This window comes from Paenibacillus sp. 2TAF8, assembly GCF_052114825.1.
Lineage (GTDB): Bacteria > Bacillota > Bacilli > Paenibacillales > Paenibacillaceae > Paenibacillus.
Genome location: NZ_JBFRFN010000007.1, coordinates 57,672 through 115,342, shown reverse-complemented (window position 1 = coordinate 115,342; position 57,671 = coordinate 57,672). Strand labels below are relative to the sequence as shown.

The following is a 57,671-nucleotide window of genomic DNA, read 5'->3' as shown; positions in this document are numbered from 1 at the left end:
GCTTGTCCATCCGAACTAGTTCACGTCCCACCATCAGGCGCGACAGTTCTTCGACAGTGGTATCCTTTGCTTCTAATATACCCGTAACTTGTCCATCTCGAAGTACGGTGATTCGATCCGCAACATCCATGACCTCTTGCAGCTTGTGTGTGATGATGACAAAGGTTTTGCCCAGCTTCGCGAGTGATTTCATGTTGGCTAGCAGTTCTTTCACTTCTAGCGGAGTGAGCACCGCCGAAGGTTCATCCAATATAATGATGTCTGCTCCCTGATGCAGCACCTTGAGGATTTCTACACGTTGCTGCAAACCCAAGGGGCATTCGCCGACTTTTTTCCAAGGGTCTACTGGCATACCATATTGTCTACCCAGCTCATTGACCTGAGCTGCCGCTTTTTTTCGATCGAATACACCTGCTGCCGCTGGTTCACGTCCAATGACAATATTCTCCGCTACCGTAAAGGATGGAAACAGCATGAAATGCTGATGTACCATACCAATTCCGCTGGCCATGGCCTGAGATGGTGTAGCAAAGCTAACCTCGCGCCCACGGACTTTGATCGTGCCTGATGTGGGCTGCTCCATCCCGTACAGCATACGCATCAACGTCGTTTTCCCTGCTCCATTCTCTCCGACAAGAGCGTGAATCTCTCCCTCGCGAAGATTAAAATGGATATCCTTGTTCGCTGTGAAGCTGCCGTATTTCTTCGTAATGTGCTCCATCTCCAACAACATATCTTGCGTTCGCTCCTCTCGGTTAATATAAGTTCAACGTGAAATGGTTACACTGGGCACTCCGATGACAGAACAACCTTTCGATCACTGTTATCCCCGGATTTTTTTGAACTCCCTTTTATAAAGGAGAAAATCCGGGGATAAGCGTATGCTTACGATGTAGCTTTCTTGCAGAAAGCTTTTAGGCAACCGCTCCGCTTCTCCAGGTTTCTTCTGTCCTCTCCGTTATTGTGTAAACGTTAAGTTCAACATATATGGTCACTGTAACAGTAGCAAAACCGGCTGCCTGGTTGGGCAGCCGGCTAACTTGATGGAATAGACATCCATCAATTCATTGCTCATTCTTCATATGAAATATTTCTGATCATATTTAAGAAGTGATTCATATTCTTACTATTGTTGCAATGGGTCTTTAACTACAATTTTACCGGATACAATGTCATCTTTGATCGCTTTAACTTTGTCGATAACCTCTTGACCAACAAATGCATTCAATGGAGACTCGCTGTCACGCGTAACGTATGTCAGACCTACACCGTCTTCTTTCAAACCGTAGTTAACTGCGCCTGCTTTGAATGTACCTTCTGCAAAATCTTTCACGGTCTCATAAGCAACGGTATCCGTTGATTTCAACTGGGACAGTACGATATGCTCCGGATCTTCTACTGTACGGTCAGTATCTTGCCCGGAAGTATAGAAGCCTTTTTCTTTCGCTGCTTCGAACACACCAAGGTCACCTACCGCGGATGCACCTGCGATGAAGTCAGCACCTTTGCCGAATTGTACCAAGGCCAATTCTTTCGCTTTAGCCGGGTCATTGAAACCACCAACATAGTTCACAAGGAATTCTGCTTTTGGATTAACGGACTCCAGACCCGCTTTGAAACCTTCTGTATATTTCTTAATCAAAGGAATGTCCATTGCAGCGACCATGCCCACTTTGTCTGTTTTAGTAGACAATCCGGCAGCCGCACCAAGCAAGTACGCTCCTTCATATTCACGGAAACCAACGCTGCGAACGTTAGGCAGATCAATCGCTGTGTCTACAATCGCAAACGACTTGTTTGGATTCTCGGCAGCAACCTTTTTCAATGCATCTTCTGCTTGGAACGTTGCTGTAATAATCAGATCATAATTTTCAGCTACAGCTGCACGAAGGTTTTGCTCGAATGCTGCAGGGTCTGTAGACTCGATCGTTTTCGTATCAACCTTGAACTCTTTACCTGCTTTTTTGAAGCCTTCATCCATTTGTACAAAGAAAGGGTTAACCCCTATTTTTTCAGGAAGTACCAGTGCCATCCGCAGGGATTTTTCAGAATCGCCGCCTTGAGCGGATTGTTCGTCTTTAGAAGCTGAATTCCCACAAGCAGCCAGCAAAATAGCGAGCATAACAATTGATAAGACGAACGATAAACCTCTTTTCATTTTGAAAATTCCCCTTTTCAATAATCTTTTTTATTATCCTAGCGGATAATGTCGATCCTTGTCAATAAAACTTTCAGCGTATACACTCATATGGAAGATCATCGCAGGAACAGAGATTTCCAGCCTCTGGAAGCCTTGTTACGACTGGCTTTTTTTCGTTGACATTTGGCGCGACTCCGTGCTAAAGTCAATCCAATTATTATATTTCTGATAGGATTTGTCAGAATTATACCGTATTCCACTATCATTTTCACCCCATTTTAAGGAGGCCTTTCATTTGAAAAAGATCACCCAGATTACGCTGGCGGCCCTGCTCGCCGCTCCGGTCACGCTCGGCAGCCTTAGCCTGCCCGTTTCTGCTTCGGCGGCATCTGCAACTCCGGTTGCGTCTAAAACGCTGAATGTGAACACACCTACAGTTAAAGCACCCACTGTCTACACGGAGAGCGCAGCAGACTTCGCTCAATTCCTGCAAGCCAAGTACGGTATCCAGTTGCCTCAGCAAGCAACCAAGGGTGATTTTATCAAAGCCATAGCTGCCATCTCAGAAGCAAGTTCTGTAGCTTCTGCAAGTACAGATGCCGTAAAGGCACCAGCCTTCAGTGATCTAAAGTCGGGTGACGATGCCTATGATGCAGCTGTTGCTCTGTTCAACAACGGTGTGTTAGCAACAACGGAGGTACGTGCGAAAGATCAACTGAGCATTTATACAGCAGTATTCCTCGCCGTCAAAGCAGCTGGTTTCAAAGAACTGGCATACACTTATCCTGCTGACAAAACAGCCAAAGCACTAGCCAAAGCCGGTATCAAGCCTAATCGTTTGCAAGGACAAGCAGGACAAGAACTGGCAGCAGCTATTGATACCGGACTGGTTCCAGAGAGTCTGTATCCTGCTCTAGTTAAGGGCGGAGCAGCAAGCAAAGATGCAGCGAATATTTTGCTCGGACGTGTGTTGATCAGCCAAGGTAAATATAAAAATGAAATCGGACGCTCCAATGATGCAGATATCTACTCCAAGCTCTATGCTGCATATCGCACAGCTGACCTGATTGAAGCTCCTGAACTCAGAAAAATTGTGGATCAGGCTCTGCGGGAAGATCTGGTTACAGGGTACAACCTGAAAGACAGCCGATTTGACTCCAACTTTATCGATGAACTGACGTTAACTTATGGTCATGATAGTATCAATCATGCGGTGCAATTGATCGGTCTGCTTCGCAGTGAAGGCATCGATGCCGATGTTCAATTCCAACCGAAAACATCTGCCTTCATCTATCTGAAAGAGTGGGGCGAGCCGAAAGAAACACCAGACTACAAAGTTACGCAGATTGAAAATGGCAACTACATCGCTTATGCGAAGGAATATGACATTCAGTTTGAATTTAACAACACGGCGGACAAAGCACGTTTCAATGACATCGTTCTGAAATTTGCCAAAAAGAACAGCAACAGCAAATCTCCGCTGATTATCAATTCTTGGTGGCAGCCGCTGTATTACTCACCAACCGCGCTGGCTAACTTCCCGGTGATTACGAACAACAAAATTACGCTTGGTCATTATTATGCCCAATCATTCTCGTTGAGAGAGAATACCAAGGCTATTCAGGAAGGATTCCGCAAACTGGCTCCCGAAGCAGACATCACTTCATACAACTTCTGGGTCGACCAGCCTTTCTTTAATTACTTGAATGGTGGTTCTGAGTAAATTATGGTTTACACAACCATTGAATGAATCACTCGCTTTTTAGCAAAACATAAAGCCGTCTTTACCAAACAGGATTCAGGTTTCGACCTTTATTTTTTGGTAAGACGGCTTTTATGTATACATATATACAAATTTCTTCTGAAAAATCATTTTAACTATGCAGGAATTTCCAATATCAGGTCGAATTTCTTATGTACACAAACACGCAAGTATCGTTGCGCACATCCGCAAGAACAGGGGTTAATCATGGTATACGATGGTATTCTGATCGGCTTGATTGTTGGTCTGTTCAGGGGTGGAGTCCGGTATGGGCTCAACCAGTTTGCAACACTCCAGCTACGCGGCGGCTGGATCTTTCCGCTGCTGTTACTTTTCCAGTTTGGCATTTTCTATATGCAGGAGCGATTGAGCTGGGTGGCATCCATTAATGGGTATCTCTTTACTGCCGTTTATATCACCGGCCTCATCTTTTTATGGCTCAACAGACATCATCGGGGTTTCACGCTGATCTGGATCGGGGTGTTTCTCAACTTCATCGTGATGGCTGTTAATGGTGGCCGCATGCCTGTTTCTGTGGAAGCTTCTACTGTGCTCGGGACCTATTATGTCGATTTACTTCGAGAAGGTGGAGCCGTATCCAAACATTATATGATGGACGCGTCAACTCACCTTTCTTTTCTCGGTGACATCATCCCGTTATCGAGTCCTTATCCACGAACACAGATCATCAGCATCGGTGATGTCGTAATGAATGTTGGCATATTCCTGTTTATCCAGTTCATGATGGTGAAGCGGGGCAAAGAAGAGGTATCAGCTGCAGAAACATACCAGACCCAGTGAGCATCGGACCAGACTCCAAGGAAGGGAGGTCTTTTCCATGAAGAAATTCGAGGGCATCAAATATTCCCGCATTGTCATCAACGCCATCATCGTAGCGTCTGTCGTTGTAGCACTTACTTCGGGATACAAGCTTGGCGGTTAGGCTTTGCCGCCACACCAGACAAACAGGCTGCGAGCGGCCTGTTTTTTCTTGCTGGATTTTTGGAAGCGATCTTGTTATGTTAAAAAAAATATATAGTATATACCTATACAAGAATAACCAATATAAATGCATCGAGCAGGAGTCTAATATCTTCAAAAGAGGTCGTAACACTGCACCGTTCGTTTATATTTAACATCACGAGATGACTAAACCCAAGCAGGAGATTTTCTATGAACTTTATACGTAACCTTATCCAAAAAGCAGATCGAAGCATGATGTATGTTATTTTGCTTAGCTGCACGGGGATTGGCGTTTTTATCTATATGAACAAGTGGTCTTATGTCCACTTGACTACAACCGACTGGGTCATGGTTTATACCATGCTGGGAGCCGCGCTTATCCTCGACTATTTTACATTCCAGATTCCCCCGAAGGGCAACCAGCAATCGATGGATTCCTCCGTGTATCTGGCCTGCATATTTATGTTTGGCGGGGCATTCAGCCTCTCGGTGTTGCTGCCAATTTCCATCATTTTATTAATCAAAGACCGCAAGCTGGCCTGGTGGAAACATGTCGTCAATTTCAGTATCTACAGTCTCATGATCACCGGGGCTGCTACTGTATTCGAATGGACGGGTGGTCAGGTGGGAGCTATCGATAGTTACAATTTGCTCCCTTACGTTGCAGCTCTGGCTGCTTATTTTATTATTAATACGATCACGCTAGGTTTGTTCTTTCATTTCTCAACTAAGGATGCATTACAGCAGATGAAACGGGCATTCGTAACCGAATCCCTTCTGGTGTATCTGTGCACATTAATTCTGGCGCTGGTGCTCACCATTCTGGTTGTACATAACGGCGTGCTTGGTCTATTTTTATATCTGAGTCTCAGCATTCTGTTGTCCCATGCGTTCAAGCAGCTGTTCATCATGTACCAGTCCATTGAAGAAAAGGCGAATTCGGATCAGCGCACAGGCCTGTTCAATCACAGTTATTTCGAGACCATGCTGGAGACGGAGCTGAACAAGGCACGTATGCAAGGAACTCCGCTCTGTCTGGGCTTGCTTGATATTGATGATTTCAAAAAGTATAACGATCAGTTTGGCCACCTTCAGGGTGACAGCCTGCTGGCGCTGCTTGGGGATTTTCTCATTCGCAAGACCGAAGGCACGCCGGTTACCGCTTTTCGATATGGTGGAGAAGAATTCACGTTGCTAATGCCAGGTATGGATCTCGATGAGTCCTACAGATTTATGAACAAGCTGCGCAAACAGCTGAATGATACCCCTTTTGAAGGCGTCGAGGTATTGCCCCATGGTTGTCTCTCCTTCTCTGCCGGTATTGCTGCATACCAAGTGGATATGTATAACAAGTCTCAACTGGTGGATCAAGCTGACAAAGCGCTCTACTATGCCAAAAAGCAAGGGAAAAATAACGTACATCGCCACGGCAGCAATGACGGCATGGAGCACGAAATTGATCTGGTTCAGGATGTCCGCGACATCGAACAGCAGTTAAACCTGTTCCAGTATAAGGATATGGATACGTTCAAACATTCCAAACGGGTCTATAAATACGCGCTCGATATCAGCGAAGTACTCAAACTGGACAATGCAGAAAAGAGGCGTTTCGTGCTTGGGGCGCTGATTCACGATATTGGCAAGCTGGAGATCCCCTGGTCTATATTGAATAAAAAAGAAAAGTTAACATGTGAGGAATGGGATACGATTAAAGGCCATGTGACCTGGGGCAAAAAAATGGTGATGACGAACGACCGCTTCGCCGATCTGATTCCGTATATTGAATTGCATCATGAGCGCTACGACGGGCATGGTTATCCCTACGGTCTAAAGGGTCATGAAATTCCGAAGCTGTGCCGGATGCTGACCGTGATCGACTCTTTTGATGCCATGACCACCGAGCGACCGTATCAGGAGACCAAAAATGTGGAGGAAGCCATACAGGAGTTGCGAGCGTGTTCAGGCACACAGTTCGACCCTGAACTTGCCGAGTTGTTCATCCGTTATATTGAGAAACGGATAGCCCAGCAATTATTGCAGTAATGCAATAGTTGCTTAAACGCAAAATTAAACGCCAAAGCGCTATCCCCATAGGAGATAGCGCCATTTTCATTTTCAACGTGATGTGAATTTTGACCTGATGCATCAGACACATCCAACATCATTCAGTTCTGTGAAGACTCTTCGTTGCTCATCGTATTCAGTTCATGCGAGGTCTGATGCAGCTCTTTAATCATCTGCTGCAAAAACATGTTGTCTTGGCGACTGATCCCGTGCTGATTGTCTTGAACAAGCATCTGGTGAATGTTCTTCTTGAGCAATTCACTGCGACGTTCCAATACTTCTTGACTCATGTTGTTGCGTCACTCCTTAACATGTTTTGTAATGATTTTGCGTTCTATATAAGTATAGAGGACCTTCCCTCATAGCGAAAACAGGCAGAGCCCTCCTGAGCAGAGTACATCAAGCCTCACCTAGCATGACAGTATTTCACCCCTCCGTGTTCTTAGATATCCTTCTAAATACTCCGTGATGCTCCCCACTTTCCTGTTAACAGCTTGCACTAGGGTCTTGGACATGGTTGCGTTATAATGATCCCATTAACCTCATTCCATTAATAATTTTAAGGAAGGATTTCACACGACAAACTCCGATGACAGAAGAACCTGGAGAGTAGCGGTTATCACCGGATTTTGTTGATTCCCTTTATTAAGACCATTTTTACTTAAAAGGAGTTATGTACATATGTCCTACAAACAGATTAAATGGATGATTCTACTGATCCCTACCCTAACCGTGGGGCTGTGGGAATATATTCGCCACCAGTTTCTGATGCCTTATCTATCGATGGATGCGGGAAACTGGCTGACACCTGTGATCGTTTATCTGGTCAGTGTGACGCTGCTTAGCCGTTTGTTCCGCATGCTGGAAGGAGCAAGGGCCGCACTGGAACAGGAGCGCGCATCCAAAACAGCGCTCGAAGCTCGCGATCAACTTGCACGGGAACTGCATGACGGTATTTCACAGTCCCTGTTCCTGCTTTCTGTAAAGACAGACAAAGCCGGGCGTAGCCTCGCCGGCACGAACCATGAGCAGGATATCCGCGAGATCCAAAAAACGGTGCATGAAGTGAATACATATGTAAGACAAGCCATTGCCCAGTTGCGTTATGTGCCTTCGCCCGCTGCAGATCCCAAGGCCATAGCTCTGCAAGCCCAAGTTGAATCCATCGTAAGTGACACCGTTCCTGAAGCAAACTTGGAATGGGATCTAACCGAGATTTCCTTCTCCGCCAAAGAGCAAGTGGAGCTACTGGCCTGTATTCGGGAAGCACTGCTCAATGTACGCAAGCATGCCCAGGCGACCAAGGTAGAAGTTCGTACAGAAAACAATGCCTCCCGGTGGTCTGTTCACATCTGTGATAATGGAATCGGAATTCCGGGAGACCCCATGATGCTCAAGGATCGTTACGGATTGCGAATCACGAAGGAACGGGCGGAGCAGATGGGATGGGAATTCCTCCTGAATTCCAAACCAGGCCATACGCAAATGACAATTAGAAAGGAGCAAATCTAATATGGAGCTGGTACGTGTATTGGTTGTGGATGACCACGCGCATGCGCGTGAGGCGATTTGCACCATTTTATCCGAGGATAGCCTATTTGAAGTCATTGGGACCGCAAAGAATGGGCAGGAAGCACTGGAGCTAACGGAGCAGTGGATGCCTGACCTGATTCTGATGGATGTGCAGATGCCTGATATGGATGGACTGGAAGCCACACGGCAGATCAAACTTCGTTTTCCGTATGTCATTATTGTGATGGTTACTGTATCAGATGATGTTACCTACCTTTTTGAAGCTCTGAAGCAAGGGGCTCAAGGTTATCTGCGCAAAAATCTGTCTCCTTCCACTTGGCTTGAATATCTACGAGCCATTGTCAGTGACGATGCACCACTCAGCAAAGAGCTGGCATACCGGATTTTACAGGAGTTTCCCGCCCCTCGCAGTGAAGATGTGCAGGAAAATCCGTTAACCGCGCRTGAACTGGAAATTCTGCAATGGGTATCCGCCGGATATACCAATCGCGAAATTGCCGAGCAACTGGGCATCTCGGATCAGACGGTTAAAAATCATCTGAAAAATATTTTGCAAAAACTGCAGCTGGATAACCGGGTGCAGCTTACCCGCTATGCGCTGGAGAGCGGACTTGCTGGCCGTAAGCCCCGTAAATAAGCTGTGTTCCGAAGAAAAAAGCAAATAAATATTTTATCAAAGTAATGGCACTTCTGATATGCGATATATAACAGCATGGTATTTATTAGTGCATCATTTCAAGCATTTGTCACAAATATACGGTAATCCATGATTTTTTATAGCCCAATGTAGTCATACGCCTCCATTTTGGACAAAGTTATAATGGTATAGATTATGTGTGAACGACGAATCATGGAAACTGTAAATCTATAACCCGAGGGTGATGATTTTTTGAATGCAAGAAGCTTAACCCTGCGATGGAGCAAACGCCACTGGGTGCTGCTCTCCAGCCTGCTGCTGGTGTTTTGCCTCGCGATGCCTCAATGGGCATCTGCCCATGCATATATTGTGAAGGCATCGCCGGAAGAAAATGAGCTGCTCGTGACCGCACCACAGCGGCTGACGTTGGAGTTTAACGAATCGCTGCAGACGGCCTTTTATGATATTAAAATTACTGGACCTGATGGCAATCAGGCCGATGATGGCAGTGTGCAGATTGATGCCAAGCGTCCGCATATTCTGGAAACCGGTCTAAAACCCGGCCTTGCAGACGGGACGTATGTCGTCAACTGGAAAGCCGTATCCGCCGATGGTCACCCCATTTCGGGAGCATACGTGTTCCATATCGGTGAGCCTACTGGAGCACCTGCCGGATTGAAGGATCTGGCCTCCGGTTCGGGCGCAACCGCCGGGCCCTTGAAATGGATCGTGTCATTCACGGATTGGGTTCAGTACCTCGGTCTGTCCGTCATTCTGGGAACGCTAGCCTTCCTGCTGCTACGAATTGCACCTGTTTCGCTACTACGGGAACCGATGGACGCACCGGGCAGCTACAAGCTGCTTTGGATCAGCTATGCTGCTGCCTCATTTGCCGCATTGATAAGCCTCCCGCTGAATACGCTCTATGAGTCTGGTGTAGCGCTAAACGAATTCAGTTGGGCCTTGATAGGCAGCGCGCTTAAACTGACCTCTTTCGGACAGATTTGGATGCTGCAGATGCTGATTGCCATGTTGCTTGCAGTCACACTTCTATCCGGCTACGACCTGGATCGATCCCTGCGCGTCCGCATCTGGTCGTCTTACGGATCATTGCTACTTGTGCTGGGCTGGCTGCTTACCCATGCCATGACAGGACACCCCGCTGCTGCAGAGCAGCGTGTGCTTGCGGTCACGATGGACTTTGTACATCTGGTTGCCGCCGCATTCTGGATCGGGGCTCTCACCGCTATGGCAGTGTGCCTGCCGCCGCTCACTGATCGATTGCCTGCAAAACTGCGAGGCGAGGTCTACTGGGCTGCGTTAAGGAGATTTACCGCTTGGGGTATCGCTGCTGTAGCTGTTCTGGTTGCCACGGGTATCTATAGCACTCTGGTCATCCTGCCCGATCCGCTGCTGAACTCCTTATTCACAACAGCATATGGCCTGGTTCTAATCGGTAAAATCCTGTTGCTTATTGTAATGATTGGTTTCGCGCTGATTCATGCCAAACGAGCAAGAGCCGCTACGGGTAATCGGTTGTCTCGCAGTTTAAAAGCTGAACTCGCTACAGGTGCCATCATTCTTGGGCTAGCGGCTGTACTGACACATCTGTCTCCAGGTCAACCAGCACCCGTCGGTCCTTATAAGGGCACACAGACGACAGATGACGGCTCCGTGATAACACTTCAGGTAAGTCCAAACGTAGTGGGCGAAAATCAATTCGAAGTCAGCATAAAACGAGCGGATGGCAGTATCGTCAAGGATCTCGAACAGGTGACGTTGTCTCTGATCCATCTGGATATGGATATGGGCATCTATGAAATCACCATTCCGAAGAACGATACGGGCATATATAAGGCAGAGGACTACATCTCGATGCCGGGCAAGTGGAACATTAAAGTCCATGCGCTGACAAGCTCACTTGATGCCTTGGATGCCGAGTTCAAGATTGAGGCAGCAAAGGCGAAGTAAACAACGAAACATTTTCATAAGAGTGAAGTGTATCTAAAAACGATTTGCATAAGAATGAGAGGGGTTATCATTTTGAAGAAGACATCATGGGTATCCAAATTCACATCCGCTATGGCAACAGGTGCAGCAGCATTCCTGCTGTTCTCCGGTTTGGCCAGCGCTCACGTTACGGTAAACCCGTCCGTCGCACAAACGAGTGCATGGCAGACATATACGATTAAAATACCGTCCGAGAAAGAGCTGCCAACAACTAAAATTACACTCAAAATTCCAGATGGTGTTGCATTTAAGCAATATCAGCCGCTTGCTGGATGGAAGATCACAACCGAGAAGAACGATTCCAACGAAGTGACTTCTATTACTTGGGAGATTGATGGAGATAACCAGGGAATTCTGGCTGGACAGTTCCAACAGTTCAACTTTGTCGCACAGAACCCAAAAACCGAAGCAGAAGTAGTTTGGGATGCCTTCCAATACTACAGCGATGGCAGCATTGTCGAATGGACAGGCCAACCGGGGGCAAACACGCCTCACAGCATCACAACCATCAGCGAAGATCCGGCAGCAGCTGGCAATGCTGCAGCAGGTGGAACAAGTGATGGGCATAACAGTGCAGGTACAGCAGGTACCGCCACAGATGACAAAGCTTCTGACACTGCAACGGATGGTAAAAAAGGAAATGATGACACCACTCTGGGTGATGCTCTCTCTGATACGGTAACAGGCCAACCCAACAACACGGATTCCGATGCAGGAACGTTGAAGCTACAACAGGCAACGTTAATCGTATCCATCTTGGCTCTGATCATGTCCTTCCTGGGCATTGCACTGGCCACTCGCCGTAAAAAACGCTAATCAGCAGTTTACCTGTCCGGGGTGGCCGGAGGTAAAATATTTTAGTAATATACGAAAAGGAGTTTGCAGCAAACGGGATATCCCCGTTCAGCTGTAAACTCCTTTTTTGGGGTTAACTCATACTCAAAATCCATTGCCCTGTGTGTGAATACTATCATTTTCAACTGGTTTACTGGATTTTTATGTAATTACCAGAACGATTACTATGACTTCTGTATTCGTTTGTTTAACTGCTACCGGGCTCGTAGGATTTTGGTATCTTCTCGTTTATTTAATTAAGAAAAACGTTCAGAAAAAAAACACTATAGAGTAAATTAAAGTACGCCCCTCAACATCGATTAACTCCGGAGTTGAGGGGCGTACTTTAATTCCTGTACTTTATAAATTATTTTAACGCTGCTCATCTGTTTGAATCATAAATTCAATATACTGGATCAGACTTTTCTTCTGCATTTCTATGGATTGGATCCGCTTGGCAAGGCCTGCAAAGAACTCTTCGATCTGCTGCCTCGTATGATCGGCAGATTGTCCTTTCCAATCGTTCAGACGGCTGTACAGCGCTCTAGCCTCCTGCTCATCCGCTTGCATGCGAACGAGTAGCTGTGACAGCTCTTTTTCCGCAATCCGCAGGTCATTCAATTCCACCAGCAATTGTCCGCTCATCCGTTGTTCCCTCCCCCTCAGTGCACGTTCTCACCTTGAATTCAACGCTATCTCTCCAGCCTGACTTCTAACATTAGTTAAAATTCACCGGACTCTCATCCGCCTGCCGGAAAGCCTCCGCCTTTTCTTCAATAAAGTTCAGGAACTGGCTCGTATGCTTCATATGCCATGTGCTCAGCTCCTGGATGGATGCATCCAAGTGAGTCACGATAGGCTCCAGTCTGCGGCTACGGCTTGAATGTAAATATTGAGCCATACGTGTCCGCACCTGATTCAGCTCGGCATTGCATTGCTGGGCATTTTGTTTCCAGCGGGAAGCTACACTTTTCAGCTCTTCCGGAGTAACCTGAATCAGACCAGATCCCAGCGCTGCGGCCGCGCCTCTGCCTACACCGCCTCTCAGCCCCATCGGGCCTACAGCTTTGCTCAGCGGTCCCAGATTCTCCATGAGCCTTGGCGAATAACGAACCCGCTCACCCGTAATTGGATCATACAATTCGTTGGAGATATAACCATTCTTGAAGTCATACTGATCAAGACTGTGATAGTTTTCTCCGCCAAATGTATTTTTTATTTTATCAATCAGACTTACACCATTATTCGCATCTGCGTAATTGGAATCGATATAATACGTAGAGCCTACGTGACGATCATATCCACCTAACGTTCCGCTAGCGACCAGATCTCCCGGATTGGCATAATTGATAACTTGGCCATCGAGTTCCCCCGCCTCAACTCGCCGACGCATTTCAGGAGTCAAGTTGCCCATAACTGAAGGTGCACTGAATGTAACCGCAGGAAGACCTGTATAAGCGGAAGCATACTGTGCATCGCCACCCCCGAGAGAGTGTCCTGTCAGAGAGAAATTCAGATCCCCATATTTTTCTTTCATATGGTTCGCATAATCTTCCGACTGATACATCTGGTTAGCCCAGCCCGTAGGCGAATAGGTCTTTTCAATATCCTTTACTCGATCGCCCGTCCAGTTTTGTACATCCCTTACCCGGTCGCCAGCCCAGTTCTCCACTTTGGAAATACCTGTGGAATCTTTGATATTCTGAACACCTCTGTCCAGCCAATCCGGTGTCAGGTTATCTACAAATTGTGTTGCGTCTTGTTGCCCTTTGCGGATCAACTCTCCGCCCCCAATGCGTGCATCCATCACAAAATCAGGCACCGAGCGGTCCAGTGAGGCACTGCCTTCGGTTCCCCGATAGGCAATGACCGCTTCTTTGGTCTCCGGATTATAGAACGTCACGGCATCGAATCCGGAAAATTTATTGCTCTCTGTACCCTCCAGCACTTGCCAGCCGGGGAGTTCCGTCAGGCGGTCTCCTGCCTTTTGATCCTGATAGGCTAACTCCGATAAGGTTTTGTACGTTTCATCATCAATGTTCCTGCCGTTACTCAATCACTGCACCTCCCCTTTTATTTGGCGTATGGATCATGTCCTTTAGCTTTAATGACTTCCTCGAGCTCGGGACTAATCACGAGATTTTTAGTGATTTTTTTCTTGTAATCGTACGATATGCCAAAGTTCTGATCATCATGATCCTTCACATGCCCTTTCAGTCCGATCTGCGACATCGCCATCTCTGGCAGCAGTTCCTTGCTCGTAGCGACCACATCTAGTTCAAACTTTTCTTTAAAATGTTGTACCACAACCTTCTCAGCCTCTTGGTACAACGCCTGTTTCTCACTCTCCGTCATCTTCTGACACCCTCCTAGCAATATAGTGAACACCATCATCAGTGCGAATAAACTCCTCATCCATTTTGTGCGCGGAATAGCAATTCCCCCTTTTGGCTCAAAGCTATGTAAGTAAAGAGCGCCCCCCTCACCTGTTACATGCATCATAGTACAAAATCAACATAAGGCACATCCGCTCACAGGAGCGTTTTCCTGAAACTTTTCTCCTAGTTGATTCATACCTATATTTGGGTGTATATTACCCGCTTCTAAGACTGTTGTACCAATCGAGACTTAACTTTTTCCAAATAAAAAACAAAAACTTTCTTCCCAACACCTTTTGGCGTCAAAAAGAAAGCCTGCTTTGTTTACTATGCTCCCTAAAGCTCGAATTTCCTAAAAAATAGCTGCTCTTACACTAGCGGCCCTTCTTGTCGGCCAGCCAGAAAGGCCCGGCCTTCCCTTCTATTCAAGTACCATCCGTAGCGCGGTAAGCAAGACCCCGATGATAAATCCGGTCACCGCGCCGTTGATCCGAATCCATTGCAGATCCTGACCCACTTTATCTTCAATCATTGAGATGAGTGAAGCATTATCCATTTTATCTACATTTTCGCGCACGAGATTTCCGATTTTAGAGTGGTTTTTCTCCAGCAATGTGGTGACACCTTCCACAATCTTGGCATTCATGCTAGTCATTAACGCATCATCGGCACGTAGATCCGCTAGAACTTTTTCAATAGCAGGCAGCGCATATGTGTCCACATATCGTCCATCCTCCATCGCAGCGAGCGCTTTATCCCGCATTTCTGTGAGTTTGTTCAATACGGTTTCCTCGGCATTCCAGCCATCCAGCAGATTATTCTTCCACCCGTTAAGGCCGTCCTGCACAGCTTCACTCACCGCAAGACGTATGGCCTGTGTACGAAGCATATCCAGAACTTTGTAACGCAGCGCACTGCCTTCCCGTTTCATATCCTCTACCCTGTCAAAAAGATATCCTTGAATAATGCCGCCCAGACGGTCTTCATTCAAATACCCCATGAATGCATTCATCGCGAACTGCATAAGTCCATTCATCTGGATACCACTAATGGCTTTCATGCCACTTTCACCCAGGAACAGAATCGTTTCCGGTTTGACCAACCATTCCTCTGCCTGTTTCAACGCATAATCCAAAGCCTGGGCATCATACCCTCGCTCCGTTACCTGCACAGCCGCCCGTTCGAGAATCGGTCCCAAGTCGAACGCCCCGGCCTGTGACTTGATCTCTTTGGCAACAATCGGAGCAATCTGCTCCAGCGGAAGCCCGGCCAAAATACGTTTGCACAACGTATCAATCATGGTTTTGATGCCGTCACTGTGCAGTTCCCGCCCCATTGTATCCAGCACAATCTCAGCTGCTTTGAAGCCAGCAATTTTCTCCGTAATGCTGTCCTTGTTGAGCAAATTATTCTCGACAGCAGAGACTAACCCTTCCGTCATTTTATCCCGGTTCTTCGGCAGTAATGCCGTATGAGGAATCGGAATGCCAAGCGGATGGCGGAACAACGCAGTTACCGCGAACCAGTCCGCAAGTCCACCCACGAGTCCCGCTTCAAACGAACCCACCAGCAGTTTACCCACCGGTACCCCTTGGAATGGTAATGATGCTGCGAAACCCGCTCCCATAATGACGAGAGACCACGCTGCTGCCGTTTTGGTTTTTTTAGGTTTTGCCATGATAATTTTTGCTCCTTTATCGTTAATCGCGCGGCTCGACTTGTCATACGAAATAACCACGCTTTATGGGTTGATTATGTAAATGCATACGAGTCGATCATTTGAATTAATTCTTCTAACGACTAACTTCCCTGGACCGTTATTAAGGATCACTACTTCCAAATATGTTTTGTACATTTTCTCGTATACTCCATCTTATCACCCACAAGAGTCAAAACCAAACCTTCACTTTTATCCCAAAATAAAATCGAAGAACCCCTCTAAGATACAGAAGGGTCATGCAATATACTGAACATATTATATTGTAGAGGTTCTTTGTTCAAACCATGCCAATGTCTCTAATATAGCATCGTCATGTGATGTCACATTTTTCTTAAATCTTCTTTCGTATTTTTCTGTATCTACAACGAAAGGAGCTTCGTATAGATACAACATTTCTTTAAGTTCCCTCATATCAGAATTGAAGAGGGACATCACGTTCACAAAAAATTTAGGTGCTACACGAAACTTCGGCTCCTGATTTTTCAATCTATAGATACGCGTGATTATTTCCCTGGTCGTCGTTGTCTCTGCACTCGGGATGTGCCATATCTGCCCATAAGACTCGTTGTCCTCTGCCAGCTCCACAAGCCCCTTTGCAAAGTCCTTAATGTAAATATAGGTATGAGGCAAATCTATATTTCCTAATACCTCTGATGGCTTACCATCAAGAACAGCTCCAAAGACACGTTCTCCCAGAGCAGAATCCAAAACTCCCGGACCGTAAAAGTCTGGTGCTCTACCGATCACAGATTTCACTTTTCCTTTGTTATGTGCATCCATCAGTGTCTCCGCCATGTTAGCACGAGTCACACCTTTACGTCCTGTAGCTTGATTGGGTAACCCCTCAGATATTTTTGATTGTGTGTGTCCATACATGTACAAGTTATCTGCATATACAACTCTCGCATTCACAGTTTGGGCTGCATGTATCACTCCATCCATAATTGGCGGAAACTTCTCAGGCCATTCCTTATATGGAGCCTTGGCACAATGATAGATAACAGAAGCCCCCAAACAAGCCTTGCCGAACTCTAGTTCATCAGTTGCATCTCCTCTAACTACTTCTACATTAGCCGGTGCCGGTGAATCGATCTTGCCACTCCGGTTAACCATTCGCACTTTTTTGTTCCTCAATAACAACTGCTCCATGACTGCCATTCCTAGTGGTCCTGTACCTACCACAACGTGTAATTCACTCATCTCCGTTATCAACGACTCCCTTTATCATAATTATGTATAATCTACAAACTATATAAATTAAACCGGACCCACTATAATTTCTTTTATTATGGAGCCCAATTTACCCATAATTACTTTTTATTCATGTACTTTTCTATTTTCTTCTTCTCCCATTCAGCACCAAATATAGATCCACCACCCCAAATGGTAAACCCATGTGCGATCACTCCAATTCCCCATCCTAACAACGTATATATAAACCATATGTTATCCGGGTAGAAAATCAGATTGTATACAATCAATCCTGAATTCACAAGAACGTATACCACCAGATGAATATAAAAATCCTTAAGTGCTTTAACCCGTTTTAACGCCTGCTCATAATCTTCATTGTTTTTTTCCAAAGTTATACCTACCTTCTCAGATTTTTGGAAACACCGCTTACAGGCAAAACAAACTTCACTGAAGGCCTGAGCCTACTTAGTCACAAAAATAGCAATAAGCCTTAACAAACCGATGTGATATTGTAAATATAGAGATTGCTATATAGGTTATATGTACTAAATTTACTATATCATAGTGTTTTGGAATCATAAACCATCTTATTGTAAATAGTTACTATTGTTTAAATAAATAGTCCATCACCACTAAATATGTTTTAAATCAAAATTATAAAAATTTAATTATCTGATTTTGCGTAAATTATATTTTAGAAAATTCGACCAATTACTAATATCATAGTACTCTATATTTAGGAAATTCATAGAAGAATCAGAGGAGGAATGACAGATCATGAAACACGTTCAAGACACAACTACGCTCTATAATGGAGTCAAAATGCCATGGCTTGGATTTGGCGTATTCAAAGTGAAAGACGGAGATGAGGTTGTAGATGCCGTCAAAACAGCGATAAAAGCTGGGTACCGCAGCATCGATACCGCGAAAGTATATAACAACGAATCCGGTGTCGCTCAAGGCATACGTGAATCTGGCATTGCTCGTGAAGATTTGTTTATTACAACCAAAGTATGGAACAGTGATCAGGGCTACGAAAGTACACTTGCAGCCTTCGAAGAGAGCATGAAACGTCTGGAACTTGAATATCTTGATCTCTATCTGATCCACTGGCCTGTCAAAGGCAAATATAAAGACACCTGGAGAGCATTGGAAAAGCTCCACAAAGAAGGACGCATCCGTGCCATCGGCGTGAGCAACTTCCAGATTCATCATCTGGAAGACCTCATGATAGATGCGACCGTAAAACCAGCAGTCAATCAGGTGGAGCTTCACCCCCTCCTGACCCAGACGAAGCTGCGTGAATATTGCAGTAAACACGAAATTCAGATTGAAGCTTGGTCTCCACTTGGTCAAGGAAACCTGATGGAGTATCCCTTACTTCAGGACATCGCTGCCAAATACGGCAAATCTCCGGCACAAGTCATTTTGCGCTGGGATCTGCAGAACGGCATCGTGACCATCCCGAAATCGGTAACCCCTGAACGTATTCATGCCAATACCGAGCTATATGATTTCGAGTTAACCGCTGAGGAAATCGAACAGATCAACGGCCTGAACGAGAATAAACGATTCGGTTCCGATCCGGACAATTTTAATTTCTAAGATTGTTACTACGTCCAGATCAGATTCAGCAACTTCGAGCAGTGCCTAGGACATCCCACCAGCATAATTAACAAAAAAGGGCGAAGCAGGATTAATCCCCCGCTTCGTCCCTTTTGTTATGCAATCCTGATTAGATTCTTATCCTTTGGACACCAGCTTGAAATCATCAAAGTGAAAGCCTGGAGCCACGACACAAGTGACCAGCACCGGCTCATCGCCCAGTGGACGTGCCGTTTGCCATACACCCGCAGGAACAAGTACCTGCGGAGATTGCCCTGCCGCGATATCCATACCGAGAATCAGTACTTCCTCATTCTCCGGATTCTCGCCGTTACCGCCCAATTTCAGTTCAATTGGACTGCCGCTATGCCATAACCACAGTTCATCCGAAAGCACCGTGTGCCACTCGGATATCTCATGAGCATGAAGCAAGAAGTACGTTGAACTTGCCGAGAAGCGCGGGCCCGAGTAGGCATCCGGTAATACGGATTGCGGGATTTGATAAGATGCTTTCCAAACTTCCTTATACCAACCACCTTCAACGTGAGGCTGCATATCCAGCGCAGCTACTAGCGGTGATAATTCATGTGTTGTCATAACTTGTTTCCTTCCTTCCAACTCATATTCGGGGACGCTCTCAGACCGGAGCATGACCTCGCTCTCCTTACTCTAAAACAACATATCCATTTTGTCACCTTTACAACGGGTAACCTTCAAGCGGTTCACCTTTTTTATAATTTTTGTCGTGCCAAAAGAACCGGATTAACTTAATCAAAAATGAAGCTCACTCTATATGATAGCGTTTACAAAAATATCATCTTTCCGTTATGATATGAGTATTAACGCCAAGCCTGAAGTAGAGAGGAGTTGCATAATGAGTCTCATTGAAGATCGGATTGGACCCAAATATCGGATTGGTGATTATGCCTTCACCATTGAACATATGCGAAGACATGACGGAAACGCGATGCCGCAGCCTCATGCTCATCCCTTTTACGAATTATATTACCTGCTCGAAGGTGAACGGGTATACTCCATGAATGGACAGATTTTGCCTGCGCGAAAAGGCGACCTGGTTCTCATCAACCCGCATGATGTACACACCACTTCCAAAGGCAGCAAACCTGGCTTCGAACGGATTCTCATTGGTTTCTCTCCTGCTTTTGCCACGGGTATGGAGCTAGGCATCTGTGGTCTGCTTCCATTCAAATGCTCCAGTCTGCTCCGTCTTCCCGAGTCAGATCAGCCTGAGGTTGAACGCATATTATGGCAGATGCTGCAGGAGTGCAAAGAACGACGCCCTCACTATGAGATCGCCGTACGCAGTCTGCTGGCTCATCTTCTGATCCATATCCATCGGGCACAAGAGATGATCCGGGAAACCAATCCAGGTTCATTACACCCGATGCAGGACAAGATTAGTGAAATTGTAACCTATGTAAATACAAACTATACCGAACCTCTTACATTGGAAGGTGCAGCAGCCCGTTTCTATATCAGCCCTTCTTATCTGAGCCGAATGTTCAGCCGACTTACCGGATTTCGCTTCAGCGAATACTTGCGTATCGTTCGTGTTCGAGAGGCACAGCGAAGATTGCTTTCGACACAAGAGCGAGTGCAATTCATCGCAGAAAAGGTAGGCTTCGAGCATACTGCTCATTTTAACAAAACCTTTAAACAGATCACTGGGACAACGCCACTGCGTTATCGCAAAGAACATCGATGAATGTAACATGTTGTCCAAACCTATACTTCCTATACAAACCCCAATTGGGCAGCCGTGCTTCAGCTCCAGTATATGCCCTTCTCTATCTCAGGAGAAGTTCAGGCGATGATTGGACTGTATACATGGCTGCCCTACTACACTACTAACTTGGTACTTACTTCTTGTGCTATTTTAAACGGCTGGCAAGATACTGCACCGCAGAAATAACACACCGCTTTATCTACGAATGATAACTCCACTTCGGACTTCTGGACTCACTGATATCTGTCGTCCTTCCGTATCTGCATCCGTTTCCCGACATACGATCCCCGCAGATTCAAGTCCAGTGACCTTCAGCAGCTTCCCATCCGCACCCACACCTTTAATATCCTCCAGTGTAGCGCCTTTGCAGTTGTGAAGATGAATGAGCGGACCTTCGGTGATCTGTGCCTGAAGCCCTGTAATCTGTAAATGTTTCGCCTGAGCACACTGAACGCCAGTACGAGCTTCCACGCTGTAACGTTCGATACTTACGCTGTCCAGAGGCATCTCCGGCAGACCGCTAACAAACAGTGCTGTCTCGGCCCCCGCGCAGACTACATCCGAGATGCGAATATCGCGGAACACTGGCGTTTCTTCGCTGACCTCTTTTGCAAAATCCCCACCGCGGGCAGACCCCTCCATATTGGCATAGAAAAAGGAAAACGAAATAGCTTCCATAATGATATCCTTCATATAGATGCGCTCAATCTGAATATCCTCAACGATCCCCCCGCGTCCGCGTGCGCTCTTGAAACGCAGTCCGATATCCGTGCCGATAAACGTACAATCCGTTACCCGTACATGCCTAACACCGCCGGACATTTCACTTCCGATCACAAAGCCACCATGACCATGATACACCGTGCAATCCCGAATCGTAACGTACTCCGACGGTAGCCCGAGTTCACGCCCCTCGGCATCTTTACCTGACTTCATACAGATCGCATCGTCGCCGACATCAAATATACTCTGCTCTACCAGAACATGACGACATGATTCAATATCCAGCCCATCTCCGTTCTGGGAGAACCACGGGTTTCGCACATTTACTTTACGAATCGTCACATGCTCACATGCCCAGGGGTGCAGGTTCCAGGCCGGTGAGTTCTGGAATGTAGGCCCTTCCAGCAGAACCCGTTTGCATTGGCGCAAGCTAACCATGTTCGGCCGCAAGAAATCCCGAATCTGTTCATGCGAGGCGAGATCACGTACTTTTTCCAGGTAGAGCTTCTCGGCAATGGCACCGCCATCCATCGCAGATTGGGAAGGCCACCAGATCTGTTCATCCGCCGTTTCTGACGTTTCCACAACACCACCAGAGGCAAGCAGTCGCTTCCACTGGCCAGCGGTCATTTTGGAACGTTTCACCGGACGCCAGGCTTCACCACCGCCATCCCAGATGCCTTCCCCCGTAATCGCAATATCTTCGAGCCCGTCTGCATCAATTGGAGATTGACAACGTACAACCTGCCAACCCTCGAAGCTTGATGCAATAAGAGGATACTTGTTGAAATCCTGACTGAAGGTTACCAGCGCGCCGGCTTGCACATGCAGTTCAATTCGGCTACGAAGCACGATCGGTCCAGTGAGCCACACGCCGGCAGGAATGATAATCCTGCCCCCACCTGCGTCTGCACATGCGGCAATAACCAGCCGGAGGGCCTCTGTATTATCCTTAATACCGTCTCCAACAGCACCATAATCAGTAATATGAAAATCATTTTTAGGAATAACAGGCAGATCCACTTCGTAAGCTTGAAGATCAGCTGCACTGCCTGACCCTGCAGACATTGGGGAACGGTATATGTTCATGGTACGAAATCATCCTCTCTACTATGATTCTCTCGTTTCATCATATCAACGGCACGTTAGGGACGGGTTGAGCTTTTTTGCCATGTACAGTGTGAACTTGATGTTATTTGTTATTTATATTCTGTTAGCCCATTTATAAAAACAGGACACCAATTCCAGTTTACAATATACATCAATTCCAGTCATTGTAAATAAACTAGGAATATCGATTCATTTTTCTGTCAGCATTCGTCACAAGAAAATCAACTATCTAACATATATATAACGTAAAATTGGGCCAAAGCCCTACAAAAACCATTACTTATGTCACGTTTTATTACAGACTAATTGCTATTAGCAGGATGTCTATGTATGATTAAATAACCACTTTGCAATAATACCTTTTTATTCCATTTATACTCTCCATTGCAGAAAGGGTGTGTGTTCTTGATTGAATTCAAACGTGTGCAAAAGCATTTCGGTCATTTCCATGTCCTCAAGGATATTCATCTTCGTATCGAAGAAGGAGAAGTAGTCGTTATTGTCGGACCTTCAGGCTCTGGCAAAAGCACACTGCTCCGCTGTATTAACCGCCTGGAGACCATCAGCGAAGGCGAACTCGTCGTCAGTGGCATTCCTCTGCATCAGAAAAAGGTGGATATCAACCTCTTCCGCCGCGACATCGGCATGGTTTTTCAACATTTCAATCTGTATCCCCACAAAAAAGTCATCGACAACATTACCCTTGCACCCGTAAAGGTACGCAAACAACCCAAAGCCCAAGCAACAGCAACCGCTATGAAATATCTGGAGCGGGTCGGCATTGCCGATAAAGCAGACAGCTACCCTTCCCAGTTGTCCGGCGGACAACAGCAGCGCGTAGCCATTGCGAGAGGACTCGCCATGGAGCCTAAGATTATGCTTTTTGACGAACCGACGTCTGCCCTTGATCCCGAGATGATCGGAGAGGTTCTGGATGTGATGCGTTCCCTTGCCCACAACGGCATGACTATGGTGGTCGTTACCCACGAGATGGGCTTTGCCCGTGAGGTGGCAGATCGGGTCATTTTCATGGATGAGGGACGGATCGTAGAAGAAGCGTCCGCAGCAGAGTTTTTTGACAACCCCCGAGAAGAAAGAGCACAACAGTTCCTTAGCCGCCTGATCCATCACTAGCCCCATCCTAATTGCTCATGCTTCACTCTACAAATAAAAGCCATTACTCACTCAGACGTTAATTCGATCATTTATGCTCACTCCACATTTTGAAAGGGGTCTTAAATTGATGAAAAATAGGATGAAACTCCCGTCTTTAACGTTAATGTTGGTGCTTGTGTTGTCTCTTGTATTATCTGGCTGTAACTCCACGGGTACAAACACACCCTCCGCGAGTGGCGGGGGCGACGCAGAAGCACAAGGGACGATTGAAAGGATTAAGGAACGCGGCAAACTGATTGCTGGCGTGAAATATGACACCAAATTATTTGGACTGAAAGATCCGGCCAGTGGAGATGTGGAAGGCTTTGATATTGATATCGCCAAGGCACTCGCCAAGCAGATTCTGGGAGACGAAACGAAGGTCGAACTGAAAGAAGTAACGTCCAAAACACGGATACCAATGCTGCAAAACGGAGATATCGATATCATCATTGCGACGATGACCATCACGGATGAGCGGAAAGAGCAAGTGGATTTCAGTGATGTGTACTTCGAGGCAGGCCAATCCCTTCTGGTGAAAAATGACAGTGTCATCGCCGGTTTAGAGAGCCTGGATGGTGTGAAGGTACTTGCCGTGAAAGGCTCTACGTCCGCACAGAATATCCGCGAAAAGGCACCGAAGGCCGAAGTGCTGGAGTTCGATAATTATCAGGATGCGTTTACAGCGCTAAAAGCAGGCAAAGGCGAAGCGCTGACAACCGATAATATCATCCTCATCGGCATGCAACAAACAGACAACAACTACAAGTTGGTTGGCGGCAATTTCACAAGCGAGCCTTATGGTATGGCGATTCGCAAGGGCGATACGGCTTTTGTAGAAGAAGTGAACAAGATGCTGAAAGCCCTGAAGGATAGCGGTGAGTATGACACGTTGCATGAGAAATGGCTGGGTAGCAAGCCGGAGTAACGTTTAGCAGGCTACTTATGCTTAACTTAAACAGGTGCGGTGAATTCAGGCTTGTTGTGAGGTATTCCATGCGTCTGATGACGCCAAGTATAAAGCCTGATGACATGGCAGTTATGCAACTAAGGCTGGGATAGTCCATGTATCTGAAGATGGGCAATTATGCCATCAACTAAACATGCAATATGTACTGGATAGCATCTGCTGTATGCGAGAGATTCGCATGTAGCAGATGCGCTGCTGTTTTATTTTCACACCTGGAGAACGGGGGCTCTTGTTATGGGCACATTGGATTTCAGCGTACTGTTCAGACACTCCGATCGTTTTATGGAAGGATTTCTGAATACGATTCAAGTCAGCGTGATCGCTCTGATTGGCAGCTTTGTGCTGGGGGCCATTCTGGCGATCTTTCGAATCTCACCGGTCAAACCGTTGAACTGGTTTGGTACGGCCTTTGTTGAGTTTATCCGCAACATTCCGTTGTTGCTGGTCGTGTTTTTTTTCTATCTCGGACTGCCTTCGCTGGGTATTTCTCTGGATGGATTTGTCGCAGGCACACTGGGACTAACCATATACACAGCCGTTTTCATCGCAGAAGCGATTCGGGCAGGCATTCAAACTGTACCTCGCGGACAGCTGGAGGCAGCACGATCATCCGGACTGTCTTATGTACAGGCCATGAACTCAGTCATTCTGCCGCAGGCGATCAAAATTGTCCTGCCCTCCATTGGCAACCAATTTATTAATCTGGTCAAAAACTCTTCCATCCTGGCGGTTGTGGCCGGCATGGACTTGATGTATTTTGCCGACATTGTAAACTCGGATACATTCCAGCCACTAAGCGTCTACACCATCGTTGCCCTATTCTATCTGACGCTGACCTTACCACTCAGCTTTCTGGTGCATTATATGGAACGCAGATTTGGACAGAGTGACGCAGAGGCACGCAAACCCAAAGGTAAACCGAAGAAAAACAAACCTGCCGGGCAGGTTACGATGTAGGGTATTACTACCCCAGTCACATGCGGTGATTCGCCAAGATGCGGTGATTCCCCAAGACCAGCCTTAAATAAGGCTCCACATGTCGTTTGGAATATTCTATATTCTTATTCGAGCTCAGTCTCCATGTCGCATATAAATTCGGCTTGATATTCAGTTTGAGCATAACATGTAGGGTAGCCTACGCAGATCACGCATTGAACATATATCGCTCACCGAAGGAGGCATCGAACGTATGGACTTTAGCGGGGCCTATGAATGGCCTAACCTTCGTTTCCTGTTGCAAGGATTTTGGGTAACCCTTCAAGTAGCAGGCTTATCCATTGTGTTCAGCTTTGTGCTGGGCACACTGCTCGGTACGATACGATTTACACGAATCCCCGTCCTCTCCCAGATTGTGGCGGTCATCGTAGATACCATTCGTAACCTGCCGCTGCTACTCATCATCTTTTTTATCCATATCGTGCTACCACAGCTTGGCATTAAAATGCCACCTTTCTGGTCCACGGTTGTGGGACTGAGTCTGTTTGAAGGCGCCATGATTGCTGAAATCGTGCGAAGCGGTCTTAAGTCTGTAGAACGTGGTCAGGTGGAAGCTGCCCGCTCCTCCGGCCTAAGCTACATGCAGACACTTATCGGCATCATTATGCCACAGGCACTGCGCCGCATGTCTCCGCCCATGGTCAGCCAGTTCATCTCTCTATTGAAGGATACGTCCTTGGCGATCATCATCTCCTTGCCGGAGCTGATGCGCAATGTGCAGATTCTCGGCGGTCAAAGCTTCGATTACATCATCCCGGCGTTGTTGCTCGCTGCTGTACTGTATTTCATCATCAACTACTCCCTCTCCATCGTCGCGAGAAGGCTCGAGGCGCGAATGAACTAGGGAGGTGGGCGTTGTTTTGGTTACGTTGTTTTGTTTGTTTCCATTGCTTGTGGCAATGGTGCGAAGTTCAAAAGCTCCGATTACACATGTTTCGTGGGATTGGAGCTTCTGAATTCTAACGATCTCAGATGAGCTTATTTAGCCATTTTTGAGGAATTTTCAATTCTAACGATCCGTATGGAGCCTATTTTGCTGATTGCGGCCATTTTCTAAGCCATTTGGAGCAATCTCAGCAAAATAGCGTCACTGGGGATCGTTAGAATTTTTTTGTCTACGTTTTTGCCCAAATAAGGCTTCTGGTGATCGTTAGCATTCAGCCACTGTGCAGTTACGCTAACTTCGGCCCCTTTTCCGAACTATGCCACCTTCTCTAACGTTTTAGGAGAGTAGGATTGTTTAGACGAAACCCGTCTTCTCTCCCAACCAACTTAAGACGTTCTCGCAGCTTCTCCACCCGGGCCATTCTTTTCCCAACCTTTTCACTCAAATCGCCACACCATTTTGGCGCAACTCTGCTTGCAACAGTGATACAGGAAGATTCGCAGGCGCAAGTTTCAGCTTTACCGCCATAGCCGCAGCTGTTCCCGCTGCCTCTCCCGTTGCCATACAGCTTGGAGTCAGTCTGGTTGTGGCATGGGCCTCATGTGTCGTGGAGATACAGCGTCCGGCAGCCAGCAAGTTGCTAATATTTTGGGAGAGCAGAGAACGATAGGGAATATCATACGCACCATCACCTTCAATAAAGGCTGCTGTCACGCCCTGCCCGGAGGGATCATGAATATCGATAGGATAACCGCTTCTAGCGACTACATCGTCGAACTTCCGCCCTGCAACCACATCTTCCTGAGTCAGCGCATAATGCCCAATGACACGTCTGGATTCACGAATACCGATCTGTGGGGCTACAGCCGAGATCGAGGCTCGTTCGAAACCCGGCACATCATTCCGCAAAAACTCAGCAATCATCAACACTTGCTTCCGTCCTTCCTGTTCAGCTTCGGTTAAATCCACAGCATTGGTAGCATCAAACCCCTGCACCCGGGTACAGTTAATCAACACTTCATCAGCCGCCGGTCCGGTAAAAAACAACACCTGATCGCGCTGAATCGGTACCGCCGCTTTCTTCCAGTGTGAATAGAAACCGCTCACGCCCGTCAACGGAATCGTGTCTAACTCGGCAAACGGGGTTTTCTCATAAAAATCCTCCGGATGCTCCTGCATATACTGCTTCACACGCCCGAGATCCACGCCGCGCATACGAAACTTCATCGTCATGGGCTGAGACTGGTTGTCTTCCTCCCGTCCCTTCGCTATAGCAGCCCCAGCCAGATAAGCCACATCCGCATCACCACTCGCATCGACAAATACGTTCGCCCGAATCTCCAGCTGACCGGATTTGTTCGTCACCCGCACTGCCTCGACTCGGTCATCCACCGCAGTAACACCATCTACGAAGCTGTGCAGCAACAGCCGAACACCCGCCTCTTTCAACATTTCTGCCGCAACCACCTGATAGACGGCCGGATCGTAAGGTGTCACGCTATGCACAAAACCAACCGTATCACGCAGATGCCCGGGAGAACCGCCCCGTGCCCGCAAGCGATCCACAATCTCCTGTGCAATTCCCCGAATGACCTGCTCACCCTGCTCGGTATGAAACGTCATCCACGGGTAGACCATAGCAGCCGTTGACATCCCGCCAACAAATCCGTAGCGTTCCACTAGCACCACGCGAACACCCTGCCTTCCTGCTGCAATCGCCGCCGTTATTCCTGCAGGACCGCCTCCGACGATGACAACATCCGCCGTTTCCCGTTTTACATTCGCCATTTCATTCAAACGTTCCCTCTCCCTTCCATACGATACGCTGCCCTTCCAATCACCTTATGCAACCTGTCCCTCTGTCTACTTTCGCACATCCTCTCATGCCTGTCCCCGCTCTAACCGTTCTAAACCCCCATCCTTCTGTTACCTTTCAATTCTCTTAGCTTTTCCAGCAGCTTCCCAATCCCAATCACTCCTTCAATCCCGTCATCGCCACACCCTCAATGAAACGCCGCTGCGCCAGAAAAAAGACGATCAATAGCGGCACCGTCGCCATCACGGTTGCACTCATCAAATACTGCCAGGCTGTGCCCACCTCATCCGTGAACAGGGACAATCCCAGCGGTAACGTCATCAGCTCTCTCGAATTGATAAAAATCAACGGATCAAAGAACTCATTCCAGCTCGTCACAAATGTAAAAATAGTTAGAGTCGCCATACCCGGCTTGGCAAGGGGAAGCATAATCTGCCAATAAATCCGAAATCGGCTACAGCCATCAATCATCGCTGCTTCCTCCAGCTCGGTAGGCACCGTAATAAAGAACTGCCGCATCACAAAGATGCCAAACACACCGCCCGCGCCAAAGATCGGCAGTAAAATCAGCGGAAGATGCGTATCAATCCACCCCAGCTGCCGCATAAAAAGAAACATCGGAATGGCCGTTACCTCATGCGGAATCATCATCGCGCTCAGCAAAATGAGAAAGACCACATTCCGCCCCTTAAACGGAATCTTGGCAAAGGCATACCCCGCAAGGGAAGCAAAAAACACCGTGCCAAGCACCACCAACGCAGAGATATACACACTATTCCCGTAAAAACGGTGAAACGGAATCAATCGAAACACATCGATATAATTCTGAAATTGTAAGCTGTCCGGTATCCACTGTGGTGGATAGGTAAATATGCTCTGCGGTTCCTTGAGGGATGTCGAGACCATCCAGATCAACGGAACAATCATGATCAGCGAAACTACCGTCAGTATCAAATAGGTGCCAACAGCAGCCCCGAACCTCCGGCCTGTCAACCTAGGCATCGCCTTCACCAAACACCCACCTCTTTCGGAGCTGCCATTGCAGCAGCGTCAGAATCAGCACAATCAGGAACAGCACATACGCAAGGGACGAAGCATAGCCGAACTGAAACAGCTTAAATGCTTTTTCCCAGATGTAATAGACCAGAACTTTCGTGCTGTTGCTCGGCCCGCCTTGGGTCATGACATAAATCTGTCCAAATACTTTGAGCGACCCAATGACGGTCATCACTACGGTCAGAAATACGGTCGGCGTGATCATAGGAAGAGTAACGTTGAAAAAAGAAGCCCTTCTTCCCGCGCCATCCAGTGTCGCCGCTTCGTACAGGGAACGCGGTACCTGCTGAAGTGCTGCAATGAACAGTACCATGTTCAGACCGACATTTTTCAGTACACTCGTCACAATGACCGCAGGCATTGCCAGGTTCGGATCGTATAGCCAAGCAGGGCCTTTAATCCCCATCATCAGCAATAGCTGATTGATTAACCCCGACTCTGTTGCATACATCAACTTCCACACGATGGCCCAGACAATTAATGATGTCATAACCGGGACGAAAATGGCCGTTCTGAACAGGCCGATCCCTCGAATGCTTTTGGATAAGAGCAGGGCGAGCAGCAAAGCGAGTACGATATTCAGCGGCACCAGACCTGCCGTAAAGTAAACCGTATTGCCAAGCACTTCCCAGAACATGGCGTCCGTCATAATATCCCGGTAGTTGTCCATTCCGATAAAATGATGATCCCCAAGCAGCGGCCAATCCGTCAGGCTCATATAAAACGCAAGCCCCATCGGGAACAAGAGCAGCAAAGTAAAGCCCAGCACCATCGGTGAAATAAACAACCAGCCAGCAATCTGCGCCTCCCTGGCGAGCGGCCCTCCGCGTCTCGGCTTTTTGGATCGGCTCACGAGCCATCCCTCCCTGAACCCGAACTATCCGAAAGTTCCACAGGATCAGAAGGATTGATGGGATCGCAAGGGTCTATATGTCCGGCAAAAGATGATTTCGGAATAGAATGTCCAGCAGCTAACGATTCAGAAACAGACTGTTCCGAGCCCGAAGGCTCCTTTTGCTCCAGACGATCTATCGCATTGCGGAAACTGCTTACGGCTCTACGCAGCTCATCCTCCGTTTTGCCTGTAACCATGGCCCCAAGCATAATGGCCTTGATACCGCTATGGTGAAGCACGGGAACATCCTCCGGCACCAGCTTGCGCTGGGAAGGGACAAGTACCGGTACCCCGGCCTGCAAAACCAGTTGCCGATAACGAAGTACATCCGTGAAGCATAGCGGAGTACCGTATTCTTTGCCGGGTACAATCGAAGCCTCCAGTGCAGTAAAACCGAAGTGTGCAGCGGATGCCACCAGAGACGCATCGTACTCATCGTTAATCGCAAACGTAGATTCCAGCCCCAGGTCACTCAGCATCATAGACGGCAGATGATGCGCATAGATGGAGTAGAAGTCAAAGCCCATACCCGCCAGGCGCTCCACATCTTCTCTCCGTGTCCCTTCAATACTGCCGGATGGCACAACGCCGAACGGGCCGCCAAACTGCGAGCGAATCGTACGAAACACCTCGGTGTATTCATCCAGCGGACCAAAATGGTTGCCGCTTGCGCGATGGCCCACATTATAGTGCACCTTCAGAGCATCCGCCCCTTCCTCCCATGCCGCCCGAGCCAGTGCGAGATCATTCCCGGGCAGACTGACGATGAGCGACATCGGTTTTTGATCCAGCATAGCTTGCAGTTGACCTGTCTTGTGCATATGTTGCTTAGCCCAAAGTTGACCGACTTGATGTGAATGTTGCGGGTTCTGGGAGTTCTGCGGGCTCTGCCAACTCTGAGAATGCTGCATCTGTTGCGACCCCTTGGTCTGTTCCGTCCTCTGTGACCGCTGCTGCATCTGCTCCGTCTGCTGACTCTTCTCCATGTCTTCCATCTGGTTCATCCCCTCACTTCTCTCACTCTTCATACGCCCCATTCACTTTTTTCCGTCATTTTTCTTTCCGTCATTTTCCTGTCTTCCCTACGCTCTGTTCTCATTTACTCTTCATCTCCCGCACTCCTTCACCCTCTGCCTCTCTTCAGGGTTGTAATATGCGCTGCACTTCGGTCTGCATTTGTTTCAAATTATCCTCTGGCGAGGCTGTACGGGCGAATAATCGGTCAAAACCCTGCAGTACCGCGTTATCAATCTCCTGCCAGCGGATATGTCCCGGAATCAGACGGGCTTTCGGCATTTCATCAATGACCGCCTGCACGATATGCTCTTTGCTTGGGTTGTTCGGCTGCTGGATGAAAGCGTCGGAGTTCAGCACCGAAGTACGCGCAGGCACAAAGTACGTCGCGGTTGCCTGCGTTCCCTGTTCACTGGCAAAATACTTCAGCAATTTCTTTGTCTCCTCCGGATGTTTGCTATCCTTAAACATGGCATAGCCCGCCTGCCCCAGCATCGGTACGCTGCCCTGTGAGCCGGACGGCATAGGGGCAATACTCCATTCAAAATCCTTGATCTCCCTTGCTTTGGACACATAACTGTAGTTATCGAAGAACATGCCCACATTGCCTGCATCAAAGCTCACCTGCTCGCCCGCTTTCGGGTGAGATTCGTCGCTAAACATCATGCGCTCCAGCATGGCAAAGGTCTGTACTCCGTACTCATCATTCCAGGTAAACGCTGTCATATCTTCATTGAACGGCCCGCTTCCGTTAGACCAGGAGTATGAAGAAAGCACTGCCCAGGTCTTCCAGTCCCGAAAAAAGTTAGCCCCATAGATGCGATTCGCCGCATCCTTGCTGGTTATTGCTTTGGCAGATGCCTCGAACTGCTCCCACGTCCACTCGCCTTTGGCCGCCAGCGTATTGGGATCGGTCAGCCCAGCCTTGTCAAACAGCGTTTGATTATAAAACATCACCACAGGCGGTGTGGAAAACGGCAAGCCTAACAGTTGATCTCCCTCACGGAAGAGATCCAGCGTGCTGGGAATGTAATCGTCCAGCTTAAATTGTGCATCATCCTTGAACGCCGACACGTCGGCCAGGATGTGATTGGACTTGAACTGTGGTATCATGCGTTCCGATACCCAGGCCAGATCAGGGAGCGAGCCGCCAGCGGCAAGCACCGATATTTTCTGCTGATAATCGGCAAAGGGTACCGATTCCATCGTTACCTTGATGCCCGGGTTCTCTTTGGTAAAGCCATCGATCAGCTTGTTGTAGACATCAATATGTGCCTGATTACCCCACATCATGAATTTCAGCTCTACCTTGTCGTTCTCTCCACCAGAGGCGTTAGAACCCCCGCCCGTATTGGTGCTTGTGCACCCAATTAGAGCCGTGATCACAAGTACGAGAATCAGCGTCAATCCTGCCTTTTTCATGGAAATCCCCCTTATGGACGTTATCGTATTCCTATGCCACCCCAGTATATCGAAAGCGCTGCTTGCTCCTAAATCACGCCAATTGCAGAAATGGTACGGAATTTAAAGAGGTTTTCTCGCGGCTCTACTCCCTACGCTGCACACCATATCCATCACGATACTCTCCTGCCGTACACCCCATCTGCTGTTTAAAAACCAACATGAAATGTTTCGGACTCTGATATCCAGATAATCGGGCAACGTCATAGATTTTGAGTCCGGTGTTGACCAGCAGCCACTTGGCCCGCTCCATTCGTGCCTCTGCGATATATTCGGAATAGTTGATGCCCGTCTCGGTTTTGAACAACTGGCTCAGATACGTCGGGTTCAGATTGACCAGTGAAGCAACCGTCTGGAGCCGAAGATCACCATCGGGATGCTGGTGGATGTGCTCTTTCACGCTGCGAATAATTTTGCGAGGTTCCCCGTGATCCGGGTTGGCTGTGCCAGAGGTTTCGGGGATAGGAAGTGTGGAGCGGCCGTATCTATGGTCCAGCAACGATTGCATTTTTTGCAGACTTTTCACCAGTTCATGACGTTCGATGGGCTTCAAAAGATAACTTAATACCCCGTGCTCCAATGCCCTCCGTGCATATTCGAACTCCCCGTACCCGCTGATAATAAGCATCAGCAGATCAGGGTACATCTCTCTCGCTAATGAAACCAATGTCAGTCCATCCATCTCGCGCATACGGATATCCGTGATTAATACATCCGGCACTTCACAGCGCAGTACCTCCAGTGCCTCGGCTCCGCTTGCCGCTTCCCCCACCACCTGAAACTGAGGGGATGCCTGTACAATTAGCTCTCGTAATCCCTGACGAATCACCGTTTCATCCTCCACAAGCAGCACTTTATACATGCGTATCAATCCCCTTTCCGTTGAAGGTGAATGGATAAGGTAACAACCAGCCCTTGCCCGGGGCTGCCATCAACACTTAGTCCGCTGTCTTTTCCATACACCAGATGCAGCCTTTGAGCGATATTGTGCAACCCCAGACTCTCCCCGGCATGACGATGCAGAATGGGATTAGCGGGTGGGTACACGTTTTGTCCAGAAACGGTCTGTCCAGAGACAGAAGCATTTAACCGATCCAGCTCCTCCTGTTCCATTCCTTTGCCGTTGTCCCGAACACTGATGAGCAGTTCCTGATCGAATAAAACGGCAGATACCCAGATGATACCGCCATTATTACCACCCGTGCTGCCGCGTGCTAGCCGTCCTTCGATCCCATGACAGATCGCATTTTCCACCAGCGGTTGCAGGATCAGCTTGGGAACAAGACAGTCGTTAACCTCTTCCTCCATGTCATAGATGATCTCCAATTCACCGTTGTAACGCACTTGCTGGATTCGTACATAAGAATCGACAAACGCCAGCTCTTCCCGAAGGGTCACCATGCGATCTGCCTTATCAATGGTGTATCGCAGCAGTCTGCCAAGCGCTGTCACCATTGCAGATACTTCGGCATGCCTCTGGCGGACAGCCATCATGTTGATCGACTCCAGTGTGTTGTATATAAAATGAGGGTTCATCTGGCTCTGCAGCGCCGACAATTCGGCCTCCCGTTCCTGAATTTCAAGCACATACACCTCATTGAACAGACGATGGATCTCCTCCATCATGCGGTTAAATCCCCTGCTGATCTGCCCCAGTTCATCACTGCTGTATTGAGTAACCCGCTGGCTGAAATCCCCCTGCTCCACCCGAATCATATGATGTTTCAAGCGAATAAGCGGACGTGTGACCCTATAAGATACGAGTACGGCGAGGATCGCTACAGCCGCCATACAGAGAAGGGCAAGCCCCATGGTGAAGGTAAGCATCTCCCCCGACTCCTTTTGAATGACCGTAATTGGCGTGAGGCTGATCACAGACAACCCCGAGTATTCTGAATGATGCCTTACATGGAGGTAGGGACGTCCATCCAGTGCTATCTTCTGATTGTCTGCATAATCCTGAAGCTTTCCATGGGATAACAAAGGAGCATAAGCGGATAACCCGTCTGTAGACGTTTTTTCAAAAATAAGACGTTGCTGGCTATCCACGATCATCAGACTTGCTTTTTGCTCAAAATTCAGGTTGGATAATAGCTGTCCAAAGGCCTCCAGCCGGATATCGATCAAAATGTACCCCAGCCGCTGGAGCGTCCCTGGATCACGCAGCTCTCTGCCCACGGTGATGTATTCCGCTTCCTGGCCACTCACGTAGTAGCCGGGAATATGCGGAGGAAGCAAGTGCCATATGCCTTCGGTGCCCCTTAATTCGGAAAACCATTCCTCTTGGCTACCGTCCCAGACGGGTTTGACCGCAAGGGAGTCCAGATTGGAGAACAGAATGCCGCTATTGCTGATCAGATGAATGCCTCGAATCTCTGGCCGATCATAGGCTTGAGCTGACGTATACAGCTTCATTTTCTGGTAATCATCCGACCTCGCCCACGTCCCTGAACCCATCGAACCATCGTACTCCCTCAGGATGCCAAGCACCGTCTGGTCATAAAGCGGCAAGAGCGACAACCGCTCAAAATCCTTGAGCATCCGGTTCAGATTTGTGTTGATCTGCCGCACCATATCAATGGTGAATTGCTCCGTCTTTCGATCCATTGTCTGCGAAAAATGGGCGTAGCTCATCACCCCCTGCACGCTAAGCGGCAAGAGCGTCAATGTCAGAAAAAGCACTAGTAGCTTGGAGCGCAGGTTTATGCTTTTTCGGATCGAACGAAAAAAGTTCATCGTCCTTTCTGCCATTCACTTGTCCCCCTTCTTCGTTTTATTGTATGAGACCTCGCTGTTGTTCGATGAAATGGTTCCATCCGTTGGAGCAAACAGATGCATCCATTCCGGGTGAATTGAGGTCATCATATCCAGTTTAGAGATGCGACGACGATCCTGTAAGCTATGGATTTAGTACGAAATTTGAAGAGGAAGTGGATCGAGGGYTGTTATGGGAGGAAGTTGGGGGAGCGTGATATATCTTTCGGAAAACATTAAAAAGCCGAATGCAATTTAGCAGTCGGCTTCTTTTGGGTCACATCAAAAAACCGACTGCATTAAGCAATCGGTTGTCTCTTCATCATATGTTTATATTGGAATCGATAATATTCATTGATTAGCTCATCCAAAACCATGGACTGTTCGAGGACTTTGTAATCCTGCATGCCATGATTCTCCGCCAACCGACGTAACTTTTGCCTATCCCGTTCAATTCGATCTTTGATCTGCAACGGTTCACTCACAGCATACACCCCCTCTTTGTATAACATAATAGGATAGATTGCCAAAAAATTCATATTTTGTTCCTTTGCAAAATTTAATGTTTGCTTGCAAGAGCTTAGTTTCATAAGTTTAGTATCTTTAAAATTTCTTATACCCACTCCAAAGCACAGTATATAGATTTAAATAATAATATTCCGTCTATATATCGTATTGGCATCTATTATTTATGATTTTTTTCAACTCACGTCCGTTTATTAGAATTTAAAGTTGTAAAAAATAGATCTCACTTCTCTTTATACATATGTGAAGGCAATACGGCATTGCAGAAAACTTGGGAATGGTGTTCTGGCTATGATTCCTCCCTATTGTTCTTCTACTAAAAATAATTTCAGGAGTGATTATTATGGCAAATCAATCTTTAGGTTCTTCTGGTGCAACACTTATCAAATCGCATGAGGGATTTTCCTTGAAATTTTATGGAGATCCCTATGGATATCCAACAGTTGGATGGGGACATCTGATTACAAAATCTAAAACATATACTAAAAATACAACAGGTAATCCAAGTGATTCCCTTCTAACTCAAGCACAAGCTAATGCGCTATCAACTTCTTTGGGGCTAAATTATACCTCTCCAATTTCTTAGTCTCAGGCAAATACATTTTTTAATGACGACACTGCAAGTGCTGTAAAAGCAGTAAATAATGTGACACTTCCAGCAGGTATGTCTTTGTCACAATCTCAGTTTGATGCACTTGTTTCGCTCACTTTTAATGCAGGTCCTGGGGTGCTAAATTCGAGTGATGTAAAAAATCTTCTTTCGTACATTATGATATATTCGTCTTTTCAAGGCCCACGTTCAGATGTAGAAAAAGATAATTGTTCGAAACTAGTCAGCAAAGCATTTTCATATGACAGAAACTTAACGAGACGAAGAAATGAAGAAGCAACTTTATTTTGTAAGGGTCAGCCTTATACTCACAAATATCCAGTATATTCAATTTAATTCATTTAATTTGTGACACAACAAGAAGGTCAGCCATGAGGCTGATCTTCTTGCATTTTCATAATTTTATAGAATATCCTCAGCTTCTTGTAAATCTTCTAGTACAACAGCATATAACCTAAACATAACCTTAATTATTTATTCCGAAATTCTCTTAAGCTCAAAGATAGTTGCCTCCGATAACAAGATAAGCCTTTCGTTATTAACAACAAAAAAACTTAAACTTACAGGTATACTCATTTTTGTAGAAGGGTTACTTACATCTATTGCTTTTACCACATCATTTTCATTTAAGTCTGGAATATCTATTTTAAATGATCTATAAAAAGAATCTTTATTATTGCATGTCGCTGTAATCTCATATAATGGGTTTCTTAGTTCAGTTTGATATTGACTGTAGTTTTTAATTCCTTTTGATGAAAATAAGTCTTTTTTGATGATGAGTTCATCTCCGATAAACTTCTGCCCTGTTGGATATTCAGAAGCGTCATTATATGAATTTGCAAATCCTAAAAGCTTCTCAACTTTCCAAGTTCCATAGAAATAATTTTCAGTTTCACTATCCAAACTTGTACTCTCTGTAGTACAGTAATCACTATTTTGCTGTGTTGTTACTTGTTTACTGGGAGACTCACCCGAACCTTGCGTATCGGTTACAGGCTTACCTGATCCACCACATCCTGAAAGCAAGATGAAACTCAACACTATCAATACACCGAGTGCTTTTTTCAATCCTAAAATCTCCTTTCGTCTACCTAGCAGGTATTATATCAGAGCAAATGAACCCATGAATGACATATCATTAACATTATTTACGAATAAAGTTAAAATTGTGTTATACACTTCCAACAGAAAATAGTATTAATATATGCATGTAAAAAACAGTATATAGGGGGTATTCAATGATTGTTTTTGGGTTGCTTGCCATAGCTGTAATCTGGTTCTTTTCAAGTAATGAGAAGCTCAAGCGTTACGCTGCTTATGCTTTTGGAGGACTTGCTTTGACAGCCGTTCTTATACTGGCCTTTACCATGGAAACAGGAACAAATTCTAGTTCAGTTACTGGCTCTGAAAAAGCCGTCGTAGTTGAAAATAAATCTCTCAAACAAAATAAGTAACAAAATGGGGCGGTCAAGGATGGTCGCCTTGGCACCTGAGTGCTGAAAAAATTGGTATGATCAGTAATGTTGATTTAGTATAGGCTACTTTATTTACAATAGGATTTTGTTCAACGTTGATCCTGCTTATAAACCTATTTTCTTGAGTTATTTTCAAATATATGTTAATTTAACTACATAGAAATACATAGTAGGTGGTGTATAAGTTGAAGAATGAAATGATCAAAGGATATATCGATGGTATTGTGCTCTCAATTCTGAGTCAAAGGGATGCATACGGGTATGAGATATCTCAATATATCAATCAAGTCACCGATGGAGCATTTCTGCTCAAGGAGGGTACGCTGTATCCTGCATTAAAGAGGTTGGAGGCCAATTCTTACATTGAAGGCTACTGGGGTGAACAAGAAGGTGGGCCTAGACGAAAATACTACCGCATCACAGAAGAAGGACAGCTGCGCCTGGAAGCAATCAAAACTTCATGGGAACAAAATACACATATCATTAATATTTTTTTAGGAGGAACGGCGAATGGACATTCAATCCTATTTAGACCAAGTTTTTAAGAAATCATTCTTATCTAAACGAGAGCGTAGCGATTTAGCCGAAGAAATGGCTACTCATTTACACTCCTCCAAAGAGCATCATATCAATGAGGGATGCACTGAAGAAGAAGCTACCACAAAAGCTATAGCGTCCTTTGGTGATCCGACCAGCATAAGAACTCAATTGACTCAAGAGACTTACGGTCTATCAAGTAAACTGATCCTACAGTTTATAATCATGAACTTAATCCTATATTTTAGCTCCCTGTTCGCAGGATTAGTGCTTCATTATTACGATGCTCATAACAGAGTGATCGAACTTTTCCCTGTAGTCTTTATTACTCTATTTGCCTTGAGCAGTGCTTTACTGCTAACTCGCAAAAACATTGATCGTTGGTGTCTATTGTCAGTTCCCATTTTATTTGGATTAGGATATTTGCAGGCATATCTGGGCCTTTTTAAAAACTTGTTTGGTAGCCTCGATTCATTTACACTTTTTGAGAATTTATTTTTCAGCGGCGCTTATGATTTTTCAGGGCGCAATAGTTTCATGCTTATTGGTGGTCTGATCCTAGCTGTTCAAACACTCATATTGTTTGTTATCAGCAAAAATATCTACATCGCTTTGATGCCCTTCGCCTTCTCTATCTTGTATACAGTTTCTCATATGGTCATTTTCGGATCATATTATCTGTTCATTGGGGATCATTTTAGTTCAGCTGTCACCAATGGATACAATGTTTTTGCCGCTGGTAACATTCAACGCCTCTCAGATATCGGTGTGAAATTAGTTGTGTGTCTTGTATTATTTTTCACTTTAAGTTCATTGAAGAAGATGATCTTTAAATCTAAGCTTCAGACTGGATGAGCTGGAATGACATATCATTTACTTATTCATACTCATTCCACAGGTATATCGATTATATTCATTAATTAGCTCATCCAACACCATAGACTGCTCAAGCACTTTCACATTCGGGATTCCATATTGATCTACCAAGCGACTCAACTCTTGCCGACCTTGCTCGATTTAGTCTTTTAAGATACTTAGTTCTCTCATGGCATTTCCCCCTCTAGGACATTCTAAAAAAAACATTTAATTTGAGTAAGCTATTAGTTCCGCTAATGACTACAAGGGCTTTTTAGAACATATTATGTTTTGCATAATATTGTAAAAATAATTCTTTAGAAAAGGCACTGCTATCTGCAGTTCTAAGAATTTAAAAATAAAAAATAGCCTACCGATGAGTAGGCTAAACTTGGTTATAAACTCGCACCTTTATATAATTTCACCCCGTAACTAAAAATTGCTTTTTTCCTCTCCGCTCTCGGTTCAAATTAGACATGTATCTGAGTTTTTAAAATGGAGAAATGCCTCTTCCTACTTCACCTGCTCCAAAAACGCTAAGTCAGGATTCACTCCATCTCCCATTTCAATAAATGTATCATATGACCCACTAAAGGTTATTTTACCATGATGAATAAAATGCAGAACACATTGGATATTTGCAATATCCTGCAAGTGATGGTTCGAGACCAGTACAGTGCACTCATTATGGAGTGCCAGCTTTTTGATCCTTTTTAAAATATGATAACGCATTTCAGGATCGATTCCCGCCAATGGTTCATCGAAGATGTACAATTTTCTCTTCATTAATGTGATTGCCAGAATACACAGATAACGTCTCTCCCCAACAGATAGTTGCCCAAACTCCATATTCCATACTCGCTGTACCAAATCAACCTCAGCTGGACTCATAGCTTCATCTACATAAGGTTCATTATTCACTTCAATACGGTTGGAGTGGTCAGAATACAGAAAAAAACGAAAAAGATCCTTAGCCTTTAAGGTTAGAGGAAATAATAAACCCTGCAGCTGGTAGATGATCTCCTTCTCATCAGGAATACCCTGTATTTCTGGCGGACGTTTAATCACATTCGCGATCAGATCAAATAAAGTCGTTTTGCCAGAACCATTCTTGCCAATGATCATATTAACGGTCTGTTCGGGAAACTCCACATGTAAATGATCCAGATTTTTGCGAGAGGCTTTGGGATAAGAAAAGCTCAAATTTTCAATTTTAATCATAGATCCTCCTGCTATGTCCGATGTGTTCTGGATATGACTTTCACAAACTTGAGTGCGATAAGTCCGCAGGTAACATAACAAAGTGTGATGAAATTCATGTTGATCAGACTCAAATGTGGGAACGGGCTATCCATAAACCATTCTGCTAATAAAAAAGTTAGATTCCTGACGTACTCCATAGGGTTGATGAACACCAGAAGTAGACCATACTCTGTTGAATACGCCAGTCCCTTTGCAGATAGAAAAAACATGACCAGTAAGCTCATACTGATCACAGCATTCAGCGACTCTTGCCTTACTGGAAGAAGCATAAGGATAAGCGTTAATAAAATGACCATGACAGATCCCAATATACAGCTTGTTAAAGAAACCGCGAGAAACAAAGCAACCTGTCCAAAGCTATCCAGGAATATCACTCCCGATACTAGCGAGAACAGAAGAATGGTCAAGAACAGAAAACAAATTTGGTTCAGAGCTTTTCCCCAGATAATGGGATATTTACTACCCGAGATAAATTTGAACATTTTGAAAAAACCGCTCTCCCTTAAAGAGATCAGATTGGTCGTCACATCGATGGACATCACAAAGATAATATATGAAACAAATACACTGGTTTGGATGTAGAACTCATTGATCTCAGGCCCCTGAGTAAACCACTGAACATTAAAGATAAAAAAAGCAATGAGAGGAAAAAACAGATACCATACGAATGCTACTTTGTTGCTTAACATCATTTTCGTAAACAAACGGAAGTATTCACGAGTTATTTTCAAAAAACAACCTCCAATTTATCCATTGTTACATGCTGTATTGAAAGTTAACGCAAATAAATATATTCCAATTATATAATATTTTTCTAAATATTTTATAGTATTTCTATCAGAAATGTTTTTAGATATAGTCAACTTCTATCAAAAAGATGGATTCATACAATATAGAGCCCAAAGATTTCTCTATCTTCTTGGAATATTTTAAAATATATGTTAATTTAACTACATAGAAATACATAGTAGGTGGTGTATCAGTTGAAAAATGAAATGATCAAAGGATATATCGATGGTATTGTGCTGTCTATTTTGAGTCAAAGAGATGCTTACGGTTACGAAATATCTCAACACATTAATCAAGTAACCGATGGGGCATTTCTGCTCAAGGAAGGTACGCTGTATCCTGCATTAAAGAGGCTCGAAGCCAATACTTACATTGAAGGCTACTGGGGTGAACAAGAAGGTGGGCCTAGACGGAAATATTACAGGATAACAGAGGAAGGCCAACTTCGACTTGAAGCGATCAAAACCTCATGGGAACAAAATACACATATCATTAATATTTTCTTAGGAGGAACGGCGAATGGACATTCAATCCTATTTAGACCAAGTGTTTAAGAAATCATTTTTATCTAAACGAGAGCGCACTGATTTGGCAGAAGAAATGGCTGCACATTTACATTCCTCCAAGGAGCATTATATGAATGAGGGAAGCACAGCCGAACAAGCAGCCACCAAAGCCATAGCCTCTTTTGGCGATCCGATCACCATAAGAACGAAATTGACTCAAGAGACCTATGGTCTATCAAGCAAACTGATCCTACAGTTTATAACGATAAGCTTTCTCTTATATTTAAGCTCCCTGTTCACAGGAATAATTCTTCATTACTACGATGTTCATAACCGAGTGATCGAACTTTTCCCTGTAGTCTTCATTACTCTATGTGCCATGAGCAGTGCTTTACTGCTGACTCGCAAAAACACAGATCGTTGGTGTCTATTGTCGGTTCCCATTTTATTTGGGTTAGGATATTTGCAGGCATATCTAGGTCTTTTGAAAAATAGGTTTGGGGGCGCCGATTCATTTACGCTTTTTGAGAATTTATTTTTTAGCGGTGCGTATGATTTTTCAGAGCGCAGCAGCTTCATGTTTATCGGTGGTCTGATCCTAACAGTTCAAACACTCATTTTGTTTATTTTCAGCAAAAATATCTATATTTCTTTGATGCCTTTTGTATTCTCTATTCTTTACACCGTATCTCACATGGTTGTTTTTGGATCATATTATATGTTCTTTGGGGACGGTTTTACTTCATCCGTTACCAATGGATACAGCGTTTTTGCCGCCGGTAACATTCAACGCCTCTCAGATATCGGTGTGAAATTAGGTATGTGTCTTGTATTATTTTTCACTTTAAATTCGTTGAAGAAGCGAATGTTTAAATCTAAACTTCAATATGACAGACGTTCAAACGTAAAACCCACCGCTAGTTGATAACATGCGGTGGATTTGCTCTTCAAAGTACCTAAATATGCAGTTATTGAACTGGGAAGTAATTATAACGATAATCGTCTAAAGTTTTTAATAATTCTTCAGCAAAACCAATTTTTTTCTAATCGATATTAACTGACGTGTTGAGTGTTACAACAGAAAATGAAAAAAATTGAAAGAGTATATTACTACTTTACATTGACTCCTACTCGTATAGATGCTTCAGTGTCCCTATTATACATATCTAATTTTTGAAAAGGGTTACTGATTAAAAGGGCTGTGAGATCATAGACACCTTCCTGATCTGGAGCTGTAACTTCTGTTTTTAAACTAAAAGCATTATCTTCTTGTAGCTTATAAAATAATACATTTTTATCTTGCGTGATATTTATTTGTTTCCAATCTGACAGAATGACAAGAGCATAGGTCTGATCTTTTTCACGAACTGAATTGCCTATATGAACAAAATATTGAAGTCTCTCATTTAATCCAACATTCTCGGTCAACCACCTTTGATAATCATTGTTTTTTGATAAGAAGACACCTCCTAAATTTTTATCTTCTAATTCACCTGTGTTATCAAACTGGATCTTGTTAGGTGTGTCGTTATCTCCAACACTCACACTAAACCGTTGGAATAGTAAGTGATTAAGGTCAGTTTTTTTTCTAAACTCTTCATCTAGTGATTTATCATCAGGATATTTAGCAATAACAAATAAAATATCATGCAAACCTTTTGATAAAGGGGGGACCTCAACAGGAATTTCAATTGTTTGACCAGCTTTCATTTGTACATCAAACTCTAACAAAGGTTCCCCATCATCTACACTAAAAGGCACTTGTTGGTAATCAACCAGCAAAATAAGCTTGTAAAGTCTATCCTTTTTAATCATATTTCCTAAAGAAATAAATTTCTTCACACTTTCTCCTTCTTCAACTTGAAAGTGGAATTCTGTTTCAATATTTCCATTAGGATTATATAAACCTAATGATATGCCGTTAGATCCACTTGCAAAAGGTAAACTATCTCTATTCGCTGTACTCGGTATTTTCTCTTTGAAAAGCGATGTGTCGTCACTTGATTCTTGTGTCGCTACTGGCTCTAAATCTTTTATTTCAGTCTGTCTAGAACATGCCATCAGAAGAAGAAGTAAGCATAGGACTACCCATACAGTAATTTTTTTCATTTCACACTTCCTTTTCAATATAAAGAAGAGCATCTCGGCCGGGGCCGAGGTGCTCAATTATACATTTGCTAGATCAATCACCATAAGTATCTGGGAACCAACTCGTATACCCTGTATGATCAAACGCATGGTAACCGTAAACTTCGACATCACCGAAAATACCGCTATTAGAATCGATATGTGATCTTGCCTGACTGTCATTGTACTTATGATCACTATCCGTACCCACATAACCTTGATTTAGATACACAACTGATCTAGCACCAAGGTGATCTATATTTTTCCTTTTGCTTTTACTGTTGTCCGTCCATGATTCAGAAGTGCTACTGCCAATACCTAAAGTACTGACCTCCGAATGAGCTGTCCAGTGTGGAGCAGTACTTGCCAATGCAGATATAGATTCTAAATCTCCCGTAATTGATGGTGAGAATTCCTTGTAAGGAATTTTTTCCGTATCAAAAACTGCATTTTCTGTTGACTGACCATATCCTAAGCTATTGATGTCTATAGCTTGGTTAATATCAGTATCTGCGAATGCGAAAGAAGATGCAGATAACATTAGAGCAATCAATGCTCCAGACACAACTTTCTTCAACTTCAGCAACCCCTCTTATTTAGACTTAGGTATCCTCAGTTTCAAAAATAACGATTTTGTAGCCTGTATTCTCAAATTTATGTTCACCTATAGATTCTTGATTTCCTATCACCCTTACGCCATATGCTGTGTAAATACCTGCATGAGAGGCATCTTTCTGATCGTCTACGGCTGAAGAATAAAGATCTCCTGATACATATAATTTAGCTTTCGCATAAATACGATCAATCCTCAATTGTTTTTCTTTACTGCTATTTGTATATGCATCCGAGAAAGCAGAGGCTCCCCCTATTGCATAAACTTTAGTCTCTCCAAAATAATGAGGAGTATCTGCTGCAGCTAAAGCTGATACCGATGAGATAGGTTCAGCTGCGAAGCCTTTCACGTTAACTCCTTCAATTATCTCGTCATTCACAGTTGACTCATAACCCCCATCGATTATCTCGTTATTTACCGTTGACTCAGTAGCAAATGCAGCAGATGGTAACATGAGTAACGAGCTAAATAGTAGTAATGATAACTTTTTTTTCAAATTAAACCACTCCATTCAGGAATAATAAACTTAATTATTAATTAATCAGAGAGAGATGAATGATCAGGCTCCTTTCGTTTTATTGAGGTAATCATATTTTTTTTATTATGTATGATCGACTCAATAAATACTATTCTATTCATTTAAGTAATATCCTTCTAAATTTTAAAAATAAAGTTATTTTATTGAGTTGATTTAATCATTACGTACACAATACCGATAACTACACCGATATAAAGGTAGTAATACTTAGGTTTTTTATCCATTACTAGCACCTCCAAAAATTAACTTTAGACTATAAGGCTTACTTGAATATCATCTTTCACAAAATTACTAAAGATTCATTATTGTAAACAATACAAAACTAACCAAAGTTTGGTTTTTTATAATAAAAGTTTTTCAGAAAGAAAAGGATAACGGGAAGGATTCACCTAAATAAATAGCTTTAATATATCGTTAAAGTGAGGAAACTTTAGTTGTTCCTTTACCAATGATTTAACATCTTTCGGAATTGTCTTAAAATCAATATGTGTATTGTATTTTACTTTTTAATACTCATATTCATTCCTAAAGTAAATCGATTATACTCATTAATTAGCTCATCCAACGCCATCGACTGCTCAAGCACTTTCACATTCGGAATTCCATATTGATCTACCAAGCGACTCAGCTCTTGCCGACCTTGCTCGATTTGGTCTTTTAAGATACTCCGTTCTCTCATGGCTTGTACCCCTCTAGGACATTCTAGAAAAACATTTAATGTGAGTAAGCTATTTAGTTTCGATCATGATGAAAAGTTCTTTTAAGAACATATTACGTTTTGCATAATATTGTAAAAAGAATTCTTTAGAAAACACTGTGCTCCGCCTAGTCCTTTTTCAAAACACAAAACAGCCTACCTCAAAAGCAGATAGGCTGTTTGTTTTATTTAATATTTATCGTTTTAAATAATTGTAAATACGTCTCTTGCTGAGACAAACTGGCTTGATGTCTATGAGTTCCGTATAAATCAATACATTTTACTGTATCAAAAAGTCGGCAAACTTAACTTTTCTACTATATTTTTGTACTTTTGGATCTGTGTTTCATTGGCTTCGCTCCGATACTCCCCGTACAAATCTAAACATTTAACGCACATCAGATCATCTTTACTAGAAGAAGAGAGATCTAAACACATGAGTAAGGCATCAATTCCAAGTAAGTAATTACGTTTTTTTATTTGATAATATCCCAATTCATAGTAAAAATCTTGATACCCGTGGTTTAACATTTGATCGTTATAACCACCTTTAAAGTGCATGTCTGTATTAAACAATTTGATCTGGTCTTTAAATCTATCTAAAGCAAAGTCAATGTTAAAAGAATACTGATTAGCTGCTTGCAAAATATTAACGAATCCAGCTAATATTTCTGACGGGTTGTTTTCGATATAATTCAAATAAGAATCGATTACATTTTCTTGACCAAGCATCAATTGGGAGGCATATTGATTCCCTTCCCCCCATCCTCGGAACAAATCTATTATTTGTTGATCCTCTTGTGTAGGATTCCCAACCTCAACCATTTCCAAGTATTTTTCTGTATACTTTAGGACATTTTCATATTCCTTACGGGCATCATAAACGCTTGATATTAATAAGTTTGCATAGGCTACATATGTAAAAAGAGGATAGGCTGTTAGCCTTCTTTTATTTTTTCGCCTACGAGATTGAATTTTTAATTGGAATTCTGCTTTCCGTTCCAGTTCCCGTGCCCATAAATCGACCTTGTCCCACAAATGTATCGTCATATACACGTTAGCCAAGTCTTTAATTGCATCCAATTGCACTTCTTCACTTAATTTATCAATATACGGTTCGAACTTTACTGCAGCATTGAGATTATCAAATTTACTCAGTGTTTTATGAAGCAAGAAAATGCGGTACTGGCAAAGGGCCAACCGCTCCGAATGTTGATACTTTTCGCTGTCGGCCACACATTCATATAAAATGAGTGCCGCTTCATTCATGCTTTTATTAAAGAGAATCTCTGCCACATCAAATAACTCATCAATATAGGATTGATCATCTGTCACATGAGTAATGACTTGTTGTATAATATCTAGCTTACCAAGTTCAGCACAACGATATAAAAACGGTTCTAATCGCCTCCAATGGGGCGCAGATTCAATAAAACATTCAACTCCATACATTTCATAAAAGTACCCCTGTTCCAAACCCATTGCTGATGTGATTTGGTCTAGTTGATTCATTGAAATAAGTCTGGTTCCTTTGATGATCGCACTTAATGTCCCCACATTAATGTCAGCAATTCCTGAAAATTGCTGTAGCTTATATCCCTCATTCTTCAAGTAATCTTCAATATAGGAACGTATATTGGACATTGTCTTCATCGTCCTCCCCAGATAATTTACTATTGAAAAGTTGGTACACTTAACTTATCTATGAGTTTTGTATACTGCTCTTCCTGGGTCTTACTAGCGAAATGTCTGTATTTTCCGTACAAATCAATGCATTTGATACACATCATGTCATCATTGCTTGAGACAGATCGTTCGAAACTAGTAATTAAATGTTCGATCCCCTGCTGGATTTGGTTTTGACTTAATCTGTATTTTGCTAGTTCGTAAAATAAGCGTATATATCTAAGATTCAATGTCTCCTCGTTGTATGTCCCTTTTATATAATGTTCTACTTTTATGTTATTTATATGAGTCTTAAATTTATCTAATGCCCTGTCAATATCGTATGAGCACTGGTTAGCAGCCTTCACAATATATACGAATGCTGTTAAGATTTCTTTTGGATTGGCATTCAGGTAGCCTAAATAGTCATCTAAAATATTGAAATCGCCCAACAATAATGTATATAAATATCGATTGCCCTCAGCCCAGCCCTTGAATCGCTCTATCAATTCTTGCTCTTCCTCCGTCGGGTTTTCAATTCCATCCATAATATCCTCATAAACATCCGTGTACTTCAAAGCCTGCCTGTATTGTTTATGTCTTTCGGATACAGTTGCCTTTAACAAATATGCATAAGCTCTGTAACTAAATATTGGGTAAAATGAGACTCTTGGTTTGGTTTTCCTCTTGCCGGAGCGAAAGTGCAGTTGAAACTCGACTCTTTGTTCCAATTTTTCAGCCAAATCTAATACTCTATCCCACACATGTATAGTTGCATAAAGATTTGCTACATCCTTGATAGCATCTAATTGTACTTCCTCATTTAATTTTTCAATATATGGCTCAAACTTTATTGCCGCTTTAAGATTATCAAATTTGCTCAGTGTTTTATGAAGCAGGAAAATACGGTACTGACAAAGGGCCAACCGCTCCGAGTGTTGATATTTCTCACAGTCTGCAACACATTCATACAGAATAAGAGCTGCTTCTTTTAATCCTCTAGCAAAAAAGCTCTCAGCTACATCAAATAACTCTTCTATATAAGATCGATCATCCGTCACATGAGTAATAACTTGTTGTATACAATCCAATTTACCTAGTTCAGCACACTCGTATAGGTATGGTTCCAAACGTCTCCAGTGAGGCGATGATTCAATGAAGGATTCTACTCCGTAAGTTTCATAGAAATAACCCTTTTTTAATCCCATTGCAGAAGTGATCTGATTCAGTTGGTTTATAGACATTGGTCTGCTACCCTTAATAATAGCACTTAATGTCCCAACATTAACTCCTGTAATATCGGAAAAATGCTGCAACTTGAGGTTTTGTTCTCTCATATATTTCTCAATATGTACTCTTATTGTGGGTACCAATTCCTTCACACCTCCATCACTTAAATCGCTTATAATTCAATAAAATATAATAAATGTTATTTTAATCCTGTATTTTACATTGGTCAATCTATGAAAATACAAAAAAAAGGTTACTCTCAATACTTGAAAGTAAACCTCATTGACTCTTTAAAATATCCCCACCGTTATATTTTCCCAATACCATGAGAACTACCCATCATTTGTATAATTTCATTGCTATTAAAATTAGCTAATTGAATTACATTAATAATCATAATACTAAGCAAGATTATAGAGTATATTTTCTTTTTTCTCATAAGCTTTCTGAACCTCCATCATGATAATTTTGTACTGATGCTCGATTTCAGTGGTGCTCATGTTTTTGTACTTCTCATACAAGGAAATGCAGTGAATGATATCTGTTTGATTGTTAAATCGTACAGACTCTCTCAGACAGTGTATAAGTTGCTTTAAACCCTCTTGATATTCATAACGATTTAAGTGATAGAGAGAACGTTCTAACAAAAATGCAGCATAAACTTCATTTTTCATCTGTTCTGTGTATCCTTTTAAACAGTTTATTTCCGAATTAATTCTATCGCTGAACTTATACAAAATATCATCAATATTTCGATCAAATTTATTAGCTGCCTCTAAAATATTAATGATTGCAGGTAAAATTTCCTCTTCATTCTTTTCAATAAATTCAATATAAGCAGGTAAAACAGTGTGGTCACCCATCATTAATTTATATAAATAAGTATTGGCTTCCGCCCATCCGGCAAATTTATCAATAAACAATTGATCTTCTTCATCCATTCCAGAGACTTTAGAAAGTTTGGCATAGAGCTCTGTATAGACTAAAGCCTCTTCATACTGCCCCTGCTTCTCACATGCCGATGATTTAAGCAAATTGGAATAAGCTCTATATACAAACAAAGGATAGGCGGTAATTCTATCACTTTTGTCTATTTTTTTCTTTGTATATGACTGCAAGATTTTTGTTTTCTGATCTAATTCTTCAGCCAAATTAAATACCTTTTCCCAATATCGAAGTGAAGCATACGTATTCGCCAAGTCCTTAATCGCATCCAGCTGCCTCTCTTCATCCAAACGATTAATATACGGCTCGAAGTGCACGGCGGCCCGGAGATTATCATGTTGATTTTGGCCTAGCGAGAGGGTAAAAATGCGATACTGGCAGAGGGCCAGGCGCTCGGAATGCTGGTATTTCTCGCACTCGGCTACGCATTCATATAACATGCGGGCAGCTTGTTGCTGACCGCGCTCCAGCATACCTTCGGCCATCTCGAATAGTTCGGAGATATAGGAGCGATCGTCCGTTACTTGTTGGATCACCCGTTGGATGCAGTCCAGCTTGTCCAATTCTGCACAGCGTTGCAGGAACGGCTCAAGCCTTCGCCAGTGAGGAGCCGATTCCACGAAGCACTCCGCACCGTACGTCTCGTAGAAGTAGCCTTCCTCCAGATTCATGCCCTGGGTAATCAGATCAAGCTGCGCCATGGCGATGGGGCGTGTTCCCTTAATAATGGCGCTAAGCGTTCCAGCGTTCACTCCCGATATATCTGCAAAATATTGAAGGGTATATCCCTGTTTCCTGATGTAATCCTCAATCGTTGAGCGTATCGTAGTTGCAGGTTCCATGTATCCCACCTCCACAATTAAAATCCAGAAATTTGAATTTATATGATTAGACCAATTTTAATCCTAAATTTTACAGTGGTCAATAACAATCGTGGCAATAAATTTACATTTTTATGCAAGCACAAGAACTTCTACATCTCCAGCTTGTCTTCGCCCCGAATTGCTTATAGAAAAAATCCATTAGAAGAATGGACGGGAACGTGATACATTTATTCCAACTTCAATATCCTACTATTTCCATAGGATTATACAACACGGACAGACACTTTTATACAAGCAAGGGAGTACATTCAATGAAATTTGCCTTGTTTAGCCTCATGATGAATCTACCTAATGCCGTCACAGGGGAAGTTTTGACGACTCAGCAGAAATTCCATAACATCCTGCAACAAGCACAGCTCGCTGAGCGACTGGGATTCGACGCCTACGGCATCGGTGAGCGACACGGAGCACCTTTTCTGTCTTCATCGCCGCCGGTTGTGTTAACAGCGATTGCTGCGGCTACCTCACTGATTCGTCTGCTGACCACGGTTACGGTTCTCAGCATCCTTGATCCGGTTCGGGTTGCCGAGGATTACGCTACGCTGGATCAGTTATCAGGAGGGCGGCTGGAGCTGATTATTGGCAAAGGGAATGACCCGCGTCATTATCCGCTGTTTGGCATTCGTGAGGAGCAGCAATGGGACTCTCTGGATGAACGATATCATTTGCTAAAGCGGCTGTGGTCGGAAGAAAATGTCACCTGGGAAGGGACATACCGCCCTCCACTTGATGGAGTGACAACTTGGCCGAGACCCCTTCAAAAGTCCATTCCGCTCTGGCATGGCAGTGCGTCCAGCACGTTATCTACAGAACTGGCTGCCAAATACGGTGAGCCGCTGTTTACCTCGAATTCTTTCCACCCTCAGGCCAAATACAAAGCTTTGATCGACCATTACCGCGAGCGCCTCACTTATTATGGTCATGATGCACAACAAGCTGTAATTGGTTCTGGTGCTGGCAGCCTCTATCTTGCGAGCACAGGCGAAGAAGCCATTCGCCGCTACAAGCCTTACTACGAAGCATTTCATGCTACCGCGGCGGCACRGCATAACCAGTCTCCTTTTACGGATCTGGAGGATAACATCGCCCGAGGCCCGGTTCTGATCGGCAGTCCGGAGCAGGTGATCGCCAAGATTCTGGATTATCATGCCGCTTACGGGCACCAGGTGCTCAGTATAAGCGTTGACGGACTCACGCATAGCGAGCAGTTGGAGCAAGTGGAACGTTTTGCTACAGAAGTGGCTCCTGTATTACGACGTGAACTGCCAAGTTCAGTGTGGAATGATCCCCCCGTTTTAAACGAGCACGAAAATTCCTTCATCCCCAAAGCGACGGACACATGGCCCACTGCCATCTCCCCGATCTTCCAGGTGTAAGACTTCGTTTGGCCACGTAGTAACCGTATCCCCGGGTAATTCGGTCTTTCTCCGAATTGCCCTCTTTCTCTTTCTTTTCCTCTTCTTCTCTACCTTCATTGATCCCATGTTAGCTATCACTTCTTGCTATGCCTCAGACCCGATGCCTTTAAATACGGTACTGAGCAACAATTCCACAAACGTATCATCCATCGGCTCACCCGTGACCAGCATCCGGTAGAACACAGGCCCATAGATCATGTCGATATACAGCCCAATGTCCAGTCCCTGCTTCAACTCGCCACGTTCCACGCCTTTCTCCAGAATGCCCCATGCTTCACGCCGGCGAGGCTGAATATATCTGCTGCGGTATTCTTCCGCAAGGACGGGATCAGACTGTCCTTCTCCGATGATCTGTGTAATGACTTTCCCTTCGGCACTTGTCAAAAATTGAACCAGGTTCCCTGCATGAGCACGCACATCCTCATAGACAGACCCCGTATCCGGCACAGGTAATCTGGCCGTTAAAGCCGACATGTACCCATCTAGCATAACAGCACCTTTGCTTGGCCACCATTTGTAGATGGTGGCTTTGCTTACCTGTGCACGTTCGGCAATCTTTTCAATCGTCACCGCCGCGAACCCATCCTCCAGCAACAGTTCATACGCCGCGGCAAGAATGGCATTCTGGGTTTCCATGTTGCGGGGACGTCCTCTTTTTGCAGTCATTGCAGACCCCTCCATTGTAATCATCTATATAAGCTTAACTACAGTATTTGCACAACCACTTCAATGACAGAATAACCTTCCACTCGCTGTTATCCCCAATAAAAAATACGATACGTTCATTATACTAAAATGCAGCGTCAATATACATTTTTAAGCTCACAGCAATGTCATTATATTTCCGCCCTATCTATGTAAAATTACTATGTTCTGTAACTGCCTATTTACAATACTAAACGTATCGTATATTATTTAGGTGTAATTAGTAAACGGAACGTACATTAATTAATTTGCACATCATTCTCAGTGAAAATGGCAATTAAATGACCATCATAAACTATTATTGGAGGTTGATCTTATGGATACCAAACAGAAACAAAGTACCAACCAGACTCAGACTACCGTCCCTGCCTGGATTATTTTCCTGCTCGCTGCTTCCTGCGGTCTGATCGTAGCTAACCTGTATTATGCTCAGACCGTTCTAGGGCCAATCAGCAACACTACAGGTCTCTCGTCTGCCGCAGCCGGATTAATCGTAACACTGACACAGATTGGATATGTCATTGGTCTGCTGTTCATCGTGCCGCTCAGCGACATCATTGAAAATCGCCGTTTAATGGTTCTATTTCTCATTGTACTTGTAATAGCGCTGAGCACCGCCACCTTCTCCACCAGTGCTTTCCTCTTTCTGACGGCTTCACTGCTCATCGGCATCGGTTCTGTCGTTGCTCAAATTCTGGTGCCATATGCTACCTACCTGACTTCCGAAGAGCAACGCGGGCAGGTGGTCGGCAATGTGATGAGCGGTCTGCTTCTCGGCATTATGCTCGCACGCCCTGTCGCCAGCTTTATTACCAGCGTGTTCGGCTGGCAAGCGGTCTTTGCATTCTCGGCCGTGGTGATCGCGTTGCTCATGTTGCTACTGTCGCGGGCACTTCCAGCCCGTCGGCCTGATCCAAACCTGACTTATGGACAATTGATTATCTCTCTCGGTACACTGCTTCGCACTCTGCCTATGTTGCGGCGGCGCGCATTCTATCAGGCCAGCTTGTTCGGCGCATTCAGCCTGTTCTGGACGACGGTGCCTCTCCGGCTGGCAAACGACTTTGGCCTGTCGCAACAAGGAATTGCTTGGTATGCTCTTGCTGGGGTAGGCGGCGCCATTGCCGCTCCGATTGCCGGAAGATGGGCAGACCGCGGTTTTACCCGAGTACTCACCGGAGCCGCTATGGTCATTGCCGCAGCCTCCTTTGCTCTGGCCTATCTATTCCAGAGCCATTCCACACCGGCCTTGATCCTACTGGTCGTGGTCGCCATTACGCTGGATATGGCTGTTTCCGGTAATCTGGTGCTGGGTCAACGCGTCATCTACTCCCTTGGCAACGAGGCAAGAGGACGTGTGAACGGCTTGTTTATGTCGATCTTTTTCATCGGTGGTGCCATCGGTTCTTCACTTGGCAGCTGGTCATATGCCCATGGCGGCTGGAGTCTCACGACGCTGATTGGTCTAGTGATGCCGCTGCTCGCGCTGCTGTACTACTTCACGGAGAAAAAGGTTACAGCCGTGAGCGGCACATAACCTGTATCTAACCTATACCTGTACCAGCACCTTTATCTTTATCTGTGCCTGCACGCACCTGCACCTGCACCTGCATCTTTATCTTTTCCTTTGTCTTTGTCTTTACCAGTCTATATTTTACCTATACTTCTATCTTTACCTTTCCATGCCGCTACTCATCTATCCCAACCCCATCTGCATCACCAGATACAGAGCATTCATCTAAAAAATGCCCCTATACAAAGCAAGGGCAGAGGCCATCCATAGGATCGCTTCTGCCCTTCTTGTTATGTTCGTAACCCTTATGTTCGTACCCCGCACGGACAAGTCGTTCTGTCCTGCGCTATTCTCCGCTCTGCTCTGTTCCGTTCCAGCCAAGCGCAACAACCTGAATGCTTTATCCTAGCTTACTCATTCTAAAGCGTATCCCCAAACCTACCTTATTTCATTACACTATTTCATCACGCTGAACTTCTTGGTCGTCGTCCGAACGGACTCGTCTTCTCCCCATACAATGACACCTACGACTTTGGTCGCCTCCAATGTCATCGATGCAATTTCACTTGCATATTGCTCAAAAGCGTTATTCAGGGACTGTCCTGTCTGTGTAAAAACAAGATGTTTCAATCCGTCCTGATTCTCGGCACAGGATTTAGCCAGATTGATCAGTTGATTCTCACCTGCCTTCAGAATAACGGTGCTATAGCGGATGCCAGCATGCTGAATGCCGCTCTGATCCCGTACAGGCTGATCCGCATATAACTCCGGTTCGTTCAGAGCAGCTTGTCCCATAAGCAGTGCTGCCACATTGGCTGCGGCTCCTTGCTCCAGATTTTTATCCAGTATTATTGCAATTCTCTTCATACGAGTGCATTCACCCTCTGTGGTTTTTTCGTAAAACATACCCATGGCATTTGAATGCCTTCACGCAGCACTTTATACGTTACCAGTCCGTAATGATCTGCACAGAGCTGGTTCGTGAGTGCAATGGAGGTCTCTGTATTCAACATAACCTGCCTGCAAGCCTCCGGGTTGGAAGATACCGTGTGGTTCTCTCTATAGGCAATATTCAGTTCAGATAACAAGTATGTAGTTGCCGGATGATGAAAAATCGTATCAATCTGCTCTGGACAAGCGGCGTGGAAGCCGGACAGCACCAGTGCAGGGATCTTCTCTACAAAACTTTCGGACACGACCAGATCTGAATCCATAATGAAGCTGTTCAGCTTGGGATACGCTCCAGGCACCAGCAGACAGGAAATCGCGCCGGATTTCAGGTCTTCTGCAGCCGCTTCGAATTCGGGGTATGGCTTAAKCATATCAGAATTATCCATTTTTTTTGCAATATGCATGCTGCAAGTCAGGAATCCTTCCTCGTCACCCAAGGTGCCCAGTATGGCATATTTCTCTTTGTTTATATCCATTTATCTCCATTACCTCCCATTTACCTTCCAATTCGGTACGATACTATACCAAAAAATTCCTGCTGTCAATTAACACTTCAACGCATCAAAAATATGTACAATTGTGCATAAATTTTTACAAAAAATGTATTGAAAACTGAAAATAATGAGCTATAATATTGTGAAAACCATTCATTATTTCAAATTTTATCCAGGAGGACATATGAAAACTATAGTATACATATCTGATTTCAGGCTTCCCTTTAGTTTAAACTTCGTGAAACCCTTGACCAAATATACAGACTGCCGAAAGATTCTGATTATTGAACGCCATCAATTACGCCATCCCGAACGACTTGAAACTTATTTTGATGAGATTAGATACGTTGATCATCTCGAATCTGTGGACGCCATCCGGGCACATATCCAGCAAATCCTGCAATCTCACTCCATCATTGCTCTGTTAACTCCGGGTGAGAATGCCATTGAGATCGGCGGACAACTCCGTTCCGAGTTCGGCATTCCGGGCATGCAGCGCAATCAGGCCGAAGCGGTTCGGAACAAATGGATTATGAAACAAATGTTGCATCAGCGCGGAATCCGCACGTCCAGAACGGCCATTGCACTCCAGAAACAGGACTATCTTCATTTCTCCGCTATGTATGGGTTCCCCATCATTGTGAAGCCGCTCAGCGGTTACGGTAGCATCAACACTTTCAAACTGTCCAGCATGGAAGAACTGTTGCATTATCTTCAATACACAAGACAAGAACAGCAACGAGATTTGCTGGAAGAATTCATTTACGGGACAGAGTTCCACTGTGACTCCATTGTGTGCAAGGGAGAAGTGGTGTTTGCTTCTGTTTCCCAATATCTCTACAACTGTCTGGATATCGCAACGCAGCAGAAACCTCCAGCTAGTATTACCTTCCCCAAAGGAATAGAAGCGGATTTTATCCAGCGTATCCAGGGCATCAACAGACAAGTTATTGCCGCACTTGGCATCAATCAATCGGTGACCCATGCGGAGTTGTTCCTCACGCCGGAAGGCGAAGTGGTTTTCGGAGAGATTGGAGCCAGAATCGGGGGTTCACATGTGATGCCGCCTTGCATCAAGAACACGCATGGTGTGGACTTTTTTGAAGCAGTGACGGACTTGGAACTCGGTACATATACCTTTACGCGGCAGGAGACCCATAACAAATTCACGGGTATGATCTGCTTACCTTCCCGCGCAGGAGTGATCCAACACATCTCCGGGAGAGACGATTATAAGGATGTCTCAGGTATTATTGAATTTAACGTCTCCTATGAAGTGGGGCAGCACGCTGGGGCTGTAAACGACACGATGACCCGCTCAGGGTTCGCTATTGTGGAAGGTGATTCGTTTGAGGAATTACGTCAGACGCTGCTGGAGATGTATGATCGATTCGTCATTGAGGTGGCGGTTCCCGAAAACGTATAAGATCGTGAATACGTAGCAGAAATTGACCTTAACGTCGTGGATTTTTACTGGGATTGTGTTTTTCTTGGGGAGGAATGAAACGATTGTCTTTATTCAAAACATACGCGGGACTCAGCCGCGACATCTATTATCTCTGCTTGGCAAGAACCATTAACAGCACAGGAGATTTTATTTTCTCCCTGATCACCTTGGTGCTTACGCTGCAGATGGGCATGAGTGTAGTCAGCGCAGGTATTTTTGTATCCATGGCGGCTCTGATTAGCGGCCCTGGCGTACTGCTTGGCGGTTATTTAAGTGATCTGATTGGCAAAAAAACAATCATTGTCTCCGGGCAGGTATTGTCTGCCCTCATGATCATGAGCTGCTCCTTCTGGTCAGGCACGATGACCATCGGTTATCTTCTGATTGCGGTCATGTTCTTCATCAGTATTACACGCCCGGCGTATAACGCCTTAATTATTCAGTTATGCCCGGAGGAGAAG

Annotated in this window: 55 protein-coding genes and 1 pseudogene (2 of these 56 cut by a window edge); 23 read left to right on the top strand and 33 right to left on the bottom strand. The window is 44.7% G+C overall.

Annotated elements, in window-relative coordinates; all coding sequences use genetic code 11:
• Both AB4Z30_RS12785 and AB4Z30_RS12780 read right to left on the bottom strand, forming a co-directional pair.
• Positions 1-733, bottom strand: partial view of an ABC transporter ATP-binding protein gene (locus AB4Z30_RS12785; protein WP_441926837.1) — the 5' end (the start) only. It extends 767 nt beyond the left edge of the window; only the first 733 of its 1,500 coding nucleotides appear in the window; the start codon lies at positions 731-733; the stop codon falls past the left edge of the window.
• 393 nt (positions 734-1,126) lie between these two features.
• Positions 1,127-2,158, bottom strand: coding sequence for a BMP family lipoprotein (locus AB4Z30_RS12780; protein ID WP_441926835.1), 1,032 nt, complete (start codon positions 2,156-2,158; stop codon positions 1,127-1,129).
• A gap of 277 nt (positions 2,159-2,435) precedes the next feature.
• Between AB4Z30_RS12780 and AB4Z30_RS12775 the strand changes: the two genes are divergently transcribed.
• The 3 genes from AB4Z30_RS12775 (at position 2,436) to AB4Z30_RS12765 (ending at position 6,908) form a co-directional block, all read left to right on the top strand.
• The gene (locus AB4Z30_RS12775) at positions 2,436-3,863 is read left to right on the top strand and encodes a hypothetical protein (RefSeq protein WP_441926833.1); all 1,428 of its coding nucleotides are present in this window, start codon (positions 2,436-2,438) and stop codon (positions 3,861-3,863) included.
• Positions 3,864-4,109: 246 nt separating this feature from the next.
• Positions 4,110-4,703, top strand: coding sequence for a DUF5317 domain-containing protein (locus tag AB4Z30_RS12770; RefSeq protein WP_441926831.1), 594 nt, complete (start codon positions 4,110-4,112; stop codon positions 4,701-4,703).
• A 372-nt stretch (positions 4,704-5,075) separates the two neighbouring features.
• Positions 5,076-6,908 (top strand): bifunctional diguanylate cyclase/phosphohydrolase, encoded by a 1,833-nt coding sequence (locus AB4Z30_RS12765; protein WP_441926829.1) that lies wholly within the window; start codon positions 5,076-5,078, stop codon positions 6,906-6,908.
• Between the two features lie 122 nt (positions 6,909-7,030).
• Here AB4Z30_RS12765 and AB4Z30_RS12760 read toward each other — a convergent pair whose 3' ends face one another.
• Positions 7,031-7,219 carry a hypothetical protein gene (locus AB4Z30_RS12760; RefSeq protein WP_441926827.1) on the bottom strand — a complete coding sequence of 63 codons (189 nt, stop codon included), beginning with the start codon at positions 7,217-7,219 and terminating at the stop codon, positions 7,031-7,033.
• 391 nt (positions 7,220-7,610) lie between these two features.
• On the opposite strand from AB4Z30_RS12760, the gene AB4Z30_RS12755 reads away from it, so the two are divergent.
• The 4 genes from AB4Z30_RS12755 to AB4Z30_RS12740 all read left to right on the top strand — a co-directional run bounded on the left by AB4Z30_RS12755 (position 7,611) and on the right by AB4Z30_RS12740 (position 11,925).
• Positions 7,611-8,441, top strand: a complete 831-nt coding sequence (locus tag AB4Z30_RS12755; RefSeq protein WP_441926824.1) for a sensor histidine kinase — start codon at positions 7,611-7,613, stop codon at positions 8,439-8,441.
• A gap of 1 nt (position 8,442) precedes the next feature.
• The gene (locus tag AB4Z30_RS12750; RefSeq protein ID WP_441926822.1) at positions 8,443-9,099 is read left to right on the top strand and encodes a response regulator; all 657 of its coding nucleotides are present in this window, start codon (positions 8,443-8,445) and stop codon (positions 9,097-9,099) included.
• 252 nt (positions 9,100-9,351) lie between these two features.
• Positions 9,352-11,070 carry a copper resistance protein CopC gene (locus tag AB4Z30_RS12745; RefSeq protein ID WP_441926820.1) on the top strand — a complete coding sequence of 573 codons (1,719 nt, stop codon included), beginning with the start codon at positions 9,352-9,354 and terminating at the stop codon, positions 11,068-11,070.
• Positions 11,071-11,142: 72 nt separating this feature from the next.
• Complete coding sequence (locus AB4Z30_RS12740) at positions 11,143-11,925, top strand: YcnI family copper-binding membrane protein (protein ID WP_441926818.1); 783 nt, start codon at positions 11,143-11,145, stop codon at positions 11,923-11,925.
• A gap of 390 nt (positions 11,926-12,315) precedes the next feature.
• Here the strand turns inward: AB4Z30_RS12740 and AB4Z30_RS12735 are convergent, their stop codons facing one another.
• The 6 genes from AB4Z30_RS12735 to AB4Z30_RS12710 all read right to left on the bottom strand — a co-directional run bounded on the left by AB4Z30_RS12735 (position 12,316) and on the right by AB4Z30_RS12710 (position 17,630).
• Positions 12,316-12,588, bottom strand: a complete 273-nt coding sequence (locus AB4Z30_RS12735; RefSeq protein WP_441926816.1) for a hypothetical protein — start codon at positions 12,586-12,588, stop codon at positions 12,316-12,318.
• 73 nt (positions 12,589-12,661) lie between these two features.
• On the bottom strand, positions 12,662-13,999 hold the full coding sequence (locus tag AB4Z30_RS12730; protein ID WP_441926814.1) for a lipase family protein: 1,338 nt from the start codon (positions 13,997-13,999) through the stop codon (positions 12,662-12,664).
• 17 nt (positions 14,000-14,016) lie between these two features.
• Positions 14,017-14,298, bottom strand: a complete 282-nt coding sequence (locus AB4Z30_RS12725; protein WP_441926812.1) for a hypothetical protein — start codon at positions 14,296-14,298, stop codon at positions 14,017-14,019.
• Between the two features lie 444 nt (positions 14,299-14,742).
• Positions 14,743-15,999 carry a DUF445 domain-containing protein gene (locus tag AB4Z30_RS12720; protein ID WP_441926810.1) on the bottom strand — a complete coding sequence of 419 codons (1,257 nt, stop codon included), beginning with the start codon at positions 15,997-15,999 and terminating at the stop codon, positions 14,743-14,745.
• 297 nt (positions 16,000-16,296) lie between these two features.
• On the bottom strand, positions 16,297-17,241 hold the full coding sequence (locus AB4Z30_RS12715; RefSeq protein ID WP_441926808.1) for an NAD-dependent epimerase/dehydratase family protein: 945 nt from the start codon (positions 17,239-17,241) through the stop codon (positions 16,297-16,299).
• A gap of 110 nt (positions 17,242-17,351) precedes the next feature.
• Positions 17,352-17,630 (bottom strand): 2TM domain-containing protein, encoded by a 279-nt coding sequence (locus AB4Z30_RS12710; protein ID WP_441927143.1) that lies wholly within the window; start codon positions 17,628-17,630, stop codon positions 17,352-17,354.
• Between the two features lie 382 nt (positions 17,631-18,012).
• Here AB4Z30_RS12710 and AB4Z30_RS12705 point away from each other — a divergent pair, with 382 nt between their 5' ends.
• Positions 18,013-18,840, top strand: a complete 828-nt coding sequence (locus AB4Z30_RS12705) for an aldo/keto reductase (RefSeq protein ID WP_441926806.1) — start codon at positions 18,013-18,015, stop codon at positions 18,838-18,840.
• A 138-nt stretch (positions 18,841-18,978) separates the two neighbouring features.
• Here AB4Z30_RS12705 and AB4Z30_RS12700 read toward each other — a convergent pair whose 3' ends face one another.
• The gene (locus AB4Z30_RS12700) at positions 18,979-19,437 is read right to left on the bottom strand and encodes a cupin domain-containing protein (protein ID WP_251509741.1); all 459 of its coding nucleotides are present in this window, start codon (positions 19,435-19,437) and stop codon (positions 18,979-18,981) included.
• 277 nt (positions 19,438-19,714) lie between these two features.
• Here AB4Z30_RS12700 and AB4Z30_RS12695 point away from each other — a divergent pair, with 277 nt between their 5' ends.
• Positions 19,715-20,566, top strand: coding sequence for an AraC family transcriptional regulator (locus AB4Z30_RS12695; protein WP_441926803.1), 852 nt, complete (start codon positions 19,715-19,717; stop codon positions 20,564-20,566).
• A 216-nt stretch (positions 20,567-20,782) separates the two neighbouring features.
• Here the strand turns inward: AB4Z30_RS12695 and AB4Z30_RS12690 are convergent, their stop codons facing one another.
• On the bottom strand, positions 20,783-22,399 hold the full coding sequence (locus AB4Z30_RS12690; protein ID WP_441926800.1) for a glycoside hydrolase family 28 protein: 1,617 nt from the start codon (positions 22,397-22,399) through the stop codon (positions 20,783-20,785).
• Between the two features lie 426 nt (positions 22,400-22,825).
• Between AB4Z30_RS12690 and AB4Z30_RS12685 the strand changes: the two genes are divergently transcribed.
• The 4 genes from AB4Z30_RS12685 (at position 22,826) to AB4Z30_RS12670 (ending at position 26,385) form a co-directional block, all read left to right on the top strand.
• On the top strand, positions 22,826-23,554 hold the full coding sequence (locus tag AB4Z30_RS12685) for an amino acid ABC transporter ATP-binding protein (RefSeq protein WP_441926798.1): 729 nt from the start codon (positions 22,826-22,828) through the stop codon (positions 23,552-23,554).
• A 109-nt stretch (positions 23,555-23,663) separates the two neighbouring features.
• Entirely contained in the window at positions 23,664-24,503 is an 840-nt protein-coding gene (locus tag AB4Z30_RS12680; protein ID WP_441926796.1) for a transporter substrate-binding domain-containing protein, read from the top strand.
• Positions 24,504-24,779: 276 nt separating this feature from the next.
• Positions 24,780-25,502 (top strand): amino acid ABC transporter permease, encoded by a 723-nt coding sequence (locus tag AB4Z30_RS12675; protein ID WP_441926794.1) that lies wholly within the window; start codon positions 24,780-24,782, stop codon positions 25,500-25,502.
• Between the two features lie 232 nt (positions 25,503-25,734).
• Positions 25,735-26,385 (top strand): amino acid ABC transporter permease, encoded by a 651-nt coding sequence (locus AB4Z30_RS12670; protein ID WP_154959977.1) that lies wholly within the window; start codon positions 25,735-25,737, stop codon positions 26,383-26,385.
• Positions 26,386-26,868: 483 nt separating this feature from the next.
• Here the strand turns inward: AB4Z30_RS12670 and AB4Z30_RS12665 are convergent, their stop codons facing one another.
• From AB4Z30_RS12665 to AB4Z30_RS12630, 8 genes are all read right to left on the bottom strand, one after another.
• The gene (locus AB4Z30_RS12665) at positions 26,869-28,215 is read right to left on the bottom strand and encodes an FAD-dependent oxidoreductase (RefSeq protein ID WP_441927141.1); all 1,347 of its coding nucleotides are present in this window, start codon (positions 28,213-28,215) and stop codon (positions 26,869-26,871) included.
• A 184-nt stretch (positions 28,216-28,399) separates the two neighbouring features.
• Positions 28,400-29,245, bottom strand: a complete 846-nt coding sequence (locus AB4Z30_RS12660) for a carbohydrate ABC transporter permease (protein ID WP_441927139.1) — start codon at positions 29,243-29,245, stop codon at positions 28,400-28,402.
• Positions 29,238-30,071 carry a carbohydrate ABC transporter permease gene (locus tag AB4Z30_RS12655; protein ID WP_441927136.1) on the bottom strand — a complete coding sequence of 278 codons (834 nt, stop codon included), beginning with the start codon at positions 30,069-30,071 and terminating at the stop codon, positions 29,238-29,240. Before AB4Z30_RS12655 ends, AB4Z30_RS12660 begins: the two co-directional genes overlap by 8 nt.
• Positions 30,072-30,148: 77 nt before the next feature.
• Positions 30,149-31,189, bottom strand: coding sequence for a hypothetical protein (locus AB4Z30_RS12650; protein WP_441926791.1), 1,041 nt, complete (start codon positions 31,187-31,189; stop codon positions 30,149-30,151).
• Between the two features lie 145 nt (positions 31,190-31,334).
• The gene (locus tag AB4Z30_RS12645; protein ID WP_441926789.1) at positions 31,335-32,630 is read right to left on the bottom strand and encodes an ABC transporter substrate-binding protein; all 1,296 of its coding nucleotides are present in this window, start codon (positions 32,628-32,630) and stop codon (positions 31,335-31,337) included.
• Between the two features lie 124 nt (positions 32,631-32,754).
• Positions 32,755-33,531 (bottom strand): response regulator transcription factor, encoded by a 777-nt coding sequence (locus AB4Z30_RS12640; RefSeq protein ID WP_441926786.1) that lies wholly within the window; start codon positions 33,529-33,531, stop codon positions 32,755-32,757.
• Positions 33,532-33,536: 5 nt separating this feature from the next.
• Positions 33,537-35,420, bottom strand: a complete 1,884-nt coding sequence (locus AB4Z30_RS12635; RefSeq protein ID WP_441926784.1) for a sensor histidine kinase — start codon at positions 35,418-35,420, stop codon at positions 33,537-33,539.
• Positions 35,421-35,722: 302 nt separating this feature from the next.
• A complete protein-coding gene (locus AB4Z30_RS12630; RefSeq protein WP_441926782.1) occupies positions 35,723-35,908 on the bottom strand; it encodes an aspartyl-phosphate phosphatase Spo0E family protein in 186 nt (61 codons plus the stop codon).
• Positions 35,909-36,291: 383 nt separating this feature from the next.
• Between AB4Z30_RS12630 and AB4Z30_RS12625 the strand changes: the two are divergent.
• Positions 36,292-36,894 (top strand): annotated as a pseudogene (locus tag AB4Z30_RS12625) (lysozyme).
• A gap of 138 nt (positions 36,895-37,032) precedes the next feature.
• Here AB4Z30_RS12625 and AB4Z30_RS12620 read toward each other — a convergent pair.
• Positions 37,033-37,626, bottom strand: a complete 594-nt coding sequence (locus AB4Z30_RS12620) for a hypothetical protein (protein ID WP_441926780.1) — start codon at positions 37,624-37,626, stop codon at positions 37,033-37,035.
• A gap of 170 nt (positions 37,627-37,796) precedes the next feature.
• On the opposite strand from AB4Z30_RS12620, the gene AB4Z30_RS12615 reads away from it, so the two are divergent.
• The 3 genes from AB4Z30_RS12615 to AB4Z30_RS12605 all read left to right on the top strand — a co-directional run bounded on the left by AB4Z30_RS12615 (position 37,797) and on the right by AB4Z30_RS12605 (position 39,425).
• Positions 37,797-38,012, top strand: a complete 216-nt coding sequence (locus AB4Z30_RS12615) for a hypothetical protein (RefSeq protein ID WP_441926778.1) — start codon at positions 37,797-37,799, stop codon at positions 38,010-38,012.
• Between the two features lie 197 nt (positions 38,013-38,209).
• Entirely contained in the window at positions 38,210-38,578 is a 369-nt protein-coding gene (locus AB4Z30_RS12610; RefSeq protein WP_441927134.1) for a PadR family transcriptional regulator, read from the top strand.
• Positions 38,544-39,425, top strand: a complete 882-nt coding sequence (locus tag AB4Z30_RS12605; RefSeq protein WP_441926776.1) for a permease prefix domain 1-containing protein — start codon at positions 38,544-38,546, stop codon at positions 39,423-39,425. Before AB4Z30_RS12610 ends, AB4Z30_RS12605 begins: the two co-directional genes overlap by 35 nt.
• Before the next feature lie 18 nt (positions 39,426-39,443).
• On the opposite strand, the gene AB4Z30_RS12600 is transcribed toward AB4Z30_RS12605, so the two are convergent.
• The 3 genes from AB4Z30_RS12600 to AB4Z30_RS12590 form a co-directional block, all read right to left on the bottom strand.
• The gene (locus AB4Z30_RS12600) at positions 39,444-39,587 is read right to left on the bottom strand and encodes an aspartyl-phosphate phosphatase Spo0E family protein (RefSeq protein WP_441927131.1); all 144 of its coding nucleotides are present in this window, start codon (positions 39,585-39,587) and stop codon (positions 39,444-39,446) included.
• Between the two features lie 351 nt (positions 39,588-39,938).
• Positions 39,939-40,646, bottom strand: a complete 708-nt coding sequence (locus AB4Z30_RS12595) for an ATP-binding cassette domain-containing protein (protein ID WP_441926774.1) — start codon at positions 40,644-40,646, stop codon at positions 39,939-39,941.
• 11 nt (positions 40,647-40,657) lie between these two features.
• Positions 40,658-41,419, bottom strand: a complete 762-nt coding sequence (locus AB4Z30_RS12590; RefSeq protein ID WP_441926772.1) for a hypothetical protein — start codon at positions 41,417-41,419, stop codon at positions 40,658-40,660.
• 243 nt (positions 41,420-41,662) lie between these two features.
• Between AB4Z30_RS12590 and AB4Z30_RS12585 the strand changes: the two genes are divergently transcribed.
• Both AB4Z30_RS12585 and AB4Z30_RS12580 read left to right on the top strand, forming a co-directional pair.
• On the top strand, positions 41,663-42,031 hold the full coding sequence (locus tag AB4Z30_RS12585; protein WP_441927129.1) for a PadR family transcriptional regulator: 369 nt from the start codon (positions 41,663-41,665) through the stop codon (positions 42,029-42,031).
• Positions 41,997-42,908, top strand: a complete 912-nt coding sequence (locus AB4Z30_RS12580) for a permease prefix domain 1-containing protein (RefSeq protein WP_441926770.1) — start codon at positions 41,997-41,999, stop codon at positions 42,906-42,908. Before AB4Z30_RS12585 ends, AB4Z30_RS12580 begins: the two co-directional genes overlap by 35 nt.
• 185 nt (positions 42,909-43,093) lie before the next feature.
• Here the strand turns inward: AB4Z30_RS12580 and AB4Z30_RS12575 are convergent, their stop codons facing one another.
• The 7 genes from AB4Z30_RS12575 to AB4Z30_RS12545 form a co-directional block, all read right to left on the bottom strand.
• Positions 43,094-44,092: a hypothetical protein gene (locus AB4Z30_RS12575; protein WP_441926768.1), complete on the bottom strand. Its 999-nt coding sequence runs from the start codon at positions 44,090-44,092 to the stop codon at positions 43,094-43,096.
• 73 nt (positions 44,093-44,165) lie between these two features.
• The gene (locus tag AB4Z30_RS12570) at positions 44,166-44,687 is read right to left on the bottom strand and encodes a hypothetical protein (RefSeq protein WP_441926766.1); all 522 of its coding nucleotides are present in this window, start codon (positions 44,685-44,687) and stop codon (positions 44,166-44,168) included.
• A gap of 25 nt (positions 44,688-44,712) precedes the next feature.
• The gene (locus tag AB4Z30_RS12565) at positions 44,713-45,219 is read right to left on the bottom strand and encodes a hypothetical protein (RefSeq protein WP_441926764.1); all 507 of its coding nucleotides are present in this window, start codon (positions 45,217-45,219) and stop codon (positions 44,713-44,715) included.
• 541 nt (positions 45,220-45,760) lie between these two features.
• A complete protein-coding gene (locus AB4Z30_RS12560) occupies positions 45,761-45,940 on the bottom strand; it encodes an aspartyl-phosphate phosphatase Spo0E family protein (protein WP_441926762.1) in 180 nt (59 codons plus the stop codon).
• A gap of 306 nt (positions 45,941-46,246) precedes the next feature.
• The gene (locus AB4Z30_RS12555) at positions 46,247-47,602 is read right to left on the bottom strand and encodes a transcriptional regulator (RefSeq protein ID WP_441926760.1); all 1,356 of its coding nucleotides are present in this window, start codon (positions 47,600-47,602) and stop codon (positions 46,247-46,249) included.
• Positions 47,603-47,631: 29 nt separating this feature from the next.
• Entirely contained in the window at positions 47,632-49,005 is a 1,374-nt protein-coding gene (locus AB4Z30_RS12550) for a helix-turn-helix domain-containing protein (RefSeq protein WP_441926758.1), read from the bottom strand.
• 249 nt (positions 49,006-49,254) lie between these two features.
• Positions 49,255-50,550 carry a transcriptional regulator gene (locus AB4Z30_RS12545; RefSeq protein ID WP_441926756.1) on the bottom strand — a complete coding sequence of 432 codons (1,296 nt, stop codon included), beginning with the start codon at positions 50,548-50,550 and terminating at the stop codon, positions 49,255-49,257.
• Between the two features lie 383 nt (positions 50,551-50,933).
• Here AB4Z30_RS12545 and AB4Z30_RS12540 point away from each other — a divergent pair, with 383 nt between their 5' ends.
• On the top strand, positions 50,934-52,058 hold the full coding sequence (locus tag AB4Z30_RS12540) for an LLM class flavin-dependent oxidoreductase (protein ID WP_441926754.1): 1,125 nt from the start codon (positions 50,934-50,936) through the stop codon (positions 52,056-52,058).
• A 126-nt stretch (positions 52,059-52,184) separates the two neighbouring features.
• Here the strand turns inward: AB4Z30_RS12540 and AB4Z30_RS12535 are convergent, their stop codons facing one another.
• On the bottom strand, positions 52,185-52,766 hold the full coding sequence (locus AB4Z30_RS12535; RefSeq protein ID WP_441926752.1) for a TetR/AcrR family transcriptional regulator: 582 nt from the start codon (positions 52,764-52,766) through the stop codon (positions 52,185-52,187).
• A gap of 355 nt (positions 52,767-53,121) precedes the next feature.
• On the opposite strand from AB4Z30_RS12535, the gene AB4Z30_RS12530 reads away from it, so the two are divergent.
• On the top strand, positions 53,122-54,342 hold the full coding sequence (locus AB4Z30_RS12530) for an MFS transporter (RefSeq protein ID WP_441926750.1): 1,221 nt from the start codon (positions 53,122-53,124) through the stop codon (positions 54,340-54,342).
• A 432-nt stretch (positions 54,343-54,774) separates the two neighbouring features.
• On the opposite strand, the gene AB4Z30_RS12525 is transcribed toward AB4Z30_RS12530, so the two are convergent.
• The gene (locus AB4Z30_RS12525) at positions 54,775-55,185 is read right to left on the bottom strand and encodes a DUF2000 family protein (RefSeq protein WP_441926748.1); all 411 of its coding nucleotides are present in this window, start codon (positions 55,183-55,185) and stop codon (positions 54,775-54,777) included.
• The gene (locus AB4Z30_RS12520; RefSeq protein WP_441926746.1) at positions 55,182-55,745 is read right to left on the bottom strand and encodes a hypothetical protein; all 564 of its coding nucleotides are present in this window, start codon (positions 55,743-55,745) and stop codon (positions 55,182-55,184) included. The genes AB4Z30_RS12525 and AB4Z30_RS12520 overlap by 4 nt, the downstream gene beginning before the upstream one ends.
• Before the next feature lie 202 nt (positions 55,746-55,947).
• On the opposite strand from AB4Z30_RS12520, the gene AB4Z30_RS12515 reads away from it, so the two are divergent.
• Entirely contained in the window at positions 55,948-57,189 is a 1,242-nt protein-coding gene (locus AB4Z30_RS12515) for an ATP-grasp domain-containing protein (RefSeq protein ID WP_441926744.1), read from the top strand.
• An 83-nt stretch (positions 57,190-57,272) separates the two neighbouring features.
• A protein-coding gene (locus AB4Z30_RS12510; RefSeq protein ID WP_441926742.1) for an MFS transporter crosses the window boundary here: on the top strand, positions 57,273-57,671 show its start. The gene runs 990 nt beyond the window's last position; only the first 399 of its 1,389 coding nucleotides appear in the window; it begins with the start codon at positions 57,273-57,275; its stop codon lies beyond the right edge, outside the window.

Coding starts and splice junctions, on each gene's coding strand:
- AB4Z30_RS12780 (WP_441926835.1), bottom strand. CDS start 2,158: ATGAAAAGAGGTTTATCGTTCGTCTTATCAATTGTTATGCTCGCTATT.
- AB4Z30_RS12770 (WP_441926831.1), top strand. CDS start 4,110: ATGGTATACGATGGTATTCTGATCGGCTTGATTGTTGGTCTGTTCAGG.
- AB4Z30_RS12765 (WP_441926829.1), top strand. CDS start 5,076: ATGAACTTTATACGTAACCTTATCCAAAAAGCAGATCGAAGCATGATG.
- AB4Z30_RS12760 (WP_441926827.1), bottom strand. CDS start 7,219: ATGAGTCAAGAAGTATTGGAACGTCGCAGTGAATTGCTCAAGAAGAAC.
- AB4Z30_RS12755 (WP_441926824.1), top strand. CDS start 7,611: ATGTCCTACAAACAGATTAAATGGATGATTCTACTGATCCCTACCCTA.
- AB4Z30_RS12735 (WP_441926816.1), bottom strand. CDS start 12,588: ATGAGCGGACAATTGCTGGTGGAATTGAATGACCTGCGGATTGCGGAA.
- AB4Z30_RS12725 (WP_441926812.1), bottom strand. CDS start 14,298: ATGACGGAGAGTGAGAAACAGGCGTTGTACCAAGAGGCTGAGAAGGTT.
- AB4Z30_RS12720 (WP_441926810.1), bottom strand. CDS start 15,999: ATGGCAAAACCTAAAAAAACCAAAACGGCAGCAGCGTGGTCTCTCGTC.
- AB4Z30_RS12715 (WP_441926808.1), bottom strand. CDS start 17,241: ATGAGTGAATTACACGTTGTGGTAGGTACAGGACCACTAGGAATGGCA.
- AB4Z30_RS12705 (WP_441926806.1), top strand. CDS start 18,013: ATGAAACACGTTCAAGACACAACTACGCTCTATAATGGAGTCAAAATG.
- AB4Z30_RS12700 (WP_251509741.1), bottom strand. CDS start 19,437: ATGACAACACATGAATTATCACCGCTAGTAGCTGCGCTGGATATGCAG.
- AB4Z30_RS12695 (WP_441926803.1), top strand. CDS start 19,715: ATGAGTCTCATTGAAGATCGGATTGGACCCAAATATCGGATTGGTGAT.
- AB4Z30_RS12690 (WP_441926800.1), bottom strand. CDS start 22,399: ATGAACATATACCGTTCCCCAATGTCTGCAGGGTCAGGCAGTGCAGCT.
- AB4Z30_RS12680 (WP_441926796.1), top strand. CDS start 23,664: ATGAAAAATAGGATGAAACTCCCGTCTTTAACGTTAATGTTGGTGCTT.
- AB4Z30_RS12675 (WP_441926794.1), top strand. CDS start 24,780: ATGGGCACATTGGATTTCAGCGTACTGTTCAGACACTCCGATCGTTTT.
- AB4Z30_RS12670 (WP_154959977.1), top strand. CDS start 25,735: ATGGACTTTAGCGGGGCCTATGAATGGCCTAACCTTCGTTTCCTGTTG.
- AB4Z30_RS12665 (WP_441927141.1), bottom strand. CDS start 28,215: ATGGCGAATGTAAAACGGGAAACGGCGGATGTTGTCATCGTCGGAGGC.
- AB4Z30_RS12660 (WP_441927139.1), bottom strand. CDS start 29,245: ATGCCTAGGTTGACAGGCCGGAGGTTCGGGGCTGCTGTTGGCACCTAT.
- AB4Z30_RS12655 (WP_441927136.1), bottom strand. CDS start 30,071: ATGGTGCTGGGCTTTACTTTGCTGCTCTTGTTCCCGATGGGGCTTGCG.
- AB4Z30_RS12650 (WP_441926791.1), bottom strand. CDS start 31,189: ATGGAAGACATGGAGAAGAGTCAGCAGACGGAGCAGATGCAGCAGCGG.
- AB4Z30_RS12645 (WP_441926789.1), bottom strand. CDS start 32,630: ATGAAAAAGGCAGGATTGACGCTGATTCTCGTACTTGTGATCACGGCT.
- AB4Z30_RS12640 (WP_441926786.1), bottom strand. CDS start 33,531: ATGTATAAAGTGCTGCTTGTGGAGGATGAAACGGTGATTCGTCAGGGA.
- AB4Z30_RS12635 (WP_441926784.1), bottom strand. CDS start 35,420: ATGGCAGAAAGGACGATGAACTTTTTTCGTTCGATCCGAAAAAGCATA.
- AB4Z30_RS12615 (WP_441926778.1), top strand. CDS start 37,797: ATGATTGTTTTTGGGTTGCTTGCCATAGCTGTAATCTGGTTCTTTTCA.
- AB4Z30_RS12605 (WP_441926776.1), top strand. CDS start 38,544: ATGGACATTCAATCCTATTTAGACCAAGTTTTTAAGAAATCATTCTTA.
- AB4Z30_RS12595 (WP_441926774.1), bottom strand. CDS start 40,646: ATGATTAAAATTGAAAATTTGAGCTTTTCTTATCCCAAAGCCTCTCGC.
- AB4Z30_RS12580 (WP_441926770.1), top strand. CDS start 41,997: ATGGACATTCAATCCTATTTAGACCAAGTGTTTAAGAAATCATTTTTA.
- AB4Z30_RS12575 (WP_441926768.1), bottom strand. CDS start 44,092: ATGAAAAAAATTACTGTATGGGTAGTCCTATGCTTACTTCTTCTTCTG.
- AB4Z30_RS12560 (WP_441926762.1), bottom strand. CDS start 45,940: ATGAGAGAACGGAGTATCTTAAAAGACCAAATCGAGCAAGGTCGGCAA.
- AB4Z30_RS12555 (WP_441926760.1), bottom strand. CDS start 47,602: ATGTCCAATATACGTTCCTATATTGAAGATTACTTGAAGAATGAGGGA.
- AB4Z30_RS12535 (WP_441926752.1), bottom strand. CDS start 52,766: ATGACTGCAAAAAGAGGACGTCCCCGCAACATGGAAACCCAGAATGCC.
- AB4Z30_RS12530 (WP_441926750.1), top strand. CDS start 53,122: ATGGATACCAAACAGAAACAAAGTACCAACCAGACTCAGACTACCGTC.
- AB4Z30_RS12525 (WP_441926748.1), bottom strand. CDS start 55,185: ATGAAGAGAATTGCAATAATACTGGATAAAAATCTGGAGCAAGGAGCC.
- AB4Z30_RS12515 (WP_441926744.1), top strand. CDS start 55,948: ATGAAAACTATAGTATACATATCTGATTTCAGGCTTCCCTTTAGTTTA.